Below are 56,604 nucleotides of genomic sequence, written 5' to 3' on the forward strand. Positions count from 1 at the left end.
GCCAGTACGGCGACCGCGCCCGCTTCGACGACCCGCTCGGCGAAGTCGTGGCCGTCCACGCGCTCACCGACGAAGGCGGCGAAGAGGGTGCCGGGCTCCACTTCACGGGAGTCCCGGACGACCGGTCCGGTGACCTGGACGGACGGATCCGGTATGTCGTACGTCTGCCCGCCGACGACTTCAGCGATCTCGGCGAGAGAGAGGGCGATCACAAGTTCATCCCTGGGTCTTCTGGATAGCTTCGCGAAGCACTAGGCGGTCGTCGAAGGGACGGACCACTCCGGCGATGTCCTGGCCCTGCTCATGGCCCTTGCCGGCGACCAGCACGGTGTCACCGGGCCGGGCGCGGGAGACGGCCGCGGCGATCGCGGCGGCCCGGTCCTCGAAGACCTGGACCTCGCCGCGCTCGTGCGCCGGTACGGACGCCGCGCCCTGGAGCATGGTGGCGAGGATCGCGAGGGGGTCCTCGGAGCGGGGGTTGTCGGAGGTCAGTACGGCGGTGTCGGCGAGCCGGGCGACGGCGGCGCCCATCGGCCCGCGCTTGGTCACGTCGCGGTCCCCGCCGCAGCCGAGCACGACGTGCAGGCTGCCCTCGGTGACCTTGCGGAGCGCCTTGAGCACCGATTCGACGGCGTCGGTCTTGTGGGCGTAGTCCACGACCGCGAGATATGGCTGCCCGGCGTCCACCCGCTCCAGCCGGCCCGGCACGCCCGGCACCGCGGCGATGCCGTCGGCGGCGGCCTGCGCGTCGAGGCCGGCGGCGGCCAGGGCGGTGATGGCGGCGAGGGTGTTCGCCACGTTGAAGGGGCCCGCGATCGGCGACCTGGCGGCGATCCGCTCGCCCTTGGGGCCGATCACGGTGAACGTCGAGTCCATGGGGCCGACTTCGACGTCCTCGGCGCGCCAGTCCGCGTCCGGGTGGCCCTCGGCGGAGAAGGTGACGACCGGGACGGTGGCTTCCTTGGCCAGCCTGCGGCCGTACTCGTCGTCGAGGTTGACGACGCCGAGTTTGCTGCGTTTCGGGGTGAACAGCTGCGCCTTGGCCCGGAAGTAGTCCTCCATGTCGGAGTGGAACTCCATGTGTTCCGGGCTGAGGTTGGTGAAGACCGCGATGTCGAAGACGCAGCCGTCGACGCGGCCGAGGACCAGCGCGTGGCTGGAGACCTCCATGGCGACCGCCTCGACGCCGCGCTCGCGCATGACGGCGAACAGGGCCTGCAGGTCGGTGGCTTCGGGGGTGGTGCGCTCGGACTTGATGCGCTCGTCGCCGATGCGCATCTCGACCGTGCCGATCAGGCCGGTGGTGCGGGCGGTCTTGAGGGCACCCTCGACGAGATAGGCCGTGGTGGTCTTGCCGGAGGTGCCGGTGATGCCGATCTGCAGCAGGTCCCGGCCGGGGTGGCCGTAGATCGTGGCCGCCAGCTCGCCCATCAGCCCGCGTGGGTCATCGACGACCAGGACCGGCAGGCCGGTCGCCGCGGCGCGCTCGGCGCCGGTCGGGTCGGTCAGCACGGCGGCCGCGCCGAGGCCCGCGGCCTGCGTGACGAAGTCGGCGCCGTGCAGGCGGGCGCCCGGGAGGGCGGCGTACAGGTCGCCGGGGCGGACGGCACGCGAGTCATGGGTGATGCCCGTGACCTCGACGGCGTCCGCGCGGTCCGGCGCGGTGGCACCCAGCTGATCGGCGAGTTCCGCGAGGGGTGTGGCGGAGACCTGCGCCGGCCTGGGCGGCCCCGGATACGTCACGGGATGCCCTTTCTGGGTGGTTTGGGACTGATCAGCGTGTGGCACGGCGGTGAGCGTACCGGGCGCACCGGCCTCGGAGCGAAGTGAGGGGCGGGGCGCGCTCTGGTTCCCGGAGTCGGGGGTGATCGTTGTCACGAGGTGGTTCCTGGCTGCTCGGTGCTGATCAGGGTGGTCAGGGCTTGTAGGAGACCGGGAGCTTCGCGGGCTTGGCCCCGGTCGGCGGGACCTGGAGGGTCTTCAGGGCGAACTCCATCACCTTCTTGTAGATGGGGCCGCAGATCTGGCCGCCGAAGTAGTTGCCCGCGGTGGCGTTCTGGATGGCGCAGTAGACCGTGATGCGGGGCTTGTCCGCGGGTGCGAAACCGGCGAACGACGACGTGTAGCCGCGGTACTTGCCGGTGGCCGGATCCACGCGGTTCGCCGTACCCGTCTTGCCCGCGACGCGGTAGCCGGGGATGCGCGCCTTGGTGCCGGTGCCCTCCCTGTCGTCCACGACCGACTCCAGCATCTGGGCGAGGGTCTTCGCCGTCTTGGCGCTGATGACCCTGGTCTTCTTGGGTGCCGGGGCGTCGGTGAACTGCCCGTCGGGCCCCTTGGTGCCGCGTACGAGCGTGGGTTCGACGCGGACGCCGCCGTTGGCGATCGTCGAGTAGATCGAGGCCGCCTGCATCGCGTTGAGGGACAAGCCCTGGCCGAAAGGAATCGTGTACTGCTGCGAGGTCGACCACTTGTTCGGGGGCGCGAGGATGCCGCGGGTCTCGCCGGGGAAGCCGAGCCCGGTGTAGCTGCCGAGGCCGAACTTGCGCAGGTAGTTGTAGAGCACCTTGTTGGCCTGCGCCTGGGTCCTGCCCAGCTGGCCGGTGGCCAGGATGGTGCCGATGTTGCTGGACTTGGCGAGGACGCCGTTGAGCGTCAGGAACCAGGTCGCGTGGTCGATGTCGTCCTTGAAGAGCCGGTCGCCGCGGTGCAGCCGGTTGGGTACGACGACGTGCGTGCCGGGCGTGGCCACGCCCTCCTCCAGTACGGCGGCCATCGACATGACCTTCGCGGTGGAGCCGGGTTCGTAGGCGTCCTGGACGGCCGCGTTGCCCATGTTCTCGCCGCTGGCCGCGGAGAGGTCGTTCGGGTCGAAGCCCGGCGAGTTGGCCATGGCGAGGATCTCGCCGGTGCGGGTGTCCTGGACGATCACATAACCGCGGTCCGCCCTGGACTCCTGCACCTGCTCGGTGATCGCGTTCTGCGCGGCCCACTGGATGTCGCGGTCGATGGTGAGCTCGACGTCGCTGCCGGGCACGGCGGGCGTCTCGGTGGAGCCCGCGGTGGGGACCTGGCGGCCGCCGGACTGGGCGTAGCGGATCTCGCCGTCCTTGCCGGACAGCTGCTTGTTCAGCTGCTGCTCGATACCGCCGCCGCCCTTGCCGTCGGCGTTGACCCAGCCCAGTATCCCGGCGGCGAGATCGCCGTTCGGGTACACGCGCTTGCTGCTGGCGACCGAGAGGACGCCCGCGAGGACGTTGACCGTGCTCTTGTCGCTCTCGGCCTTGGTGGCCAGCGCGCTCTTCAGGTCCTTGATCTGCTTCCAGACCTGCGGGGTCTGGCGGCTCGCCAGCAGGGTGTAGCGCAGGTTCTTGTTGGCGGGCCGGAGCTTCTTGATGATCTTTTCCGGCTCCTGGCCGAGAATCGGCGCGAGAAGGGCGGCCGCCTGCTCGGGGCCGTCGTCGATCTTCAGCTGTTCGCGGCTGAAGAGCGTGGGGTCGGCCGTGATGTCGTACGCGTCCACGCTGGTCGCCAGCGCCACGCCGTTGCGGTCGGTGATGCCGCCGCGCACGGCGGCCAGGGTGTAGCCGACGTACCGGTTCTTCTCGGCCTTGGCGGCGTATGTGCTCGCGTCGACGGCCTGCACCTGGAGCAGCCGTACGACGAAGGCGATCAGGACGAGGGTCAGGGCCAGGCTGACCATGCGCAGCCGGGGGCGGGGGCTGCCGAGCCGGATCTTGGCGGGGGGCATGGGGCGCGACCGTGCCGGGCGGGCCGCGGGGGCCGGGCGCCGCTGGGCGCCGCCGGAGCGGGCGGGCTTCGCGGGTCCGGGCACGCGGCGGCGCGGCGGTTCCCTGTCTGGCACTTCCGTCACCTGCCGGGGGTCGGGTACGTGGAGGACTGGGCGGACGGGACGAACTGCTCGGGAGCTGCGTACCGGGGCACTCCCGAGGTGGCTTCGGGGGCCGTGTACTGAGATACCTCGGGGGCCGCAGTGGTGGGGGCCGGGCTGGGGACCGGGGGCTCCGTGGGCTCGCTGACGAGGGCCTCGGGGGCGAGGACGAGGGGGACGTAGCCGGTCTCGTCGGCGGGCGCAGGGCTGGGGAAGCCCTTGACCGTGCCGTCGGGGCCGAGGAAGGCGGGGTCGCCGCCGGGGACCATGCCGAGTTCCTGGGCGCGGCGCTGGAGGGCGTCGGGGGCGGAGTAGGCGTCGATGTCCCGCTGGAGGGACTGCTCCTCGTCGGTGAGGGACTTCGTGTCCCTCTTCAGGTCGTCGAGTTTGAACGCGCCTTCGCTGAGGGCGGAGTTCAGCACGAGGAGCCCGATGAGGCCGCCGCCGAGGAGGACGACGACGAGGAGGACGAAGGGGGCTCGGGCGGCCTGCCCGCCCCCGGTGGGGAAGAGCCGCGCGAGCCGGGCCGCCCGACCCCTCAGTTCGGGTTTCCTACTCACTCGTCCTCCCCCGAGTCCGGTTCTCCAACTCATGGGTTTGAATCCTGGACCCGGACACCCGCCCCTGCCTCGCGCGCCTCATTCGATGGACTCCCTGATCCGCTCGGCCCCCCGAAGGCGGGCCGGTGCCGCGCGCCGGTTCTCGGCGACCTCTTCCTCGGTGGGAAGTTCGGCACCGCGGGTCAGCAGCTTGAGCCGGGGCTGGTACTGCTCGGGGACGACGGGCAGCCCGGGCGGGGCGGTATTGGCGGCGCCGGCCGCGAACACCTGCTTGACCAGCCGGTCCTCCAGCGAGTGGTACGACAGGACGGCGATCCGTCCGCCGACGTCGAGGGCCTTCACGGCGGCCGGGATCGCCCGCTCCAGGACGGAGAGCTCGCCGTTGACCTCGATGCGCAGCGCCTGGAAGGTGCGCTTGGCCGGATTGCCGCCGGTGCGCTTGGCGGCCTGCGGCAGGGCGTCGCGGATCAGCTCCACGAGCCGCGCGCTGTTGCTGAACGGCTCCTTCTCGCGCTCGCGCACGATGGCGGCCACGATCCGCTTGGCCTGCTTCTCCTCGCCGTACGCACGCAGGATCCGCACCAGTTCGCCGGGCGGGTAGGTGTTGAGGACCTCGGCGGCACTGACGCCGGTCGTCTGGTCCATGCGCATGTCGAGGGGGGCGTCCTGGGCGTAGGCGAAGCCGCGGTCGGCCTCGTCGAGCTGCATGGAGGAGACACCGAGGTCGAACAGGACGCCCTGCACGCGCGCGAGGCCGAGCCGGTCGAGGACCTCCGGGAGCTCGTCGTAGACCGCGTGGACGAGGGTGGCGCGCTCACCGAAGGGCGCGAGCCGCTCGCCGGACAGGCGCAGGGCCTCCTTGTCGCGGTCGAGGGCGACGAGGCGGGCCTCGGGGAACTGCTGGAGGAGAGCCTCGCTGTGGCCGCCGAGCCCGAGCGTGCAGTCGACGACCACCGCTCCCGGCCGCTGCAGGGCGGGGGCCAACAGGTCCAGGCACCGCTGGAGCATCACCGGGACATGTCGACTCTGACTCAAGGGGCCCTCTCAGATCCGGCGAGGCGGTACGCACCGCCGGGTCCCCGCCCGCTCGTGAAGGGGAGGCCTGCCGGCGCCGGAAGCGTCAGCCGGCCGGGAGCGGGAGGAGGCCGAGCCGTACGTACGCGCCGCGCACGTGGGGAGATCTCCGGCAGTCGCGGGGGTCTCCGGGGAAAACAGTCCAGCAGGGAGAGTTCTCGCCTCCCGCTTCGCGTCACTTTAGTCCACCCTGTCTCGCGGTCAATCAACCGGCCTGCGCGTCGCCGATTCGGGTTCGGGCGAAGCCGCGCAGTGCGGAAAATCGCTCGTATGGACGCAATCACGCCACCCCTGTGGGTTAGCTCACAACAAGGGTCGATGACGTTCTTTGTCCCGTCTCACAACGGGACCGTTTCGACCGTGACCAGTACCGTCATGGGTATGACGACTTCTGCATCGGTTCCCGCTGGTCCCCAAGGTGCGATAGCCGACCGCGGCACGGTCACCGACCGTCTCGTCGAGGCGAACGAGCGATACGCGTCCGCCTTCAGCGACCCCGGCATGGACGCCCGCCCCGTGCTCCACGTCGCCGTCGTCGCCTGCATGGACGCCCGTCTCGACCTGCACGCCGCGCTCGGTCTGGAGCTCGGCGACTGTCACACCATCCGCAACGCCGGCGGCGTCGTCACCGACGACGTGATCCGCTCCCTCACCATCAGTCAGCGCAAGCTCGGCACCCGCAGCATCGTCCTCATCCACCACACCGGCTGTGGCCTGGAGGCGATCACCGAGGACTTCCGCACCGAACTGGAGATGGAGGTCGGCCAGCGGCCCGCCTGGGCGGTGGAGGCCTTCCGGAACGTCGACCAGGACGTACGGCAGTCCATGCAGCGCGTGCGCACCTCGCCGTTCCTGCTGCACACCGACGACGTGCGGGGCTTCGTCTTCGACGTGAAAACGGGTCTGCTGCGCGAGATCGACCCCGCCTAGCCGTCGCGCAGGGCCCGCGTAACCATCCGCCGCACCTGTCGTTTCGCTGTCAATTCCGGCTCTGGCGTGCCCAAAAGTCCGTAAGACCCGACATATCGCAGGCAGTTGTCCACAGGCGAGTGACACGAATCGGTAACGGCAGCAAGAATGCGGGTGTGGCAACACGCGGAACGTTTCCTGCGTGGTGTCCGTGTTCCAGGGGAGGGCCGGTCCGCGTCGTAGAGCGTCGGCCCGGAAAGAACGGGCCGAGGAGGGCCGGGTGACGACCTATGACGATCGAGCGAGCCTCACTGATCTGACCGCCACTGTGGAGCGTGTCCGCAGTTCGGTGGAAGGAGTGATCGAGGGCAAGCCCGAGGTCGTACGGCTTTCGCTGACCGTACTGCTCGCCGAGGGACATCTTCTGATCGAGGATGTTCCCGGCGTGGGCAAGACGATGCTCGCCAAGGCACTGGCGCGGTCCATCGACTGTTCGGTTCGGCGTATCCAGTTCACGCCCGACCTGCTGCCGTCGGACATCACGGGCGTGTCCATCTGGGACCAGCAGCGCAAGGACTTCGAGTTCAAGCCAGGCGCGATCTTCGCCCAGATCGTGATCGGCGACGAGATCAACCGCGCCTCGCCCAAGACGCAGTCCGCGCTCCTGGAGTCCATGGAGGAGCGCCAGGTCACGATCGACGGCCAGACCTACGAGCTGCCGAGCCCCTTCATGGTGGTGGCCACGCAGAACCCGGTCGAGATGGAGGGCACCTACCCGCTGCCCGAGGCCCAGCGCGACCGCTTCATGGCCCGCGTCTCCGTCGGCTACCCCAGCGCGGAGGCCGAGCTGCAGATGCTGGACGTGCACGGCGGGGTCTCCCCACTGGAGGACCTCCAGCCGGTGGCGCACGCCCACGACATCGTGAAGCTGGTCGAGGCTGTGCGCGGCGTCCATGTCGCCGAGCCGGTCCGGCGGTACGTGGTGGATCTGGTCGCCGCCACACGCACCCACCCCGACCTCAGACTCGGCGCCTCCCCGCGCGCGACGCTGCATCTGCTGCGCGCGGCGAAGGCGTCGGCGGCCCTGAGCGGCCGGGAGTACGCGCTGCCGGACGACGTACAGGCCCTCGCCGTGGCCGTCCTGGCCCACCGCCTGCTGCCCACCGCGCAGGCCCAGCTGAACCGCCGTACATCCGAGCAGGTCGTCCAGGAGATCCTGCAGCGCACCCCGGTGCCCGCCGCGCCCCAGCAGCAGAGCGGCTTCGGGGGCCTCGGCCGCGGTACCCAGGCCTATGGCCAGCAGCCGCCGCGGAGGCTGTGATGACCTCCGGCAGTACGGGCCAGGCCGAGCCGGACCGCGGTGAGAACAGCGGGGTGCGCACGGCACTGGCCGGTCTGACCACGCGCGGCCGCTCCTTCCTGGCCGCCGGTGTGGCGGCCGCCGTCTGCGCCTACGTGCTCGGCCAGAGTGACCTGCTGCGTGTCGGGCTGCTGCTCACCGTGCTGCCGCTGGTCTGCGCGACCGTGCTGTACCGCACCCGCTACCGGGTCGCGGGCAGCCGCCGGCTCTCCCCCGCGCGCGTGCCCGCGGGCAGCGAGGCCCGCGTCCATCTGCGGATGGACAACGTCTCCCGGCTGCCCACCGGCCTGCTGATGCTCCAGGACCAGGTGCCGTACGTGCTCGGCCCGCGCCCCCGCTTCGTGCTGGACCGGGTGGAGGCGGGCGGCCGCCGCGAGGTGTCCTACCGGGTCCGCTCCGACCTGCGCGGCCGCTACCCGCTGGGCCCGCTGCAGCTGCGCCTGAGCGACCCGTTCGGCATGTGCGAGCTGACCCGGTCCTTCTCGACGTACGACACCCTGACCGTCATCCCGCGCGTGGAGCCGCTGCCGCCGGTGCGCTTCAGCGGGGAGGCGAAGGGCTACGGCGACGGGCGGCAGCGCTCGCTGGCGCTGGCCGGCGAGGACGATGTGATCCCGCGCGGGTACCGCTACGGCGACGACCTGCGCCGCGTGCACTGGCGCTCCACCGCGCGCTACGGCGAGCTGATGGTGCGCCGCGAGGAGCAGCCGCAGCGCTCCCGCTGCACGGTGCTGCTGGACACCCGGGGCCTGGCCTTCCAGGGCGCGGGCCCGGACTCGGCCTTCGAGTGGGCCGTGTCGGGTACGGCGTCCGTGCTGGTCCACATGCTCGAGCGGGGCTTTTCGGTACGGCTGCTGACCGACACCGGCAGCTCGGTCCCCGGTGAGGGCGCCGACGGGTTCGCGGGCGCGAGCCAGGAGTCGGCGGACGCGGCCGGGCTGATGATGGACACCCTCGCGGTGATCGACCACTCCGACGGTACGGGTCTGTCGCCGGCGTACGACGTGCTGCGCGGCGGCAACGAAGGGCTGCTGGTCGCCTTCTTCGGCGACCTCGACGAGGAGCAGGCGGCGGTGGCCGCCAAGATGCGCCAGCGCAGCGGGGGCGCGGTGGCCTTCCTGCTGGACAGCGGGGCCTGGGTGCGGGAACCGACCGATGTGCCCGGCGCGTTGGACAGGAGCGAGGAGCGGCTGCGGTTGCTGCGGGAGGCGGGCTGGACGGCGCTGAGCGTGCCGCGGGGCGCTTCGCTGAACGAGCTGTGGCGCCAGGCGGACCGAGCGCGTACGGACGCCGCCGCGACCACTGGCGCGCGGGGGGAGGGGGGACCGGTATGAGCGGGCGGACACGGATGGCGCTGTGCGCCGCGGCGGCCACACTGCTGGCGTCCTGCGCCCTGCTGCCGCTGGTCTCTCCGGTCACCTGGCTGATTCAGGCGATCTTCCTGCTGGCGATCCAGACCGGCGTCGGCATGGTGACCCGGAGGGTGCCGCTGGCACGGCCCCTGACGGTGGCCGCGCAGGCCCTCGTCGCGCTGATGCTGCTGACCCTGACCTTCGCCAACCAGCAGGCGATCATCGGAGTGATCCCCGGTCCGGAGGCCTTCCGTCACTTCGCCGACCTGTTGCAGGCCGGCGCGGACGACGTGAGCCGGTACTCGATCCCGGCACCGCTGTCCGACGGCATCCGGCTGATGCTCATCGGCGGAGTCCTGATCATCGGCCTGGCGGTGGACACCCTCGCGGTGACGTTCCGCAGCGCGGCCCCGGCCGGGCTGCCCCTGCTGGCGCTGTACTCCGTGGCCGCGGGACTGGCCGACGGCGGCGCGGACTGGCTGTGGTTCCTGGTCGCCGCCGCGGGTTATCTGATGCTGCTCCTGGCCGAGGGCCGCGACCGGCTCTCGCAGTGGGGCCGGGTCTTCGGCGGGGCGCCACGGACGCCGGGTGGGGAGCCCAGCGGCGTGGTGGCGCCGGTCCGCACCGGGCGACGCATCGGCATGGTCGCCCTGGGCATCGCCCTGGTCGTACCGCTGGCCCTGCCCGCGATGAACGGCGGCCTGCTGGACCCCGCGAGCACAGTCGGCTCAGGCAGCGGGAGAGGGGGCACGATCTCCGCGGTGAATCCAGTGGTGTCGCTGCGCAACAGTCTGAACGTGGACGAGGACCGCCAGGTCCTCTCCCTGAGGAGCAGCACCGAAGACACCTCGAGCCTGTACCTGCGGATCGTGTCCCTGGACGACTTCGACGGCAAGACCTGGGAGCCGGCCAAGCGCGGTATCCAGGCCGTGCCGGACGAGTTCCCCACGCCCATCGGCCTCGGCCCCGACATCCGGCGTGCCGAGGTCGAGACGACCATCTCGGCCGCCGACTGGTACGCCCAGAACTGGCTGCCGATGCCCTATCCGCCCAGCGGAGTGAGCATCGCGGGCAGGTGGCGGTACGAACCGCTGGGGATGACGGTCGTCGGTGATCGCCGCCAGACCACACGCGGGGTGACGTACACCGTGCGCAGCCTCGATGTGCAGCCGACGGCGAAGCAGCTCGCAAACGCGCCGGAGCCGCCGGCGGCACTGAAGCGCGAGTTCACCGAGCTGCCCGACTCGCTGCCCGCGGTGGTCGCCCGAACCGCGCGTGAGGTCACCGAGGGCGCGACCAGCCACTACGAGCAGGCGGTCAAGCTGCAGGAGTACTTCGCCGTCACAGGCGGGTTCCAGTACGACACCAACGTCAAGGCCGGCGAAGATCGACAGGCGATCGCCCGGTTCCTGCGCGACAAGCAGGGCTTCTGCGTCCACTTCTCCTTCGCGATGGCGGCCATGGCCCGCTCGCTCGACATACCCGCCCGGGTCGCCGTGGGCTTCGCGCCCGGCACCCCGCAGGGCGACAGCACGGTCTCGGTGGGGCTGAAGGACGCGCACGCCTGGCCCGAGCTGTACTTCGAGGGCGTGGGGTGGACCCGCTTCGAGCCGACCCCGACCCGTGGTTCGGTTCCGTCATACACCCAGTCGGACTCGCCCGGCTCCAATCTCCCGGACGTGACGCGTCCCACGCAGTCGACAAGCACGGGGCCGTCCGCCTCGCCCTCGACGAGCGAGAGCTGCGCCGGGCAGAACCCGGAGCTGTGCGCGAGCGAGTCCCCCGAGGCCGCGCTCGCCCCGGGCGACGACGGCTCGAGGTGGTACGTCGTTCTGGCGTGGGCGCCCGTCGGGCTGGCAGCGCTGCTGATCCCGTTGGCGCCGATGCTGTGGCGACTTCGGACACGGGCGGCACGGCTGGGAGCACATGGCCGCACGGAGGCGGACGTATCGCGTCACACCTTGGCGGTCTGGCAGGAACTCACCGACCTCGCCTGGGACTTCGGCATCCCGCCGGACGACTCCCAGACGCCCCGCAAGACCGCGGCCCGCATCGTCCGCCTGGGTCACCTCGACCCACCGGCCGCAGCCTCGGTTCACCGGGTGGCCGACGCGGTGGAACAGGTCCTCTACGCCCCCGTCCCTCGCCCGACGGCCGGCCTCGCAGAGGATGTCCGTCGCGTCCGGTCCGACCTCGAGTCCAAGGCCCGCTGGACGACACGCATGCGCGCCGTCCTGGCCCCACGCTCCAGTGTGCGAGTGGTCTGGGCCGCGTCGGACTGGTGGACCGACACCAAGCGCCACGCAGCCGCCGCCCGACCGACACTGCGGCCGCCGTCGACGCCTGGGCAGCGAGGGTGATCCGTCGCTGGGGGTGAGGTGGAGGCGGGGCCGGGGCGGGGTGTGTGCTTCGGTCGGAGTGGGGGTGCGCCTTATTCGGGCTCAGGGCCTGCTCCGGCCCACGCCTCACTCGGGCCGAGGCCCCACTCCGGCCCACGCCTCACACGGGCCGAGGACCCACTCCGGCCCACGCTTCACTCGCGTCCGACTCTCACGGTGACGCATGCCGCGGTGCCCGCCCCAGCAGAGCTGGGACGGCTCGCTCAGCGGAACTGAGGACGATCGGGCCGGAGCGGCCGACGCGGGTCGGGCTGGGCGGCCTCGGCCGGGCGGGACGCGGAACGCGGACGGTACCTGCATCGGGGGCAAGCCGTAGCGGGCAGGGCTCCGGCCGGAGACCCGCACGGGCCGAGGACGAGGGGTCGCCTCTGGTCTGTGCGGCCGCCTGAGGTCGGCACGGCCGTTCGCTCGCGACGGGCGTCACGCAGGCGGTTCAGGACGTTGCTCGCCCCCGTCTCCTCCCCGCCCCAAGCCGTACGGGCAAGCCGTACGAGCGCATACGTCAGGGGGTGGCCACCGAGTCGGTGGTCACCCCCTGTGTGTCCAGGAGCTGCCTGTGTGTCCAGGAGCTGCTCGTCGAGCTAATGGCCGCCCTGTTCGTCACGACGGCGCTGCCAGCGCTGCTCGATGCGGTCCATCATGGAACGCTTCTGACGGGGCTGACGGCGAGCGTGCGGGCCGCCGGCGGCAGGCTGTTCGCCCGGCTTGGGGGCCTTGCGCCAGCCGGTCACGGCAAGTACCGCACAGCCCAGCATGACGAGGAAGCCCACCACGCTGAGCCAGACCTGCTTGGCGACCATTCCTGCCATGAGGAGCGCGATACCTACGAGGAAGCCGGCGACCGCCTGGTAGACCCGTCGCCGGGTGTACGTGCGCAGCCCGCTTCCCTCAAGCGCTGTCGCGAACTTGGGATCTTCGGCGTACAGCGCTCGCTCCATCTGCTCGAGCATTCGCTGCTCGTGCTCCGAGAGCGGCACGGAGTCCTCCTCATCGTGCAGTCGCCGGGGCGACCCGGGGGGTCCCTTCAGGATAGGCAGGGAATCGCCCCCGTGAAACCCGCCCCTCTACGCCAATTGGCCAACCGGGCTCCGCCATGGACATCCCGACTCGCTGAGATCTGCATTCCCCAGCGGCCGACCTGTCATGCCAGAACGGTCTCCCTCGATCATACGGCGCGGGACGCCCGATCGGGGGGCCTGTGGCGTACTCCATGTGCAGCCAACCCCCTGATCAACGGCGCACCCTCCCGGTCCGCTCACGGGCGGCTCAGGCCTCGGCGGTCTCCCGCGTCTCGCCGAGCACGTGGAGCTGCGTGGCCACCGAGTGGAAGGCGGGCAGCTCGGCCGCCGCCTCCTCCAGCTTCAGCAGCGCCTCCAGCGCCCCGGGCTCGGTGTCCACCAGCACCCCGGGAACCAGGTCGGCGAAGACCCGCACGCCGTGCACGGCACCGACCCGAAGGCCCGCGCCCTCGACCAGCCCGGTGAGCTGCTCGGCGGTGAAGCGGCGCGGCACCGGGTCGCCCTGACCCCAGCGGCCGTCCGGGTCCTCCAGGGCCTGCTTGGCCTCCTTGAAGTGGCCGGCGAGCGCCCGCGCCAGCACCGCGCCACCCAGTCCGGCGGCGAGCAGGCTGAGGACGCCCTCGGCGCGCAGGGCGGCCACCGCGTTGCGGACGCCCTCGGCGGGGTCGTCGACGTACTCCAGGACGCCATGGCACAGCACGACGTCGTACCCGCCGCGCTCGGCCACGTCGAAGAGGCCGTGGGCGTCACCCTGGACGCCCCGCACCCGGTCGGCCACGTCGGCCTCGGCGGCGCGCCGCTCCAAGGCGAAGAGCGCGTTCGGGCTGGGGTCGACGACGGTGACGCGGTGGCCGAGCCGGGCGAGGGGCACCGCGAAGTTGCCGCTGCCGCCTCCGGTGTCGAGGACGTCCAGCACCTGACGCCCCGTGGCCTTCACGCGGCGGTCCAGGGCATCCCGGAGGACTTCCCACACCACGGCTGTACGGAGGGCGGCGCGGGGGCGAGGGGTGCCGGAGCGCAGCGACGTCGTATGAGCGTGGTGGTGGGAGACGGGCGGGCGCATCGGGTCCGACACGGCAGTTGACTCCTCGGCGCGGCACCGCCACTTGCACGGCGGAGCGATCGGGCTGCCTCCCCGGCCCGGGACACGGGAGCGGGAAGGCTTCAGGCGCCCTCCACCCTATTGCCTACGGCGGCCCACCCGGCCATCGCGGTGCCGCGCGACCAGCCATCGCGGTCCCGCGTGACCCCGCCCGACCCGCCCGGCGAACAGCATGGGCGGGCAGCAGGGCGGTCAGCCCGCGTCCGGCATGTTCTCGCGCGCGTGACGCGAGCCGTCGGTCCCGTCCGCGTCGGTGTCCGGTCGCGGCTGGGGCAGGACCGGCTGGAGTACCAGCATCCGCTCGACGAGGCGCAGGAACATCGCCACGTCGCGTATCAGGTCGTCGGCGTCCCGGCGGCTGGCCGCGCCCTGGATGCCCGCCTCGGCCCGGGCGCGGCGCCGGGCGCCCGAGGCGAACAGCGCGCTCCACTCGGTGAGTTCGGGCGCTATCTCGGGGAGCACTTCCCAGGCGCTCCTGATGCGGGCCCGGCGCTTGGACGTCGGCTCGGGGCGCCCGCGTGCGGCGAGGACGGCGGCGGCGGTGCGCAGGGCGGCGAGGTGGGCCGTGGCATAGCGCTCGTTCGGCGTTTCCAGAACGGCGGCCTCGTCCAGTCCGGCACGGGCCTGGGCGAGCAGGTCGAGGGCGGCGGGCGGGGCCGTGGCCCGGCGGAGCACGGGGTGCACGTCGCTCGCCGGGCCGGTCAGTGAGGGGGCAGGGCCGGTGGCGCGGCGCCGGCGGGCGGCTGCTGCGGGGTAGTTGGCCATGACGAACCTCCTGTCGTCTGTGTGACGGCACGCCCGATACGGGATGCCGTATGTGCCCATCGTGAGGTATGGCACTGACAATCCGTTCTGACCTGGCCTTTTGCATCGATCGCGAGTTCGGACTAGCTTTTGCACTGACCAGTCAGTTCAAAAGAGGAGGGGCGGGATGGGGGGAACCGTGGCCGGAGTCGGCGTCACGGCCCTGGGCCTCGGTCTCGAAGGGCCCCGCGGATGGGCGTTCCGCGGGGTCTCCTTCGAGGCGGAGCCCGGCTCACTGATCACGATCGAAGGGCCGTCCGGCACCGGACGTACCTGCCTGTTGCTGGCTCTCACGGGACGGATGAAGCCCACCGAGGGAACCGCCACCGTGGGCGCGGCCGGGCTGCCCAAGCGCATGACAGCGGTACGGCGTATCAGCGCCCTGGCCCATGTCCCGGGTGTGACCGACCTGGATCCGGCCCTGACCGTCGCCGAGCACCTCCACGAACGGGCGCTGCTGCAGCGGCGGTTCGGCGACTCCTGGCGCGGGCTGCTGCGGCCGCGTGCCGATCGGAGGACCGATGCGCGGGCACGGATCGACGCCGCGCTCACGGCTGCGGGGCTCGACCTGGACTCCCTGCCCAAGGGCTCCCGTACCGCCGTACGCGATCTGGAGCGTCTGGAGGCGCTGCGGCTGTCCGTCGCGCTGGCCTTGATCGCTCGCCCGCTCGTGCTCGGTGTCGACGACACCGACCTCAAGCTCTCGGACGCCGAACGGGTCGAGGCCTGGGCGCTGTTGAAGTCCATCGCCGAGGCCGGAACCACGGTCCTGGCGGTGTGCAGCGAGGCCCCGGACGACACCGTCAAGGTGTCCACCGCCCAGGCGGCCGACGCCCAGCAGACCGACACGGCGTCCGCCGCCCAGGAAGCCCCGGAAACCGACCGACCGGAAACCGACGGACCGGAGACCGACGGCCAGGAAAGCGACGGAAAGGAGGCCACCGATGCGCTCACCGAGGCTGGCCGCGCTTGAGCTGAGGCGCTTCGGCCGGGGAAAGCTGCCGCGCGCCGCCCTGGTCGCGCTGCTGGTGCTGCCCCTGCTCTACGGCGCCCTGTACCTGTGGTCGTTCTGGGACCCGTACGGCCGTCTCGACCGCATCCCCGTGGCGCTGGTGAACGACGACAAGGGGGCGACCACCGAGGGGAAGAAGCTCTCGGCCGGCGACGACATCACCAAGGGGCTGCGCGAGAGCGACGTCTTCGACTGGCACGAGGTGAGTGCCGCCGAAGCCGAGAAGGGGGTCGAGAACGGCACCTACTACCTGTCGCTGACCATGCCGACCGACTTCAGCGCACGGATCGCCTCCAGCGCGGGCGACTCGCCGGAGACGGGCGCCCTTCAGGTGCGTACGAACGACGCGAACAACTACATCGTCGGGCAGATCTCGCGGACGGTCTTCAGCGAGGTGCGCGAGGCCGCGTCCACCAAGGCGTCGCGGTCGTTCCTGGACCGGATCTTCGTCTCGTTCTCCGACATCCACGGCGCGACGGTCAAGGCCGCGAACGGCGCCGACCGGCTCGAAGGCGGCATCGGCAAGGCGGAGAAGGGCTCCAAGGACCTCGCCGACGGGCTGAAGACCGCCAAGAAGGGCAGCGGCAAGCTGTCCACGGGCCTGAAGAGGCTCAACGAGGGGGCGGGTGACCTGGAGAGCGGCTCCAAGCAGGTCGCCGAGGGCACGCAGACGCTCGCCGACCGGGTCAACGGAGTCGACAAGAAGATCGGCCCCTTCCTCCAGGACAACGAGAAGACCATCGGGGACACCGCCCGGCTCGTCGCCGACACCTCGGGGGCGATCCGCAACAACCTCGACGACCTGGTGGAGCGCGCGCCGGGCGCCGCCAAGGGCGCCCATGCCGCCTCCGACGTGCTGAACGCCGTCTACAAGGCGCGCTGCGAGGACGCCGTACTGCCCGACCCGGCCTGCTCCGACCTGAAGAAGGCGAAGGCGTCGGCCGCGGACGTGGCGACGATCGCCGACGACCTCAACACGCTGATCGCCGACCAAGATGGGGATCTGAAGAAGCTCGACAAGAACCTCGCCACCCTCCAGAAGCAGTCCCAGGCGCTCGCCGACCGCGCGCCCCGCCTCTCCGAGGACCTCGACGACGCCGTCACCAGGATCAACAAGCTGAACCAGGGAGCCGCGAAGGTCGCCGCGGGCGCCAAGAAGCTGCACTCCGGCCTCGGCACGGCCAGGACCGGCGCGGCGAGTCTGGACGCCGGCGTGGGTGAGCTGAAGACCGGCGCGTACGACCTCAACGGCGGCATCTACAAGCTCGTCGACGGTTCCGGGAAGCTCTCGGACGGGCTGCACGACGGCGCGGAGCAGATCCCCGACTACGACAAGCAGGCCCGCGACCAGCGCACCGAGGTCATGTCCGACCCGGTCCAGCTCGTCTCCCGGGACATGCACAAGGCGCCCAACTACGGCACCGGTTTCGCCCCCTACTTCATCCCGCTGTCCCTGTGGGTGGGCGCGATGGTGGCGTACATGCTGATCGCGCCCATGAACCGGCGCGCGCTCGCAGCGGGCGCCTCGGCGTGGCGGATCGCGCTGGCCGGCTGGCTGCCCGTGGTGGCGATCGGGGTGCTGCAGACGGTGGCGCTGATGTCGGTGCTGCACTGGGCGGTCGGGCTGCAGATGGTGCGGGCGGCCGGGACGGTGGGTTTCCTGTTCCTGGTGACGGCGTGCTTCGCGGCGATCGTGCAGTGGCTGAACGCGCGCTTCGGAGCGGCGGGGCGGATCCTCGTCCTGGCCCTGCTGATGCTGCAGTTGACCTCCGCGGGCGGCACGTACCCAGTGCAGACCAGCCCGGGCTTCTTCAACGCGCTCCACCCCTTCCTGCCGATGAGCTACGTCGTGGAGGCACTCAGGAGGCTCATCACGGGCGGCGGTCTGGAACCGGTGTGGCACGCGTGCGTGGTGCTCGTCGCCTTCACCGCGGCCGCCCTCGCGCTGACCGCGCTGTCGGCCCGTCGTCGGCAGGTGTGGACGCTCGACCGGCTGCACCCGGAGCTGACCCTGTGAGCGCGCGCGGCACAATCAGGGCCATGGAAAGCAGCAACGCCGCGTCGGGCGGCAGCACCCGCCGTGAGGCCACCCGGCAGAAGCTCTACGAGGCGGCCGTCACGCTCATCGCCGAACAGGGCTTCTCCGCCACCACGGTGGACGAGATCGCCGAGCGGGCCGGGGTGGCGAAGGGCACGGTCTACTACAACTTCGCGAGCAAGTCGGTCCTCTTCGAGGAGCTGCTGCGCCACGGAGTCGGTCTCCTCACCGCCTCCCTGCGGGAGGCCGCCGAGAAGACCGAACGCGAGGGCGGCAGCAAGGTGGACGCCCTGGACGCGATGGTCCGCGCGGGCCTTGTCTTCATCGACCGCTACCCGTCCTTCACCCAGCTCTACGTCGCCGAGCTGTGGCGTACGAACCGGACCTGGCAGTCCACGCTGATGGTGGTCCGGCAGCAGGCCGTGGCGGTCGTCGAGGGGGTGCTCCGCGAGGGCGTGAAGAACGGCGAGTTCAGCGAGGAGATCGACGTCCAGCTGTCCGCCTCCGCGCTGGTCGGCATGGTCCTGGTGGCCGCCCTGGACTGGAAGTCCTTCCAGCCGGAGCGCTCCCTGGACGACGTGCACGCGGCGCTGTCCCGGCTGTTGCAGGGCCGGGTGAGCGGCCGCCGCTGAAGCGTCGGCGTCGCGCACACCATGGCGTCGGGCGCATACGTCGGGCGCATACGAAGTCGGGTGCATACGAAAGCGCCGGTCCGAAAGTGGCCGCGTCCCCCGCGGGCCACTCTCGAACCGGCGCCTTCTCGTGCTCCCCCGTCCCCCGTTTTTCCTTCCCCCGTACTCCCCCGTACTCCCCCGTGTCCCCCGTCGGACCCCCGTTCGGTCGTTCCCCCGGGTCCCCCGGTCTCGCTCCCGCCGACGCCGGGCCGGCGGAAGGAGCGGATCCGGGGTCGCTCCGTTCCGGCGCCCCGTGTCGCCGGTGCCGGAGCCGATCCCCTTCTCCGTGCCCCTACTCTCTCGTTCACGCAGGTCGGGGCCCATCCGCGCGCGTACTCATCTCACCGACTAGGTACGGGTACTCAGGGCTGCGCACTCATCCTCAGGACCCTCCGTTGCCGACTGGTTACGATCGCCTCCGTGTCGATACTCCCTTTGGTGTTCACCAGCGGCTGGGCCAGCGGCGTCAACGCCTACGCCGTGGTGCTGTTGCTCGGCGTCTTCGGCGCCACCGGCCTGAGTGACGAGGTGCCCGAGGCACTGCAACGGCCCGATGTCCTGATAGCCGCCGGCGTGCTGTTCCTCTGCGAGGCCGTCGCCGACAAGATCCCGTACGTGGACTCGGCCTGGGACTCGGTGCACACCGTGATCCGGCCGGTCGCGGGTGCCGTCGTCGCCGCGCTGCTCGCCGGTCAGAGCGGGTCGCTGCCCGAACTGGCGGCGGGCGCGGTCGGCGGTTCCACGGCACTGGTGAGCCACCTGGTCAAGGCCGGGACGCGGATGGCGGTCAACACCTCGCCCGAGCCGTTCAGCAACATCGTGGTGAGCCTCGCCGAGGATCTCGGGGTCGGAGCCCTGATCAGCCTCGCGATCTTCTATCCGGTCGCCGCGGCGGTCGTCGCGGGCGCCCTGCTGCTGGCCGGACTGCTGCTGCTCTTCTTCCTGGTCTCGCGGATCCGTCGCTTCCGGCGCCGCAGGGCCGAGCGCCGGGCGGAGAAGCGCCTCGCGCAAGCGGTGGGGCAACGCCCCGGCTGAGCCGACGAGCGGCTTCCACGCCGAGCTTCCACCCGAGGTCAGCGAGCCACTGTCAGTGGCGGCCGATAAAGTCCCACGCATGGCACGGATTGCGGTGATCGGCGCCGGGATGGGCGCGATGGCGGCCGCTGCCCGGCTGGCCGTCGCGGGCCACCGGGTGGCGGTGTACGAGCGTACGGAGACGTACGGCGGAGCGGTGCGCCGCTTCGAGCGCGACGGCTTCGGCTTCGACACGGGACCCGGGCTGCTCCCGCTTCCCGCGGTGTACCGCGACCTGTTCATCAAGACCGGCAAGGAGCCGCTGGAGGCGTGCGTCGAGCTGGTCCAGGTCGACCCGTCCGCGCGGCACCTCTTCGCCGACGGCACCGAGGTCCATCTGCCGAACGCCTCGCGCGCGGGCGTGGTCGCCGCCCTGGACGAGGCACTGGGCGCCGGGACCGGCGACCGCTGGGGCGACTTCCTGGTCCGGGCCCGCGAGGCCTGGGACCGGACGCGCAGGCCGCTGCTGGAGGAGCCGCTGTGGCCGAACTGGCAGGTGCTGGCCGAGCGCGAGCCCTATCCGTCGGTCCCCCACAAGCGACTCCTGCGCACCCGCCGGGCCGGCACGCTCGCCGAGGTCGGCGCGTGGGAGCTGCGCGATCCCCGGCTCATCGCCCTGCTGGAGAGCCATGCGCTCGCGTACGGCCTGGATCCGCGCGAAGCCCCGGCGAGCGCGGCGGTGCTGCCGTACCTGGAGCACGCCTTCGGGACCTGGTATGTGCGGGGCGGCATACGGGAGTTGGCGCGGGCGGTGTACGAGCGGTGCGTGGCACGGAAGGTCGAGTTCAGCTTCGGTGCCGAGGTGGTCGGGGTCCTGGAGAAGGACGGCCGGGCGGCCGGGTTGGAGCTGGCCGACGGGTCGGTGACGGAGGCCGACATGGTCGTCGGCACCGGACCGTGGCGCCTGAGCGACCTGGTGCACGGCCGTGAGCTGTACGCGTCGGAGGAGGTCGAGGCCAACCCCGAGGGCATGTCCCCGGGCCGGGTCGTGGTCTGTCTGGCGTTGCGCGGCGCGCGCGACGCGGGCACCGCGCACCGCACGGTGGTGCACACCCCGGACCGGCAGGCCGAGTTGGACGCCTTCGGGCTCGGTGAGCCGCCCACCCACCCGTCGGTCCGCATCGACCGCCCGGACGATGCGGCGCTGCGCCCCGACGACGGGCATGAGTCCGTGGTCCTCACGGCCACGGTGCCGTCACAGACGCTGTACGACTGGACCGCGGCCGGTGCCGCCGACGCCTTCGCGGACCGGATGGTGACGGCGGCCGAGCGGGCGATACCCGGACTGCGTGAGCGGACGCTGTGGCGCGAGGTCCGTACGCCGGTGGACACCCGGCGGGAGACGGGAGCCGAGGGCGGCGGGGTGCCGGCGCCGGCGCTGGCAGCAGCGGAGGGGACCTTCCTGCGCCCGTCCAACAGCACCCGCATACCCGGCCTGTTCACGGTCGGCGGCTGGTCCCATCCGGGCGGCGGTCTCCCTCACGCCGGTATGTCGGGCGCGCTGGTGGCCGGGCTGATCGTGGAGGGGCCGGACTTCCGGGGCTCGCAGTGAGGCCCGCGTAGGGCGCCTCACGAGGGACGCCGCGCGGGCTGTCAGAAGCGGTACTGCTCGTCGTAGCCGTTCCCCTGGCCCTGCTGCTGGCCGTCGCCCTGGTACGGGTAGTGCTGCTCCGGCGGGAGCTCACCGCCGTAGGCCTCGTCGGTGCGCTGCTGCGGGACCCAGACGCCGCCGGGCGGGGGCGTCTCGCCGTAGGTGCCGGTGGCGTACTGGTCCTGGCCGTAGCCCTGTTGGCCGTACTGCTGCTGGCCGTAGGTGTCGTACGAGGTGTCGCCATAGGTCTGGGCGCCGATGTACGGGTCGGAGTAGGCGGCGTACTGCTGCTGGCCGGTGGCGTCGTAGCCGTACTGCTGCTGGTCGTAGCCGGAGTAGCCGTCGTAGGCGTAGCTCTGGTCGGCCGTCGCGTACTGGTCCTGGGGCTGGCCCGCGGATGCGTAGTTCTGGTCGGCCGCGGCATGGGCGGCGTCGCTGTATATGCCGTACGAGCCGGTGTCCTCGGGCAGGGGCTGCGGCTCGTATACGGCGCTCGGGTCAGCGGCCGCGGGCCGATTCTGGCGCGAGGGGGTGAAGACGTCGTCGCGGTCGTAGTCGTCCTGGCCGTAACCGGCGTCGCCCTGACCGTAACCGGAGTCGTCCCGGCCGTACTTGGCGTCGTCGTGACCGTATGTGCCGTCGTGGCCGGGGAAAGAGCCCTCGTTCGCCTCGAGGTCGGAGACCTCCAGGGTCGGCTCCTGGCGGTCCGGTCGGCCACGGCGGCGCTTGACTGCAGCCAGGGGGCCCAGGGCCGGCGCGGAGACCGCCCAGCCGGCCGAGAAGCCGCGGCGGAACGACAGCGTGACGTAGGTCTGGCCGACCGCGAACGCCGCCGCACCCAGACCGATGACGACGACGGAGGGGATCAGCACCCCGACCACGACGCCGAGGAAGCCGACGAAGGCGAGCAGTCGCCAGCGCAGACGTGCCTTGTACTGCAGCAGCACCTCGCCCAGCAGCCACAGCGCGACGATGCCGAACGCGATGTAGAGGACCGTCCAGCCCATGTACGCCCCTCTCCCAGTGGCCGCCTACGCAGTGTGACGTATTCCGGTACGGCCGGTCTAGGCCTGCGGTGGGTGGTGCAGGCCCAGGTTTTCGTAGATTTCCAGGGTCGCCGTGGAGTTGTTGAGCGTGATGAAGTGCAGTCCGGGCACTCCCTCGGCCAGTAGCCGCGCGCAGAACTCCGTGGCGAACTCGATTGCGATCGAGCGTACAGCGGTCGGATCGTCTTTTGCTGTGAGGATCCGCTCTTTCAGGGCATCCGGGAAGGCTGCGTTGGTGAGCGACGGGATCCGCTCCAGCGTCCGCACGCTGGCGATCGGCATGATCTCCGGGATGATCGGGGTGTCGCATCCGGCGGCCGTGACACGGTCACGCAAGCGCAGGTAGTCCTCCGGTTCGAAGAACATCTGGGTGATCGCGTAGTCCGCGCCCGCACGGCACTTGTCGACGAAGTGGCGGACGTCGGTCTCCCAGTCGTCGGAGCGCGGGTGCATCGCGGGGAAGGCCGCGACGCCGACGCAGAAGTCGCCGGACGCCTTGATCAGTTCGACGAGTTCGGCGGCGTAGGTGAGGCCTTGGGGGTGCCGCACCCACTCGCCCAGTGGGTCGCCGGGCGGGTCACCGCGCAGCGCCAGCATGTTGCGGATGCCCGCGTCGGCGTACTGCCCGATGATGTTGCGCAGGTCGGCCACCGAGTGGTCGACCGCGGTGAGGTGGGCGATCGGCGTGAGCGTGGTGTCCGAGGCGATCGCCTCGGTCGCCTTGACCGTGCCCGCGCGGGTGGAACCGCCCGCGCCGTAGGTCACGGAGACGAAGTCGGGCCCGACTGCTTCGACCCGGCGCAGCGCGTTCCACAGGTTCCGCTCGCCCTTCGGGGTCTTGGGGGCGTAGAACTCGAACGAATACGTCGTCTTGCCGGTCGCGAGCATCTCGCGCACGGTACGAGCGTGGTCCGACCTGATGGATGCGGTGCCGAGGGCCATACTCGCAGGTTAGCCAGGGGTTCCCGGTCCCCCAACCGAATGCCGGACATTTGCCCGATTTGTCGGGCTGTTGTCCACTCCTTGGACAACGCGGGCCATCAAAAGGCCCCGTTGTGGGCCAGGCAGCGGCCCGAGACCGGGGATCGCAGCCGACTGCCCACTGACTGAGACGGGGAGGGCATGGAACTGAGACGACGTGCCCCGAAGGCCGGCAATGTCGGCGGCCCCCGGTATCTCCCGCAGCCGCCACCTACACCTGCCGCAGCCGCTTCGCGAACTCGGCCGCTGCCGCGCCCGGGTCGTCCGCCTCCGTGATCGCCCGTACGACGACGACGCGGCGGGCGCCGGCCTCCAGCACCTCATCCAGGTTGCCGAGGTCGATGCCGCCGATGGCGAACCAGGGACGGTCGGTGCCGAGGGCGGCGGTGTGCCGGACCAGGTCGAGGCCGGGGGCGTGGCGGCCGGGCTTGGTGGGGGTGGGCCAGCAGGGGCCGGTGCAGAAGTAGTCCACGCCCTCCTGGACGGCGGCCGCCGTGGCCTCGGACTCGGAGTGCGTGGAGCGGCCGACGAGGACGTCGTCGCCGAGAATCGCGCGGGCGGCGGGGACCGGAAGATCACCCTGGCCGAGGTGCAGGACGTCGGCACCGGCGGCGTGGGCGACGTCGGCACGGTCGTTGACCGCGAGCAGCTTGCCGTGCCGGGCACAGGCCTCGGCGAAGACCTTCAGGTGCTCCAGTTCCTCGGCCGCCTCCATGCCCTTGTCGCGCAGCTGGACGATGTCGACGCCGCCGGCCAGGACGGCGTCCAGGAACTCCGCGAGGTCGCCCCGCTGCTTGCGGGCGTCCGTGCAGAGGTAGAGCCGGGCGTCGGCGAGCTGGGTGCGGGCGGTGCCTGCGGTGGCGGTGTCGGACATACGGTGCCCCCTGTGATCGGGTTGCCGGGCGGGATGTCGGGCTGGTGCCGGACGGTGGCACGGTAGCCGGAGCGTGCCGCCGCGTCGCGGGCCGGTGCTGGTCGGTGACTCTGCGTGCGGGCGGGACAGTGACTCGTAGTCCACTCGGGGCATGGCCCGTGGCCCGAGCCGGAGTGCTCCGGGGCCGGACGGCGTAGGGCACCGTGGCACTGCCCGGGCGTGATGTGCCCCACAACGCCGATACGTCGACCCGCCGCCACGTGTGGCGACGCCATGCCCTCGCGCTCGACGTGGCACCCCACCCGACCTGGCGTCATGCGCCTGCCCACCCATGCCGCGGGCGAACGGTGGCCACCCGGTCCCAGGCGTGGAGGTAGGCCCGGCCCACGACTACGGCGGCGCCTCCCTGGCGCCTCGTGTCTGATGCCTGCTGCCTGCTGCCTGACGCCTGACGTCTCTGGTGCCTGATGCCTCTGGTGTCACGTGCCCGGTTGTCAGCCGCACGGCCGCGCCCCAGCCCCCTGCGGGCCGCAGTCAACCGCGACCATGGCCCGCAGGAGCCCGGTCCATAAGCCGGACGATGTTCGGATGAGGGCGTTCGGATGAGGGCCTTCGAGTCAGGGCGTTCGGTTCAGACGGCGAGCGCCTGGGCGCGGCGCTTCACCTCCGTGCCGCGATTCTCGCTGAGGGCCTGCGCGGGGGTTCCGGGCAGGCTCTCGTCGGGGGTGAAGAGCCACTCCAGCATCTCTTCGTCCGTGAAGCCGTCGTCCCGCAGGAGCGTCAGGGTCCCGGACAGGCCCTTGACGACCTTCTGCTCGGCCCCGTCGATGAAGGCGGCGGGGACGTGCAGTGCGCGGTTCTCACCACGGCGTACGGCGATGAGCTGGCCGTCCTTGACCAGCTGCCGGACGCGGGTCACCTCGACATCGAGCATTTCTGCGATGTCGGGCAGGGTGAGCCAGGCGGGGACGAGAGCATCGATCTTTGCGTCAATCTCGGTCACGGAAACAAGCCTGCCATCTGCCACTGACAGTCGGAAGTCAGGCCCGTCCGACCAGGGCCAACACCCCGCTCTCGGCCCTACGCCGTCGCGGCCTTCATCGGCCGCGCCGGGTCCCCCAGCAGCGCCGGATCCATCGGCGTCCCCGCCTCGATCAACCGCCGCCCCTGTGCCAGGTCCCTCGGCCGGCCGACCGCCAGCAGGGCGACCAGGCGGTCGTCCTTCAGCCAGCAGACCGTCCAGGCCGGGCCCGACGTGTCGCCGCGCCACAGGGTCGTGTCGGCGGCGGCGTGGTGGCCGGCGTACTGGACGAAGCGGCCGAACTGCTCGGACCAGAAGTACGGCACAGGGTCGTAGACCGCGGGGGTCTCGCCGAGGATATTGGCGGCGACCGTACGCGGGCCCTGGAGGGCGTTGTCCCAGTGATGGACCAGCAGGCGCTCGCCATACCGTGCCGAGGGGAAGGAGGCGCAGTCGCCGACCGCGTAGACGTCCGGTACGGAGGTGCGCAGGTGGTCGTCGGCCACGACCTCGCCGTGCGCGCCCAGCTCGATGCCCGAGCCGGCCAGCCAGGCCGTGGCGGGCCGCGCCCCGATGCCGACCACGACCGCGCCCGCGGGCAGCAGCGTGCCGTCGTCGAGGATCACCGCGCCGGGCTCGACGCGCTCCACGCGCGCGTGCGTGCGCAGCACCGCCCCGCTGTCCTCGTACCAGGCGGTCATCGGCGCCGCCACCTCCGCGGGCAGCGCACCCGCGAGCGGCCGGTCGGCGGCCTCCACGACCGTCACCGCGCAGCCCGCCTCGCGCGCGGCCGTGGCGAACTCCGCGCCGATCCAGCCCGCCCCGACGACCACGATGTCGTGCTGCCGGGCAAGCACCGGCCGCAGTCGCTCGGCGTCGTCCAGGGTGCGCAGCAGATGCACGCCGGGGACGCCCTCCGCGCCCGGCAGCCGGATCGGTTCGGCGCCGGTGGCTAGCACGAGGACGTCGTACGGGACGGGCCCGGCCTCGGTGTCCAGTTCGTGGTCGGCGGTGCGCACGCCCAGTACCTCGCGGCCCAGCCGCAGTTCGATGCCGAGCGCCTCGAAGTCGACGTCGAAGGCGGAGCCCTCGGCCTTGCCGAGCAGCACGGCCTTGGACAGGGGCGGCCGGTCGTACGGCTGATGGGGCTCGGCGCCGATCAGCGTGACGGTGCCGGTGAAGCCCTGCTCGCGCAGGGCGACCGCCGTCTGCACCCCCGCCATGCCCGCGCCGGCGACGACCACGCGCCGCGCCTGTGACGTGCCCCGTTGCTGCGTCTGCTCGCTCACCTGATCACCATAGACAACTGACTGTTCGTCAGTCAGGGGGCATGCTCAGTGACCTGTTCCACAACACTGGTCCCCTTGCCGGCCTGCGACTCCCACTCCCAGCTCTCCTCCAGGCGCACCCGTCCGTCGGCCAGCTCGACCACCGTGGACACGCAGTGGCCCGACGACGTCGTCCCGTCCCGCTTGAGCTGCACGTACCGAAAGTCCAGCCGGTCGCCTTCCCGTCCGCCGACCAGATACCCGCGCACGACGTCGCCGCCCGCGTACTCGGCCCAGATCTCGCCGTCCTTCTCGTGGTACGTGAAGCGCGTACGCGTACCCACCTGACCTGGGGTTTGGTCCGCGACCGGGGCGAGGACGAGACCGTCGAGCGAGCGGGCCATGGGCGCGGGCTCCCTTACTGAGACATGTGGCGGCGGGCTAGGGTGGCCAACGTAGAGCACTCGCGGGAGCCCGGACGCACCGGGCTGAGAGGGAGGCTGGCGGCCTCCGACCGTACGAACCTGATCCGGGTCATGCCGGCGAAGGGAGGGGCTGGACGCCCATGTCGCGTACGCGAACGTCAGACGTCCTCGTCATCGGGGGCGGCATCATCGGCCTGGTCACGGCGTGGCGGGCCGCAGGGCGTGGGTTCACGACGGCCGTCGTGGACCCCGAGCCGGGCGGCGGGGCCGCCCAGGTGGCGGCCGGGATGCTGGCCGCCGTCACGGAACTGCACTACGGCGAGCAGACCCTGCTCGGCCTGAACCTCGTCTCGGCCCGCCGCTACCCGGACTTCGCGGCCGAGCTCACCGACCTCACCGGCCATGACCTCGGCTACCGCCAGTGCGGCACGCTCGCGGTCGCGCTGGACTCCGACGACCGCGCCCATCTGCGCGAACTGCACACCCTGCAACGGCAGTCCGGGCTGGACTCGGAGTGGCTGTCGGGGCGGGAGTGCCGGCGCCTGGAGCCGATGCTCGCGCCGGGCGTGCGCGGGGGCCTGCGCGTGGACGGCGACCACCAGATCGATCCGCGGCGGCTGGCCGGGGCGCTGCTGGCCGCGTGCGAGCGGGCGGGTGTGGTCTTCCACCGGACGTGGGCCGAGCGCTTCGACGTCGTACGGGACCGGGCGGCCGGTGTCACCACGCCGGACGGCACCGAGCTGCGCGCGGGCCAGGTGGTCCTCGCGGCCGGCAGCCTCAGCGGGCGGCTGCCCGGCGTCCCGGACGACGTACTGCCGCCGGTCCGCCCCGTGAAGGGCCAGGTGCTGCGGCTGACCGTGCCGAAGCGGTACGCGCCGTTCCTGAGCCGGACCGTACGCGCCGTGGTGCGCGGCAGCCAGGTGTATCTGGTGCCGCGCGCGAGCGGGGAGCTGGTCGTCGGGGCTACGAGCGAGGAGCTGGGCTGGGACACGACGGTGACCGCGGGCGGCGTGTACGAGCTGCTGCGCGACGCCCACGAGTTGGTGCCGGGCATCACGGAACTGCCGCTCACCGAGACGCGGGCCGGCCTGCGCCCCGGCTCCCCCGACAACGCACCGCTGCTCGGCCCGACCGAGCTGGAGGGCCTGCTGCTGGCCACCGGGCACTACCGCAACGGCGTGCTGCTCACGCCGGTCACCGGCGACGCCCTGGCGCACGTCCTGACCACCGGTGAACTCCCGGACGAGGCCCGGCCGTTCACGCCCAAACGCTTCAGCGCCGCCGCAGCACTCACGGAGCAGCCCGCATGAGCCTCCCGAACGACCAGGTCACCATCTCGGTCAACGGCGAGCGTCGGCAGATCGAGCCGGGCACGGCTCTCGACACGCTCGTGCGGTCCCTCACCGCGGCGCCCTCCGGAGTGGCCGCCGCCCTCAACGAAACCGTCGTACCGCGCGCGCAGTGGCCGTCGACGTCCCTCTCCGAGGGGGACCGCGTCGAGGTCCTCACCGCCGTCCAAGGAGGCTGAACCATGGCCGACGATCCCTTTGTCATCGGGGACACGTCCTTCACGTCCCGCTTGATCATGGGCACGGGCGGGGCGCCCAGTCTGGAGGTCCTGGAGCGGGCGCTCGTGGCGTCCGGGACGGAGCTGACGACGGTCGCGATGCGGCGGGTGAACCCGTCGGTGCACGGGTCTGTCCTGTCGGTGCTGGAGAAGCTCGGGATCCGGGTGCTGCCGAACACGGCCGGGTGCTTCACGGCCGGCGAGGCCGTGCTGACGGCCCGCCTCGCGCGCGAGGCGCTCGGTACGGACCTGATCAAGCTGGAGGTCATCGCCGACGAGCGGACGCTGCTGCCGGATCCGATCGAGCTGCTGGACGCCGCGGAGACGCTGGTGGACGACGGGTTCACCGTGCTGCCGTACACCAATGACGACCCTGTGCTGGCGCGGAAGCTGGAGGACGTGGGCTGTGCCGCGATCATGCCGCTCGGCTCCCCGATCGGCTCGGGGCTCGGCATCCGCAATCCGCACAACTTCCAGCTGATCGTGGAGCACGCGCGCGTGCCGGTGATTCTGGACGCGGGAGCCGGTACGGCGTCGGACGCGGCGCTCGCGATGGAGCTGGGGTGCGCGGGTGTGATGCTCGCCTCGGCGGTGACTCGGGCGCAGGAGCCGGTACTCATGGCCGACGCGATGCGGCACGCGGTGGAGGCGGGGCGGCTGGCGTACCGGGCCGGGCGGATTCCTCGGCGGCACTTCGCGGAGGCGTCGTCTCCGGTGGAGGGCATCGCACGGCTGGACCCGGAACGCCCCGCATTCTGAACTCCTGTTCGACGAAGGCCTTTCAACCCATGAGGCGTCCGTCACAGCTCGGCTGCAGTCCCGCCCCGATCCCGGCCGAACCGGCAGGCGTGTCAGTGTCGGCTCGTACACTCACCTGCGTGGATACGACCCTTCAGGACCCTCTGGTCGGGCAGGTGCTCGACGGCCGGTACCGCGTGGACGCGCGGATCGCCGTCGGCGGGATGGCCACGGTCTACCGGGCCCTGGACACCCGCCTCGACCGCGTGCTCGCGCTCAAGGTGATGCATCCCGCGCTGGCGGTGGACGGGGTGTTCGTCGACCGGTTCATCCGGGAGGCGAAGTCCGTCGCCCGGCTCGCGCACCCCAATGTCGTGCAGGTCTTCGACCAGGGCACCGACGGGTCGTACGTCTATCTCGCCATGGAGTACGTCGCGGGCTGCACGCTGCGCGACGTCCTGCGCGAGCGCGGGGCGCTCCAGCCCCGGGCCGCCCTCGACATCCTGGAGCCGGTGCTGGCCGCGCTCGGTGCCGCGCACCGCGCCGGGTTCGTGCACCGGGACATGAAGCCCGAGAACGTCTTGATAGGGGACGACGGGCGGGTCAAGGTCGCCGACTTCGGGCTCGTGCGGTCCGTGGACACCGTGACGAGCACCACCGGCGCCGTGCTCGGCACCGTCTCCTATCTCGCGCCCGAGCAGATCGAGCAGCCCGGCGCCGCCGACGCCCGCGTCGACGTGTACGCGTGCGGTGTCGTCCTCTACGAGATGCTCACCGGCGACAAACCGCACGACGGCGACTCCCCCGCCGTGGTGCTCTACAAGCACCTGCACGAAGACGTCCCGCCGCCCTCGGCGATCGTGCCGGGGCTGGCGTACGAACTCGACGAGCTGGTCGCGTCGGCCACCGCACGCACCCCGGACCTCCGTCCGTACGACGCCGTGGCGCTGCTCGCGCAGGCGCGGGAGACGCGTGCCGCGCTGAGCGCTGACCAGCTGGACGCGGTGCCGCCGCAGGCGCTCACGGCGGAGCACAGCAACGCCGACGACCGTACGAGCGTGATCCCACGCGCGCTGACGATCCAGCGGCCGCTGCCCGTGAACGAGGACGAGCCCGAGGCCGTCTTCAACCGGACCAGCCGGCTGGAGACCCCACCACCCCCGCCGCCCCGGCGCCGGTCGCGGGCCGCGCGTGCGCCGCGCGGCCCGCTCGTCATCGTCACCGCCGTCCTGCTGGTCCTCGGCCTCGGCGTCGGCATCTGGTACATCAACTCCGGCCAGTTCACCAAGGTCCCGGCGCTGCTGGCCAAGACCGAGGCGCAGGCCGGGGACCGGCTGAAGGAGGCCGGTCTCGAGGTCGGCAAGGTGGAGCGCGCCTACAGCGACACCGTCGAGCGAGGCACCGTGATCAGCACGGACCCGGCGACGGGCGCCCGCATCCGGCACAACGACTCCGTGAACCTGGTCATCTCGGCCGGACCGGAAACCGTCAAGGTGCCCGACCTTCAGGGATACCCGCTGGCCAAGGCGAAGACCGAACTGAAGGAGAGCGGGCTCGAACCGGGCATGGTGACCCGGGAGTTCAGCGACGACGTCACCCGAGGCTCCGTGATCTCTGCGGCCCCCGATACCGGCACCAAGGTCCGCTCCGGTTCCGCGGTCGCGCTCACCGTCAGCAAGGGCAGGCCCGTGGACGTCCCGGACGTCACCGGCGAGAGCCTGGCCGACGCGAAGGCCGAGCTGACGGAGGCCGGCCTGAAGGTGAAGGTCGCCTCCGCGCGGGTCAACTCCGACTTCGACGCGGGCCAGGTCGCCCGGCAGTCGCCGACCGACGGCAGGCAGGCCGCCGAAGGCGACACGGTGACGCTGACGCTGTCCAAGGGCCCCGAGATGATCGAGGTCCCGGACGTGGTCGGTGACAGCGTCGACGACGCCAGGGCCGAGCTGGAGGCCGCCGGCTTCGAGGTCGACGAGGACCGTGGCCTGCTCGGGCTGTTCGGCGACACGGTCAAGAAGCAGTCCGTGGACGGCGGGGACACGGCGCCGAAGGGGTCGACGATCACGATCACCATCCGCTGAGGAAGGTCATCGACGAAGGTCATCGAGGAAGGCCGGTGAGGCAAGCGGATGAGGCAAGCCGGTGAGGATGCCTCTTGCGGAAGAGCCATCACCGGCCGGTGGCCGGGCGGTCGGGGCAGCATGACACCCTGAACGGGTGAGAAGTCAGCAGTCCGGCACCGCCCCCTCAAGCCCCTCCCGCAATCCCATCGGCGGCCACGTCCCCGTGGCCGGCGGTCTCCACTCCGTCGGGCTCACCTACGCCCACGACCTCAAGGCCGAGACGGTCCAGGTCTTCGTCGCCAACCCGCGCGGCTGGGCCACGCCCGCCGGGAATCCGCGGCAGGACGAGGAGTTCCGCGCGGTGTGCGAGGCCGAGTCGATCCCGGCGTATGTGCATGCGCCGTACCTGATCAACTTCGGCTCGCACACCGAGGCGACGGTCGAGAAGTCGGTGGAGTCGCTACGGCACTCGCTGCGGCGCGGGCGGGAGATCGGGGCGCTCGGCGTGGTCGTGCACACGGGCAGCGCGACCGGCGGCCGGGAGCGCTCGGTGGCCCTGAAGCAGGTACGGGAGCACCTGCTGCCGCTGCTCGACGAGCTGACCCACGACGACGACCCGTATCTGCTCCTGGAGTCCACCGCCGGGCAGGGTGCCTCGCTCTGCTCGCGGACCTGGGACTTCGGGCCGTACTTCGAGGCGCTGGACGCCCATCCGAAGCTGGGCGTGTGCCTGGACACCTGCCACATCTTCGCCGCCGGCCACGACCTCACCGGCCCCTCCGGCATGCACCAGACCCTCGACCTGCTGGTGGACACCGTGGGCGAAGGCCGGCTGAAGCTGATCCACGCCAATGACTCCAAGGACGTCGTCGGCGCGCACAAGGACCGGCACGAGAACATCGGCGCAGGTCACATCGGCGAGGATCCGTTCCGGGCACTGATGACGCACCCGGCCACCGCGGGCGTACCGCTGATCATCGAGACACCGGGCGGAAAGGAAGGCCACGCGGCGGACGTGGAGCGGCTGAAAAAACTTCGGGACGCATAGCCCGTCGAGGAATACCCCTGGGGGGTATCTGGTTCTCTCTCGATGCAGGCGCCAACCTGGCATTGGGGGCAGATCATGCAGCACGAAGCGCACGCGGCACACATGCACCACCACGAGGTGGCCGCCACCAGCACCTGGACCATGGCCGTCAAGGCCACCCTGCACTGCCTCACCGGCTGCGCCATCGGCGAAGTGCTCGGCATGGTGATCGGCACCGCGCTCGGCTGGGGCGACGTACCGACACTGGTGCTGGCGATCACGCTCGCGTTCTTCTTCGGCTACGCACTCACACTGCGCGGCGTACTCAAGGCGGGCGTCGGCTTCCGGGCGGCCGTCCGGGTGGCACTGGCCGCGGACACACTGTCGATCGCCGTGATGGAACTGGTCGACAACGGCGTACTCGTCCTGTGGCCCGGCGCGATGGACGCGGGCCTGGACGACCTGCTGTTCTGGGGTGCGCTGGCCATCGCCCTCGCGGTCGCCTTCGTCGCCACGGCTCCGGTCAACAAGTGGATGATCGGCCGCGGCAAGGGGCACGCGGTGGTGCACCAGTACCACTGACCGGCGCCGCCAGGAGGAGTCAGAGCACGAGGAGTCAGAGCTCGGGCCCCTCCCCGGGCTCCTCCTGGTACGAGTACCGCTGTTCCTTCCAGGGGTCGCCGATGTTGTGGTAGCCGCGCTCCTCCCAGAAACCGCGGCGGTCGGCGGTCATGTACTCCACTCCGCGGACCCACTTGGGGCCCTTCCAGGCGTACAGATGGGGGACGACCAGACGGAGGGGGAACCCGTGCTCCGCCGTGAGCAGTTCGCCGTCCTTGTGGGTGGCGAAGATCGCCCCCTCGGAGGCGAAGTCGGAGAGGCGGAGGTTGGAGCTGAAGCCGTACTCGGCCCACACCATCACATGAGTGACGGCCGGTGCGGGCGGGGCGATCTCCAGGATCGTACGGGCCGGGATGCCGCCCCACTCCGCGCCGAGCATGCTGAACTTCGTGACGCAGTGCAGATCGGCGACGACGGTGGTGTACGGCAGGGCCGTGAACTCCTCATGGGTCCAGCAGTGCTTCTCGCCGTCGGCGGTGGCGCCGAACACCCTGAACTCCCAGCGTTCGGGGCGAAACTTGGGGACCGGACCGTAGTGCGTGACCGGCCAGCCGCGCTGTACCCGCTGTCCCGGCGGAAGCTCGGAGTGTGCTGCTGCTCCACCTTCGCGCTCCACCGGCTGACCCATGACTCCATCCTGACAGACCTGGGGCAGTGCACCTGACCACACCCCTCAATAATTCACCTCATAACGGACTAAGCATGCCCTTACTTACTAAGTGAAGACTTACTGGACGATCTTCTCTGCCGGTGCAATCATGCGGCGCAACCTGCCAGTTCCCCCGCGTGGAAGGAGCCTCTGCGATGCAGGGCGACCCCGAGGTCCTCGAATTCCTCAATGAGCAGCTGACCGGCGAGCTGACGGCGATCAACCAGTACTGGCTGCACTACCGGATCCAGGACAACAAAGGCTGGACGAAGCTCGCCAAGTACACGCGTGAAGAGTCCATCGATGAGATGAAGCACGCGGACAAGATCACCGAGCGCATCCTCATGCTGGACGGCCTGCCGAACTACCAGCGCCTGTTCCACGTGCGGGTCGGCCAGACGGTCACCGAGATGTTCCAGGCCGACCGACAGGTCGAGGTGGAGGCGATCGACCGCCTCAAGCGCGGTATCGAGGTCATGCGCACCAAGGGCGACATCACGTCCGCGAACCTCTTCGAGTCGATCCTCGAGGACGAGGAGCACCACATCGACTACCTGGACACGCAGCTGGAGCTCATCGACAAGCTGGGTGAGGCGCTCTACCTCGCGCAGCAGATCGAGCAGCCGAGCTAGGGGCCGACGAGGCCCACGAGAGCTAGGCCGCGTCCGCCAGGTCGGTCAGCACCGGCTGGCCCTGGTCGGCCAGCTCACGGCGGGGGCACGCGCCCCGGCCCAGGAGTGCCTGGATACGCCGTACGCAAGACCCGCAGTCCGTGCCCGCCTTGCAGGCGGACGCTATCTGGCGGGGCGTACAGGCACCGTTCTCCGCGTGCTGCTTGACCTGTTGCTCGGTGACACCGAAGCAACTGCAGATGTACACGCGGACCACCTCCCGCCGGGATCGAAGTCGTGCCATCCCCTTGATCGGTGAGGCTAACCTAACCTTACCCGTCACACAGGAACCGTAAAAGTGGGGTGGGGCGCGGATCGTATGTGATCCGCGCCCCACCCCATCTGCGGGTAATAACCGAACCCGTTACTGGTCCCTGTACATCTCGGCGACGAGGAAGGCCAGGTCGAGCGACTGGCTGCGGTTGAGCCGCGGGTCGCAGGCCGTCTCGTAGCGCTGGTGCAGGTCGTCGACGAAGATCTCGTCACCGCCGCCGACGCACTCGGTGACATCGTCACCGGTGAGCTCCACGTGGATGCCGCCCGGGTGGGTGCCCAGGGCCTTGTGGACCTCGAAGAAGCCCTTGACCTCGTCCAGCACGTCGTCGAAACGGCGGGTCTTGTGACCCGAGGCCGCCTCGAAGGTGTTGCCGTGCATCGGGTCCGTCACCCAGGCCACCGTCGCGCCCGAGGCGGTGACCTTCTCGACCAGCTCGGGGAGCTTGTCGCGGACCTTGTCGGCGCCCATGCGGACGATGAAGGTCAGCCGGCCCGGCTCGCGGTCCGGGTCGAGGCGCTCGATGTACTGCAGCGCCTCCTCGGCCGTCGTGGTCGGGCCGAGCTTGATGCCGATCGGATTGCGGATCTTCGACGCGAACTCGATGTGCGCGTGGTCCAGCTGCCGGGTGCGCTCACCGATCCACACCATGTGCGCCGAGACGTCGTACAGCTGCCCCGTGCGGGAGTCCACCCTGGTCAGCGCCGACTCGTAGTCGAGCAGCAGCGCTTCGTGCGAGGAGTAGAACTCGACGGTCTTGAACTCCTCCGGGTCGGCCCCGCAGGCGTGCATGAAGTTCAGCGCCTGGTCGATCTCGCGCGCCAGCTGCTCGTAGCGCTGCCCCGACGGGGACGACTTCACGAAGTCCTGGTTCCAGGCGTGCACCTGGCGCAGGTCGGCGTAGCCGCCGGTGGTGAAGGCGCGCACCAGGTTGAGCGTCGAGGCGGACGCGTTGTACATCCGCTTCAGGCGCTCGGGGTCCGGGATGCGGGCGGCCTCGGTGAAGTCGAAGCCGTTGACGGAGTCGCCGCGGTAGGTCGGCAGGGTCACGCCGTCGCGGGTCTCGGTCGGCTTGGAGCGAGGCTTGGAGTACTGGCCGGCGATGCGGCCGACCTTCACGACCGGCACCGAGGCGGCGTACGTCAGCACGGCGCCCATCTGCAGCAGGGTCTTGAGCTTGTTGCGGATGTGGTCGGCGGACACCGCGTCGAAGGCCTCGGCGCAGTCGCCGCCCTGGAGGAGGAACGCCTCTCCCTTGGCGACGGCCGCCATCCGGGCGCGCAGCTGGTCGCACTCGCCCGCGAAGACGAGCGGCGGATACGACTCGAGGTCCGCGATCACTGCGCGCAGAGCCTCGGTGTCGGGGTACTCGGGCTGCTGCGCCGCGGGCAGGTCTCGCCAGGTGTTGCCAGCGCTCGCGCTGGTCTTAGCGTTCACGGTCACGCCCTCAACATTACGGGGTCGTGTCGGACGTCCAGCCCCATGCCCAGCAAATGAGACGCGGGGTACACGACTCGGACATGGGGTAGGGTGCCTCGCATGTTCGCGCACTCGACCCAGAACTGGTGGTGGACCGCTCATCCGGCGGCCCACTGACTGCGCGTACGCAAGACTTCGCGAAGGCCGCCCGAGGGGCGGCCTTCGGTGTTTCCGGAGTCCGTTCCTCTCCGACTGAGTACCACTGAGTCTCACTGAGAAGGAGCACGGACCCATGAACCTGCTCGGCTTGCTGGACGACCCCCGCCCGTTCGCCCTGCTGCGCCGCCGCACACCGGGCCGCGCCGTCGAAGAAAGCGCGACGGTCGAGGTCCTCATCGGCCCGGTCGCCACGTACGACGCCCTCGCCGACCTCCCCGACGAGGGCCTGGCGCTCGTCCCCTTCCGGCAGATCCGCGAGCGCGGCTTCGACGTCCGCGACGACGGCACACCGCTGGTGGTGCTGACGCCGGAGGAGTCGTACGACATCCCCCTGGCCGAAGCTCTCGCCCAGCTCCCGGCGCATGACGTGCGTGTCGAGGGCGGCGGCTTCGACGTGGCCGACGAGGAGTACGCGGAGATCGTCGGGCGCGTCCTGCGGGAGGAGATCGGGCAGGGCGAGGGCGCGAACTTCGTGATCCGGCGGACGTACGAGGGTGAGATCCCGGGGTTCGGACGGGCCGACGCGCTGGCACTGTTCCGCCGGCTGCTGGAGGGCGAGCGGGGCGCGTACTGGACGTTCGTCGTGCACACCGGGGAGCGCACGCTGGTGGGGGCGAGCCCCGAGGTGCACGTGCGGATGAGCGGCGGGACCGTCGTCATGAACCCGATCAGCGGGACGTACCGCTATCCCGCCGAGGGCCCCACCCCCGAGCATCTGCTCGACTTCCTCGCCGACGGCAAGGAGATCGAGGAGCTGTCGATGGTCGTCGACGAGGAGCTCAAGATGATGTGCACCGTCGGCGACATGGGCGGGGTCGTCGTCGGGCCCCGGCTGAAGGAGATGGCGCACCTCGCGCACACCGAGTACGAGCTGCGCGGGAAGTCCTCGCTGGATGTGCGGGAGGTCCTGAGGGAGACGATGTTCGCGGCCACCGTCACCGGCTCGCCCGTGCAGAACGCCTGCCGGGTGATCGAGCGGCACGAGGTCGGCGGGCGCGGGTACTACGCCGGGGCTCTCGCCCTCATCGGCCGGGACTCCGGCGGGGCCCAGACCCTCGACTCCCCCATCCTCATCCGCACCGCCGACATCGACGCGGACGGACGGCTGCGCGTGCCGGTCGGCGCCACGCTCGTGCGCGGCTCGGACCCGGCGAGCGAGGTCGCGGAGACCCACGCGAAGGCGGCGGGGGTACTGGCGGCCTTGGGCGTACGACCCTCCCGGCCCCGTGCCGAGCACGCGCGCGTACGCCTCACCGACGACCCACGCGTGCGTGCCGCCCTCGACGGGCGCCGGGCCTCGCTGGCCCCCTTCTGGCTGCGGATGCAGGACCGGTCCGAGGAGCTGAGCGGACACGCCCTGGTCGTCGACGGCGAGGACACCTTCACGGCGATGCTCGCGCACGTGCTGCGGTCGAGCGGGCTGGAGGTGACCGTCCGGCGGTACGACGAGGACGGGCTGCGGGAGGCGGTGCTCACGCACGAGGGGCCGGTGGTGCTGGGCCCTGGCCCCGGTGACCCTTCCGACCTCACCGACCCCAAGATGCGGTTCCTGCGCGACCTCACCGCCCAGGTCATGCGCAACCACCGGTACGGCGTGCTCGGCGTCTGCCTCGGCCAAGAGCTGCTCGCGGCCGAGCTGGGGCTGGAGATCGTACGGAAGGAAGTGCCGTACCAGGGGGCGCAGACGACGATCGACCTGTTCGGGCGGCCGGAGACGGTCGGTTTCTACAACAGCTTCGTGGCGCGTTGCGACGACGAGGCCCTGCAGGAGCTCACCGCGCACGGTGTCGAGGTCAGCCGGGCCGACAACGGGGAGGTACATGCGCTGCGCGGGCCTGGCTTCGCCGGTGTGCAGTTCCACCCCGAGTCGATCCTCAGCCTGAACGGCGCCTCCGTCGTACGGCAGCTGGTGGGTCAGCTGCGTGGGACCAGCACGTTCTCGGAGCGGCGGCCCGCCCTGTAGTCGAGGACGTTGTGCCTGAGGGCGCCGCCGGCTGACCGACGGCGCCCTCGGTATGGCGTGCCCCCTTCGAGCTCACCGTCAGCCGAAGAAGACCCCGACCTCCTCATACAGCTTCGGATCCACCGTCTTCAGCTTGGCCGTGGCGTCCGCGATCGGGACGCGGACGATGTCCGTGCCGCGCAGGGCGACCATCTTGCCGAAGTCGCCGTCGCGGACGGCCTCGATGGCGTGCAGTCCGAAGCGGGTGGCGAGCCAGCGGTCGAAGGCGCTGGGGGTGCCGCCGCGCTGGATGTGTCCGAGGACCGTCGTACGGGCTTCTTTGCCCGTACGCTTCTCGATCTCCTTGGCCAGCCATTCGCCGACCCCGGACAGCCGGACGTGCCCGAAGGAGTCCAGCGACTCGTCCTTGAGGACCATGTCGCCGTCCTTCGGCATGGCGCCCTCGGCGACGACCACGATCGGGGCGTACGACGCCTTGAAGCGGGAGGTGATCCAGGCGCAGACCTTGTCGACGTCGAAGCGCTGCTCGGGGATGAGGATGACGTTGGCCCCGCCGGCCAGCCCGGAGTGGATGGCGATCCAGCCGGCGTGACGGCCCATCACCTCGCAGACCAGGACGCGCATATGGGACTCGGCGGTGGTGTGCAGCCGGTCGATGGCCTCCGTCGCGATGCCGACGGCGGTGTCGAAGCCGAAGGTGTAGTCGGTGGCGGACAGGTCGTTGTCGATGGTCTTCGGCACGCCGACGCAGGGCACGCCGTACTCGTCGGAGAGGCGGGCGGCTACGCCGAGGGTGTCCTCGCCGCCGATCGCGATGAGCGCCTCGACCTCCTGCTTGGCGAGGTTCTCCTTGATACGGCGGATGCCGTCCTCCTGCTTCAGCGGGTTGGTGCGCGAGGAGCCGAGGATGGTGCCGCCGCGGGGCAGGATGCCGCGCACGGCGGGGATGTCGAGACGGACGGTGTCGTTCTCGAGCGGACCTCGCCAGCCGTCCCGGAAGCCGACGAAGTCATAGCCGTACTCCTGCACGCCCTTGCGGACGACGGCCCGGATGACGGCGTTGAGACCGGGGCAGTCGCCGCCTCCGGTCAGTACTCCGACCCGCATGGAAATGTCCCTTCGCCGCGGTTGCCTGGTGAGGCCACGCTAATGGTGATCCAGGTCACAGCGGGATGGGTCGGAGCGGCAATTCCGGTGAACTGCCGGGTATTTGGTTTACGCCTCGTCAAGCGGGCGGCCGATGGATCACTCGTCGTCGAGGCCGCGCTCTATGGCGTACCGCACCAGCTCCACCCGGTTGTGCAGCTGGAGCTTGCCGAGGGTGTTCTGGACGTGGTTCTGGACCGTGCGGTGGGAGATGACCAGGCGTTCGGCGATCTGCTTATAGCTCAGGCCCTTGGCGACGAGCCGCAGCACCTCGGTCTCGCGCTCGGTGAGCTGCGGGGCCCCCGGCTGGTCGGCGTCCTGCGCGGCGGGCGCCGGTTCGGAGGCGAGGCGGCGGTACTCGCCGAGGACCAGTCCGGCCAGGCCGGGTGTGAACACCGGGTCGCCGACCGCCGTACGGCGCACCGCGTCCAGGAGTTCCTCCGTCGAGGCCGACTTCAGCAGATAGCCGGTGGCGCCCGACTTCACGGCCTCCAGGACGTCGGCGTGCTCGCCGCTCGCGGACAGGACCAGGACACGCAGCGCGGGGTTGTGGGCCACCAGTTCCTTGCAGACCTGGACGCCGGGCTTGGCGGGCAGGTTCAGGTCGAGCACCAGGACGTCGGGGGCGGCGGCCTTGGCACGGCGTACGGCCTGGTCGCCGTCGCCCGCCGTGGCGACCACGTCGAAGCCGGACTCGGCCAGGTCGCGGGCGACCGCGTCACGCCACATGGGATGGTCGTCGACGACCATGACCTTGATCGTGCCCTGCTGTCCGGCCCGTCCGGTCGCGGTGTCCGTCATCGCTGCTCCGCCTTCCCCCGTGAAGCGCTGCTGTCCTTCGGTACTTTCAGTTCCACTTCGGTGCCCTGCCCCGGCACCGAGATCAACTCGGCGCTGCCGCCGAGGTCCCGCAGCCGCCCCCGGATCGACAGGGCGACGCCGAGCCGCCCCTCACCCTCGGCCTGCGCGAGCCGTCCCGCGGGGATTCCGGGGCCGTCGTCCCGTACGGTCACGATCACCGCGTCGGGCTCGTCCTCGACGAGGATCCACGCGCGCGCGTGCTCCCCCGCGTGCTTACGGACGTTGTCCAGGGCGGCCCCCACGGCCGCGGCCAGCTCCCGCGCGGCGGCCGGGGCCAGCGGCACGGGCGCGCCGGGCTCGGCCAGACTCACCTTGGCGCCGGCGTACGGGGCGAGCAGCGCACGCAGATCGACGGGACCGCCGGAGTCGTCCGGCTCCTCCACGGCCCGTACGACAGCCCCCTCGGCGACGTCCTCCGACACCCGCGACACGGGTACGAGGCCGCCCGAGACCAGCGTGCGCAGCGCCACCTCCTGCTCGCCGGCCATCCGGCCCAGCTCGGCCGCCTCACCACCGATGACGGCACCGCGCCGCTGCACCATCGCCAGCACCTGGAGCACGCTGTCGTGGATGTCCCGGGCGAGCCGCTCCCGCTCACGGGTCGCCGCCTCGATCTCCAGGGCCCGGGCGAGGGTGCGCTCGGAGGCGCGGGCGACCTCGACGACGTAGCCGATGGCGATGGAGGCGATCCAGACGAGCAGCACCATGTGGATGGTGTCGCGGGTCGGCACTCCGGAGCGCTCGATCAGGTTGGCGGCGGCGACCAGCGTGGAGGCGAAGGCGGCCCAGCGCCAGCCGCCCTTGATGGCGAACGCCAGCACGGCGCCCCCGGTCCATATCGACGGCAGGGTCGGGGCTCCGGCGTCGATCCGCTCGGGCGACTCGGCGACCCAGGTGAGCAGGATGCCGACGAGGGCGATGGTGAGGTCCACGGCGAGGAAGCGCTTGGTGCAGCTCGCGGCGTTCGCGACCCTGGGCAGGGTGGCCAGGGTCCAGACGGCCAGGACGGCGAAGTAGGCGATGGCCACCCAGGGGCGGACGACCTCGTCGTGGGCACTGGCGAAGAGCCCGATCGCGTACACCATGGTCAGCACGCGGTAGCCGGTGAGCGCGCGCCACAGCGGCTGCTCGACGGACATCCTCATGACCCGCTCGCGCTTGGCCATTCCCCCACCCCTGTTTTCGAATCGCTCGCTCAGACTGCCCTGCCTAGGCCCCCGACCGCTCCTCGTCCGCCTTCTTCGCCTTCTTCGCCTGTTCCTTCTTCGCCTGTTCCTTCTCGGCCTTCGCCGCCTCCGCGATCTGCCGCTTGGCGGCGGTCGCGTACATGTCGACGTACTCCTGGCCGGAGAGCTTCATGATCTCGTACATGACCTCGTCGGTCAGCGCGCGCAGCACGAAGCGGTCGTGCTCCATGCCCTGGTAGCGGCGGAAGTCCAGGGGCTTGCCGATCCGGATGCCCGGCCGCATGAGCTTGGGCATGACCTTGCCCGGCGGCTGGATCTTCTCCGTGTCGATCATGGCGACCGGGATGACCGGCGCTCCGGTGGCGAGCGCCACGCGTGCGAGGCCGCCGGGCTTGCCCCGGTAGAGCCGGCCGTCGGGCGAGCGCGTGCCCTCCGGATAGATGCCGAACAGCTCACCGCGCTCGAGGACCTCTATGCCGCTGTTGATGGCCGCCTCGCCCGCGCCGCGCGCCCCGGAGCGGTCCACGGGCAGCTGGCCGACGCCCTTGAAGAACGCGGCCGTCATCCGGCCTTTGACGCCCGGGGTCGTGAAGTACTCGGCCTTCGCGATGAAGGTCACCTTGCGGTCGAGGACCGCGGGCAGGAAGAACGAGTCCGAGAAGGAGAGGTGGTTGCTCGCCAGGATCGCGGGGCCCTCGGCGGGAATGTTCTCCAGCCCTTCCACCCAGGGCCTGAAAGCGACCTTCAACGGTCCCCCGATGGCCACCTTCATCGCGCCGTACAACAACCGAGTGCCTCCTGTGTCTGTCGATGAGACCTTAACCCGGGCCACTGTCAAAGAGTCCGACGGCCCTGGTCGGTGTCAGTACGGTCGCGTACGGTGAAGCACACCTGGCTGTATCGATATGCAGCTCCGCCGCGTGGGTTCATGTCGTTCCTCTTCGTTCATGTCCGTCATGTCCGTCCTTCTCACGAACAGGAGACCGTAAGGTGCCGGTCCTTCCTGGAGCCGAGCCGTACCGCCATGAAGGCGGGGAGATCGGGGTTCTGCTCTGCCATGGCTTCACCGGTTCCCCCCAGTCGCTGCGCCCCTGGGCGGAGTATCTCGGCGAGCGCGGGCTCACCGTCTCGCTGCCGCTGCTGCCGGGCCACGGCACCCGCTGGGAGGACATGCGGCTCACCGGCTGGCAGGACTGGTACGCCGAGGTGGACCGCGAGCTGCGCAACCTCCGCGACCGCTGCGAGCGGATCTTCGTCGCGGGCCTGTCCATGGGCGGGGCCCTGGCGCTGCGGCTCGCCGCGAAGCACGGGGAGCACGTCGCCGGTGTCATGGTCGTCAACCCGGCGAACAAAGTGCACGGCCTGTACGCGTACACCCTCCCGGTCTCCCGCCACCTCATCCGTACGGTGCCGGGGATCGCGGGCGACATCGCGAAGGAGGGCGGCATCGAGATCGCGTACGACCGGGTGCCGCTGCACGCGGCCCACTCCCTGCGGAACTTCTTCCGCCTGGTCGACGGCGAGCTGCCGCAGGTCACCCAGCCGCTGCTGCTCCTGCGCAGCGCACAGGACCACACCGTGCCGCCGGCGGACTCGGCCCGGGTACTGAGCCGGGTGTCGTCCACGGACGTAACGGAGGTCGTGCTGGAACAGAGTTATCACGTGGCGACGTTGGACCATGACGCGGACCGGATCTTCGAGGAGAGCATCGACTTCATCGACCGGCTCGCAACCGGCGTCGGCAGAGAAGGGACGACCGCACGTGGCTGAGCACGACTCCGACCGCGAAAGGCGCGAGGACCGCGACGATCGCGAGCCGGAAGAGCAGCACGTCCCGTTCGACGAGGACGCCGCCTGGGCTGCCATCGTCGCCGGGTACGGCGACGAGCCGCCGGACCCGCCGGGCTCGAAGCCGTTCAAGTCGGTCGAGGACCTGGCGCTGCTGGAGACCGAGGCGAACGACGAGGCGAGCGGCGGGACGGACGGCGAGCCCAAGAGCGACAAGGACCACGACAAGGGCACGAAGACCAAGCAGGCGGACGAGCCCAAGGGGGACCGGGAGGACAAGCCCGCCAAGCCACTGGGCAGCTCCGTCTCCTTCGCCCCCGGCGTCGGCCCGCGCGACTACAGCGTGCCCGAGCCGTCCGAGGACGACTTCGACACCGACGACGAGGGCCACTTCGTCCCGCCGGAGCCGCCGCCACTGCCCGACGCCGACCCGACCGCGAAGTTCGCCTGGCTCGCGGTGATCGGCGGGCCGATCCTGCTGCTGCTCGCCGTGCTGCTCAGCTGGGACATGACGTGGTGGCTGGCGACGCTCGGCATCGGCGGGTTCGTGGGTGGGTTCGCCACGCTGGTGATGCGGATGAAGACGGATGACGACGAGGACGACGACCCGGGCCGGGGAGCCGTCGTCTAGGGGAGCCGTCGTCCAGTCCTCTAAAGGGCTGGAATTCTGAGGGCGGCCAGGACCGGAAGGTGGTCCGTGGCCGCCCTCAGGTCTGTCTCCGTCACGCCGGGGTGGCCCACGGGGACTCCGCAGCCGAGTACCTCGATGCCCTTGGTGGCGAAGATCGCGTCGATGCGCTGGTGGGGGTCGACCGGGGTCGAGGTGTACTCACTGCCCCAGGGGGCGGTGACCCAGCAGTCCTGGAGGCCGTCGGCCAACCGGAGGAAGGTGCGTCCGGCGGGGCGTTCGTTCAGGTCGCCGCCCGCGACGGCGTGCTCCACGCCCATTGCGGCGAGGCGGTCGAGCAGCATGCCGCCCTGTTCGTAGCGCTCGTCCTTCTGCAGGCTGAGGTGGCAGCTGAGGACGCCGAGGCGGGCGCCGCCGAACCGGACCACCGCCGTGGCGAAGCCGCGTCTGTGGAGTCCGGGGGTGAGGGGGAGAAGGACGTCCTCGGTGCGTTCGACCGTTGCCCGCAGGTTGCACAGGATGGCTGGTCCCGCTGCTGTGGCGCCACCGGTGAGGATGACGAGGTTCGCTGCGCGGGCCAGGCGGGAGAGCTTCTTGCGCCAGCGGAAGAAGCGGGGGGCTTCTTGGACCAGGACCAGGTCGGGATCGCAGGCGTCGATGACGCGGGCGAGGGCGGCTGTGTCGTCGCGCATCGAGCGGATGTTGTAGCTGAGGACGCGGATGACGGCTGAACCGTCGGGCTCGGTACGGGAGGTGGGGAGCGGCGAGGGGGACGTCTCCATGCGGGTCAATCTAGCCGGGCCCGGGGTTCGGGGCGCCTGATGGCTCGGGGCGCGAGGCTTCTGGGCGACTTCCGGTTGTGTGTGGCTTGTCGCGCAGTTCCCCGCGCCCCTGAGGGCATCTCAGCCGCCGTATGCCGAGAAGCGGCCCCTACATGATCGGATCCGGCTCGCGGGCAAGGTCTGCCGCGCCCACCAGCCCCGCCTTGTTGCCCAACTGGGCGGCGATGACATCCGCCACCGGGCGCCAGTTGCCGCCCACCAGCCAGCGCTTGTAGGACTTGCGGATCGGGTCGAGGACCAGTTCGCCCTCGTCGGAGAGACCGCCGCCGACGATGAAGGCGGACGGGTCGAAGAGGGAGGCCAGGTCGGCGAGGCCGGCGCCGGCCCAGCGGGCGAGCTCGCGGTAGGAGTCGACGGCGACCGGGTCGCCCTGGCGGGCGGCCATGGAGATGTGCTTGCCCTCGATGCCCTCGGGGGTGCCGTCGCCCATGCCGAGCAGGATCTCGGCGTTCTCCGGGGTGGCGTTGGCGCGCTGCTTGGCGTATCTGACGAGGGCGCGCCCGGAGGCGTACTGCTCCCAGCAGCCCTGCGAGCCGCAGCCGCACATCAGGCCGTCCGGCACCATCCGGATGTGGCCGAACTCGGCGGCCACGCCGTAGTGCCCGCGGCGCAGCTTGTTGCCGATGATGATGCCGCCGCCGAGGCCGGTGCCGAGCGTGATGCAGATGACGTTGCGGTGGCCCTTGCCCGCGCCGAACTTGTACTCGCCCCACGCGGCGGCGTTGGCGTCGTTCTCGACGACGACCGGGAGGCCCACGCGGGCCTCGACCTTCGTCTTCAGCGGCTCGTTGCGCCAGTCGATGTTGGGAGCGAAGTAGACCTCGGAACGCTGACGGTTGACGTATCCGGCGGCACCGATGCCCACGCCGACGATCTCGTGTCCGGCGCGCGCGCCCTCCACCGCGGAGGCGATGGCGTCCACGATGCCCTCGGGCGTGCCCGGGGTCGGCACCTTGTGGGTCGAGAGGATGTTGCCTTCCTCATCGACCACGCCGGCCGCGATCTTCGTGCCGCCGATGTCGACGCCGATGGTGAGTCCCATGAATCCCTCAGTTTCGGTCGAGCCCCGCTACGGCCAACGGTACCCGAGGCCCTGCCGTCAGGGCCCCGTCGTCCGCCCGCTGGGCAGCCCGGCTGAGGGGTGGTCGCGGGCCTTCAGTCCAGGTCGATGCGCTCGCCGGGACCGGCGTCGTCGCCCCGGTCGCGGCGCTCGCCGAGATCCTGGTCGCCGGTGGTCCAGCGTCGTTCCTGGGCCTGGACGGCGGAGCGGTAGGCGGCGAGGAGTTCGGTGCCCGCGGCAGCCAGATGATCGAAGACGTCCGGGTTGCGCTCGATGACCGGCTCGACGGCGGCCTTGGCCTGTTCCACGACCTGCTTGACCACCTGCTGGGCGGCGGGTCCGGCGACCGCGCCGAGCAGCGGGGACTGGAGGGTGGATAGCTTGTCCGCGACGGTGTCGACGAGCTTGCGCAGTTCCTCGGCGGCCGAGCCCGGCGGTGGGCCGTGCTGGGCGCGGCGGCGGGCCTTCTCCGCCGCGAGGTCCTCGGCGCACGCGGTCGCCCAGGCGTCGGCGTCGCTCGCCCGCACCTCGTCGGCCCGTACCTCGTCGATCGCCTCGTGCTCTTCGGCGTCGGACGGGGGGAGCTCTTCGCTCATGACGGACTCCTGACTACGGTTCGTCTCTACGACGTTACCCGAACGGGCGTACCTGCTTCACCGGGTCCGCGGCCAGAGTTCCGGATCCGGCGCGAACCGGATCCGCAGCTCGCCGTCGCGCAGCGCGGCCCCGTCCACACCGCACCGGCGCAGGGCGGACGGCAGGGGCACGATACGCCGGAACTGTCCCGCGGTGACGACGACTTCGTCGCCGCGCCGGACGAGGTCGAGCTCGTCGCGTACGGCGCCGGGCAGCGGGACGGCCCAGACGAGGACGCCGTCCTCGGCGAGGCGGTCGGTGACGGGCCACTCGACCGTGGACGAGGTGTCGTTGACGGCGGGCACGGCGAGCGCGTCGAGATCGTCGACGCCACGCGGGTCGCGCCCGAGATGCGCGATGTGGTGGACGTCGTGGTCCGCCTCCCCCCACTCCTCCAGAACCTTGCGCTGCTGGGCGACGGGCCCGGCGAGCCAGCTGTCCGCCGGCGCCTCCGCCTCCGGCAGGACCCGGTTGGCGACCAGCAGGTCGGGGCGCAGGCCCCGCAGGGCGAGGGCGAGGGTGGCGGCCCGCACCGCGTCGGCGCCGCCCGGACCGGGCTCGGCGACCAGCCGTACGACGGTGTCGCGGTCGGCGACGACGGCCTCGACGGCGGCGAGCTCGACGTCCCAGCGGGCCGCGGTGTCGTACAGCCACTCCGCGGGCATCGGAACACCGGCCAGCCGCCCCAGTACCGGCCGCAGGGCCCGGGCCGCCTGCCGCTCGGAGGGGAGCAGCCGGCGCAGGTAGCGGCGCAGCTCCTCGGGGAGCGAGAGCAGGGCGAGGGCATGCGGGGTGGCCGGGAGGTCGACCACCAGAAGCTCATGGGCCTCGGCGAGCGCGGCGTCCCGCAGGGCACGGAGCAGCGCGAACTCTTCTGCGCCGGGGAGGGGGGTGACCTCGTCCGGGTCGAGCCGGGAGGCGCCGAGGAGGTCGAGGGCGGCGGTGGCACGTTCCTGGAAGGCGGCGAGGTCGTCCCGGAAGCCGGTGGCGGCGTCGGGGCGCCATGCGGTGAGGGTGTCGGTGACCCGGGCGGGGGTCGCGCCGGTGGTCACGCCGAGTGCGGCACCGAGGGTGTCGGTGCGGTCGGCGCTGAGGACGAGGGTGCGGGTGCCGTTGTTCGCCGCCGCCAGCGCGGTGGCGGCGGCGACGGTGGTACGGCCGCTGCCGCCAGGGCCCGTGATCAGGATCGTGCGCATGGGGGTGAACGGTAACGGACGCCGGGGTTCAGCCCGATCGGCAGGTGCGCGGCGTGGGGGCTGGGCCGGGGGGGAGGACGCGCAGCCCGGCGCTGACGGCTGCACCCCCCGCGCCCACCGTGCCGCCCTGGGCGGCACGATCGCCCGCGGCTGGGCGAGCTCCGCGGCTTGACGGCATGGCTGGACGCCACGGCCGGCTGCGGCTCCCACGACTGGGCGGCTCGGCCGGGCACCACGGCCCAGTGCGGCTGCCGCGGCTGAGCGGCGGGTGCGTGGGCCGGGTGATCGTCAGTCATCGACAAGTACCGGCCGGCACCATCCAGCCCGTCCGGGGGTGCCCCCTGGGGGAGTTTGAGGACGAGGCCCGTTCAGGGCCGAAGCGGGGGTCTGGGGGCCGCAGGCCCCCAGGAGGGCGGGGTCGAAGGGGCGGCAGCCCCTGGGGATGGGACGGGTAGGGGCGGCGGGGGCGACGAACTACTTGCCCGACTCCACCCGCTTCTTCAGCCCCGCCAACGCCCGGTCGATGATGACCTTCTCGGCCTTGCGCTTGATCATCCCCAGCATCGGGATCTTGACATCCACCGTCAGCCGGTACGTGACCTCGGTCGCCCCGGCCCCCGCCGACTTCAAGATGTACGACCCGTCGAGCGACCGCAGCATCTGGGACTTCACCAGCGTCCAGGACACCTCGTGCTCACCGCTCCAGGTGTACGCCAGCACCTGGTCGTCCTTGATCGCGCCGGCGTCCATGACGAGGCGAACCTGCTCCGCGCGGCCCTGGCCGTCGGTCTTGAGGACCTCCGCCTCCTTCACCTCGCCGGTCCAGTCCGGGTAGCGGGCGAAGTCGGCGATCACCCCCATGACATCGGCCGGTGCCGCCTCGATCGTGATGCTCGAGCTGGTGTGTTCCGCCATCGCCGTGGCTCCTCCAGATGCGGGCCGGTATGAAGTCGTGGTGTGCACGTGTGCACGTATGCAGCGTTGCAGCGTGAAGGCTACCGCGCCCCCGACCAGCCGACTTCACCCCCACCTGCGCCCATCGCCGACTCCACGCCCAGGGGACCGGAATTCACTCACCATTCCAACGCCCACGGCTCCCCCACCCCAGCGAAGTGCCCCACGTTCACACACTCCGTCGCCCCGATCCGCATCCGCCGCACCAGCGGCTGATGGACATGCCCGAACAACGAATAACGCGGACGCGTACGGCGAATCGCCTCCAGCAACGCCCTGCTGCCCCGCTCGAAGCGCCGCGCCACCGTGTCGTACACCAGCTCCGGGACCTCCGGCGGAATGTGCGTACACAGCACGTCCACCTCGCCCACGGCCTCGATCTTCGCCGCGTACTCCTCATCGCTGATCTCGTACGGCGTGCGCATCGGCGTCCGCAGGCCCCCGCCCACGAACCCGAAGACCCACCCCCCGATCTCCACCCGCTCCCCGTCCAGCACCGTCGTGCCCGGCCCGGCGTACTCCGGCCACAGGGGCGGCATGTCGACATTGCCGTACGTCGCGTACGTCGGCGTAGGGAACGCCGCGAACATCTCGGCGTACTGCTTGCGCACCGCCTTCTCGATCACCGCACGCCGGTCCGAGCCGATCCCGGCCCACAGCCGCGCCCCGAACTCCCGCGCCTCCTCGAAGCGCCGGGCGGTGCGCAGTTCCACGATGCGGTCGGCGGCCTCCACCCCGAACAGATCGGGGAAGATGCCGCGCGAGTGGTCGGCGTAGTCCAGGAACAGCACCAGGTCGCCGAGGCAGATCAGGGCGTCGGCACCCTCACCGGCTCTGGCCAGGTCACGGGCGTTGCCGTGCACATCACTGACCACGTGTACGCGCGTCCTGCGGTTTCCCGTCGGTGTCGGTGCCATGGCGATCAAGGGTAAGCGTGTGCGCCATACGTGAACAGTGGCGGCGGGACCGATGGTTACTGGCCAGTCGTCAGACCGCTCGACTACTGTGCGCGCAGGAATACAAGCAGAAACACCAATCCGTGTGACGCAGCGAACATCTCGCCGGGACCCCCTGTCGAAGAAGCCATACCGGCGGGTAACGTCCGGTCGGTCCAGTCGTGCTCTGGATTTCAACATGTGAATCCCAGAGCACTTGCCCGAGCCTTGGACCGCACCGTCGCATCACACAACGTCGTGGCGCCGGCGCCCTATGAGGAGCAGCAGTCTTGCGCGAGTTCAGCCTTCCGGCTTTGTACGAGGTCCCTGCGGACGGCAATCTGACCGACATCGTCCGCAGAAACGCCGCGCAGCATCCGGACGTCGCCGTCATCGCCCGCAAGGTGGGCGGTGCCTGGCAGGACGTGACGGCCACCGCCTTCCTCGCCGAGGTGCGCGCGGCGGCGAAGGGGCTCATCGCCGCCGGGGTCCGGCCGGGCGACCGGGTCGGCCTGATGTCCCGCACCCGCTACGAGTGGACCCTGCTCGACTTCGCGATCTGGTCGGCGGGCGCGGTCACCGTGCCGGTGTACGAGACCAGCTCGCCGGAGCAGGTGCAGTGGATCCTCGGTGACTCGGGCGCGACCGCCATGATCACGGAGCTGGACAACCACACGGCCGCCGTCGAGTCGGTGCGCGACCGGCTGCCCGCCCTCAAGCACGTCTGGCAGATCGAGGCCGGGGGCGTGGAGGAGCTGGGCCGGCTCGGGCAGGACATCAGCGACGCGACGGTCGAGGAGCGCAGCTCGCTGGCGAAGGCCGACGACCCGGCGACCATCGTGTACACGTCCGGGACGACCGGCCGCCCCAAGGGCTGTGTCCTCACCCACCGCAGCTTCTTCGCCGAGTGCGGGAACATCGTGGAGCGCCTGCGGCCCCTCTTCCGCACCGGCGAGTGCTCGGTCCTGCTCTTCCTCCCGCTCGCGCACGTCTTCGGCCGCCTCGTGCAGGTCGCGCCGATGATGGCGCCGATCAAGCTGGGCAATGTCCCGGACATCAAGAACCTCACGGACGAGCTGGCCTCGTTCCGCCCGACGCTGATCCTGGGCGTCCCGCGCGTCTTCGAGAAGGTCTACAACTCGGCGCGCGCCAAGGCCCAGGCGGACGGCAAGGGCAAGATCTTCGACAAGGCCGCGGACACGGCCATCGCCTACAGCAAGGCGCTGGACACCCCGTCCGGCCCGCCGGTCGGCCTGAAGATCAAGCACAAGGTCTTCGACAAGCTGGTCTACAGCAAGCTGCGCGCGGTGCTCGGCGGCAAGGGCGAGTACGCCATCTCCGGCGGTGCCCCGCTGGGCGAGCGCCTCGGGCACTTCTTCCGCGGCATCGGCTTCACGGTCCTGGAGGGCTACGGCCTGACCGAGTCCTGCGCCGCCACGGCCTTCAATCCCTGGGACCGGCAGAAGATCGGCACGGTCGGCCAGCCGCTGCCGGGCTCGGTCGTGCGGATCGCGGACGACGGTGAGGTGCTGCTGCACGGCGAGCACCTGTTCAAGGAGTACTGGAACAACCCGGGCGCGACCGAGGAGGCGCTGGCCGACGGCTGGTTCCACACCGGTGACATCGGCACCCTCGACGAGGACGGCTACCTCAGGATCACCGGCCGCAAGAAGGAGATCATCGTCACCGCGGGCGGCAAGAACGTCGCGCCGGCCGTGATCGAGGACCGTATCCGGGCGCACGCGCTGGTCGCGGAGTGCATGGTGGTGGGCGACGGACGGCCGTTCGTGGGCGCGCTGGTCACCGTCGACGAGGAGTTCCTGGGCCGCTGGTGCGCCGAGCACGGCAAACCGGCGGGCTCCACCGCGGCGTCGCTGCACGAGGACCCCGACCTGCTGGCCGCGATCCAGTCGGCGGTCGACGACGGCAACGCCGCGGTGTCGAAGGCGGAATCGGTGCGGAAGTTCCGCATTCTCCCCTCCCAGTTCACGGAGGACTCGGGCCATCTGACGCCGTCGCTGAAGCTCAAGCGCAACGTCGTGGCGAAGGACTTCGCGGACGAGATCGAGGCGATCTACCAGAAGTAGGGCCCCTTCCGGAAAAGCGTCATGGCGCGGTGTCCTCCACGAGGACCCGCGCCATCGTGCGTTCGGCGAGCGCGGTGATGGTCACGAAGGGGTTCACCCCGATCGACCCGGGCACGAGCGAGCCGTCCGTGACGTACAGGCGTGAATACCCCTTCACCCGGCCGTAGTTGTCGGTCGCCTTCCCCAGCACGCAGCCGCCCAGCGGGTGGTAGGTGAAGTCGTCGGCGAAGACCTTGTTGGACGAGCCGAACAGGTCGTACCGGTAGATCGTGGAGTTCGCCCTGTTGATCCGGTCGAACAGCTTCTTGGCCATGCTCACCGACACCGCGCTCTGGGCGGCACTCCAGCCGAGTTTCACGGCTCCCGTACCGCTGTCGTACGAGAACGACGCCCGCGACGGATTCTTGGTGATCGCCAGATAGAGGCTGACCCAGTGCTCCAGTCCCGTGGGCAAGGGAGCGATCTCGGCGAAGACGGGGTTGGCGGCGTTGGCCCAGTCGTCGATGCCCATGACCGGCATGGTCGACTGGTTCTCCCCGACCGTGTCCCACAGGTGGTTGGCCCGCCCGAGCATCACGTTGCCGTTGGTCCCCCACCCGCTGCCGACGCTCGCGTCCAGGGCGGGCAGTGTGCCGGACTCCCTTGCGCGGACGAGGAGTTCGGTGGTCCCGATGCTGCCGCCGCCGAGGAAGAGGTACGTACAGCCGTACTCCTTGGTCTCGACGACCGTGCCGGTGTTGTCGATCCGGTCGACGGTCAGGAGGTACGTCCCATCGGCCGCCCTGCTGATCGACCTCGCCCTCTCCAAGGTGTGGATGGTGACGTTCCCGGTGCCGAGCGCGGAGGCCAGGTACGTCTTGTCGAGGGTGCGCTTGCCGTGGTTGTTGCCGTAGATGACCTCGCCGGCGAGGGCGGACTTGGTGGCCGTACCGGCCGCCTCGCGCTGCATGTGGGCGAAGTCGTAGACGTTGGGCACGAAGGTGGTCTTCAGGCCCGTGTTGGTCGCGTGGGTGCGGGAGATCCGGGTGAAGCGGTACCACTCGGTCGACTCGAACCACGCGGGGTCGATGGTGTTGACGCCGAGCATGGAGCGGGCGCGCGGGAAGTAGGTGCCGTACATCTCCGCGGTGTCCACGGTCGGGAACTGCTCGGCGAAGTAGGACCGGAGCGGGGTGACCGCCATGCCGCCGTTGACGAGGGAGCCGCCGCCGACGCCTCGGCCGACGTACACGGACATGTGGTCGTAGTGCACGCGGTCCAGGACTCCGGGGTAGGGGCTGATGTCCCTGTTGACCACGTCCAGCCACAGGAAGGTGGCGAGCGGGGCCTCGGTGCGGGTGCGGAACCACATGGAGCGCTGGTCGGGGGCGCTGGTGGAGCAGAAAACCTTGCCGTCGGGGCCGGGGGTGTTCCAGAGGCGGCCCATTTCGAGGACGAGGGTGCGGATGCCGGCCTGGCCGAGGCGGAGGGCGGCTACGGCGCCGCCGTAGCCTGAGCCGATGACTATCGCCGGGGCGGATTCGACTGCGTCGGGCTGGGCGGCTCGGGCGGACTGGAGGCCGATGCGGGTGAAACCGAGGGTGGCTGCGGTTTGGAGCGCGGCCATTCCGAGGATTTGACGTCTTGTCAGCTGACGCTGCATCAGGTTTGATGTCATGTGCGCAGCATGTGCGGATTATCTGGTTCCGCCTAGTGGGGTGCCGCGGATTCGTTGTTGGCGAGTGCGGGTTGTTTGTGGCTGGTCGCGCCCGCGCGGCGGAGCCGCATATCGATACAGCCCCGCTCCCCTAAAGAAGGGCGTTGCCCTACAGCAGCGTTTTCAAGTTCTCCGCGAGCAAGTCCCAGCGCCATCTCTGCTCGACCCACTCCCTGCCCCGCTCGCCCATCCTGCGGCGCAACTCCGGGTCTCCCAGGAGTGTGACGATACGGTCGGCGGCCGCCTCTGGGGAGCCACCCCTGACGACCCAGCCGGTCTCGCCATCGAGTACGGCATCCGGCGCCCCGCCCGAATCCCCTGCCACCACCGGCAATCCCGTCGCCGACGCCTCCAGGTAGACGATCCCGAGGCCCTCCACATCGAGCCCCCGCCGCCGCGTCCGGCACGGCATCGCGAAGACGTCTCCGGCGCCGTAGTGCGCGGGCAGCTCGGACCAGGGCACCGGCCCGGTGAACCGGACGGAGTCGGCGACCCCTGTCTCGCGCGCCATCCGCCGCAGGTCCTTCTCGTACGGCCCGCCCCCGACGATCAAGAGCACCGCGTCCGGCTCGGCGGCCAGGATGCGGGGCATGGCCTGGATCAGGGTGTCCTGCCCCTTGCGCCGGACCAGACGGGAGACACAGACGACCACCGGCCGGTCCGTCAGGCCCAGCCGTGCCCGGATCTCGTCGCCGCCCGACCCGGGGTGGAAGGTCTTCTCGTCGACCCCCGGCGGCAGCTGCACCATCCGCGAGGCCGCCTGCGGCGTCAGGGCGACGGCGATCCTCGATCGCGTGTACTCGCCGAGGTAGGTGATCGTGTCCGTCCCCTCCCCGATGCGGCGCAGCAGCTGCCGGGCCGCGGGCAGCTGGGCCCAGCCCGCCTCGTGGCCGTGGGTCGTGGCCACCAGCCGCTCGGCGCCGGCCTTGCGCAGCGCCGGGGCCATCAGGCCGAGCGGCGCCGCCGCCCCGAACCACACCGAGGTGCACCCGTGCTCGCGCAGCAGCCCGACCGCCCGCCGGGTCGCCGCGGGCGTCGGCAGCAGCATCGTCGTACGGTCGCGTACGACCGTGAAGGGCTGCTCGGCGTCGAAGGCGGCGGTGGCCTCGGCGCCCTCGCGGCCGCGCTTCCAGGTGGAGGCGTAGACGACCAGCCGCTCCGGGTCGAGCCGCAGCGCCATATTGTGCAGGAAGGCCTGGATGCCGCCGGGGCGGGGCGGGAAGTCGTTGGTCACGATCAGGGTCTTGTGCATCGTCGCCGACCTTACCGAAGCCGCTGTTCACAGCTGGGGCTCGGCCACGTGTGTGGCCTGCACACAGCTGGAGGGGACATCATGTTTGCCCACGGCGGGAGCGAACGGCAGGGGATCTGGTGGAGACGACGGGCACGCGACGGTCCCTGACGTGGCTTCTGGGGGTCTGGGGCCTGACCAGACTGGTTCTGCTGCTCTTCGTGTTCAAGGTGTACGTCTTTCCGGGCCCGGACGTCACCAGCGACGTGTCGGTGATCTACCAGGGCTGGTACGAGGTGCTGCGCACCGGAACGTTCCCCCTGGACGACGTCACCTGGCAGTACCCGCCCGCCGCCGCGCTCGCGATCCTCTCCCCCGCGCTGGTGTTCTGGCTGGACTACCCGTCGGCGTTCTTCGTCCTCGCCTTCTGCGCCGACCTGGCCGTGCTGCTGCTCCTGCAGTCCGCGGGCCTGCGCCCGGGCCGGACGCTGCGCGGGGCCTGGGTGTGGGCGGTGGGCGTACCGCTGCTCGGACCGACCGTGTACGCGCGCTACGACGTGATGGTCACCGCCGTCGCCGTGGCCGCCCTGCTCGCGGGCGCCCGGCATCCGAGGGTGATGGGCGCGCTGACGGCCTTCGGGGCGATGCTGAAGGTGTGGCCGGTGCTGCTGCTGGTCGCCGCCCGCAGGCGCGGCGCGTGGGCGTCGGCCACGCTGACCGTCGGCGCCCTGGCCGCGCTGTTCGCCCTCGCCATGCCCGGCGCCTTCGCCTTCCTGACCTTCCAGCGGGACCGCGGCACCGAGGTGGAGTCGCTGGGCGCGCTGGTCTTCCACGTGGCCCGGCACTTCGGCTGGGACGGCCAGGTGCTGCTCAACTACGGCTCGGTGGAGTTCCTCGGCCCGCACGTCGGCGTCGTCAGCAAGGCCGCCCTCGCACTGAGCGGGCTCGCCTTCGGCTGGCTGCTGCTGTGGCGGCTGAGGGCGAGGCGGTTCCTGTCGCACACGCTCGCCGACGCGGCCTTCGTGGCGGTGCTGATGTTCGTGACGACCAGCCGCGTGATCAGCCCGCAGTACCTGGTGTGGCTGGTCGGCCTCGCGGCCGTGTGCCTGTGCTTCCGCGGCAGCCGCATGGCGCTGCCCGCCGGCCTGGTCCTCGCCGCGTCCTTCGTGACGGTCCTGGAGTTCCCGATCTGGTTCTCGCACGTCGTCGCCAGCGACGGCCTCGGCATCACCCTGCTGTTCCTCCGCAACGGCCTGCTGGTCCTCGCCTCGATCGTCGCCGCCCGCGCCCTGTGGCGCTCGACGGTGACCCGCACCGCCCCGCTCCCCGTACCGGCTCAGGCGACCCGCGCCAAGGAAACGTCACTGCCCTCCTGACGCCGGGCCCTGCGGAACAGCACCAGCGCCCCCGCGCACTGCACCCCCATGGCGACCGCCAGGGCCAGGCACACACCCGGCAGCCCGAGGCCGGACAGCCCGTACGCGAGCGGCAGCTGTACGGCCGTACCGAGCACGGTCACCCGCAGCAGCGCCGGCGCCGCCCCGCCGCCCTCGAAGACCCCGCCGAGCGCGATGAAGCAGGCCATCAGGAGCAGGTAGGGCCCGACACAGCGCAGGAAGAGCACTCCGGCGTGGGCGATGCCGGGACCGGCACCGAAGGCGGCCATGAGCCAGGGCGCGGTCACGCCCAGCAGGACGGCCGCGGCGAGCGCGAAGGCCCCCGCGACCAGCACCGCCTGCCGCCCGATCGCGCCCCGCGCGTCCTGCCCCGCGCCGAGCAGGTGCGCGGTGTGGATGGCGGCGGCCTGGCGCACCGCGTAGAAGCCCATGGTGGCGACGTACATGACCTTGTACGCGATCGCGTACGCGGCCACCGCCGTCACCCCGAGGCGCGCCACGATCGCCACCAGCACCAACGCGCCCGCCTGCCGCACCGTGAAGTCGGCCGACATCGGCAGCCCGGTCCGCAGCGTCCGCCGCGCCGCGCTTGCGAGCGACCGCGCGGGCCGCGCGTCGGCAGCCGCCCGCAGCAGCCGGTTCCGCCGCAGCGCGACCAGCCCCACCCCGAGGGCGAGGCTCCTGCACAGCACGGTCGAGGCGGCGGCGCCCTGGACGCCGTAGACCCGGATGAGGAACGGGTCGCAGACCATGATCAGCCCGTTCGCGAGCAGCGCCAGACGCAACGGGGTCCTGGTGTCCCCGGCGCCTTTGAGGATGCCGTCCACCAGCTGCTGCGCGAAGAACACCGCCGTCCCCGGCAGCGCGATCGCGAAGTAGTCCACCGCGAGCGCCTGAGCCGCACCCCCGTCGAGCACCAGCCGCGCCAACGGCTCCCGCAGCAGGAACCCGCCCACGACGACCACCGGCGTGAGAAGCGCCCACACCGCCCATCCCCCACGGACGGCGGCCCGCACGGCCCCGGCATCCCCCGCGCCCCTGGCATGCGCGACCAGCACGGTCGTACCGGAGCCGAAGACGAGCGCCACCCCGAGCAGGACGTTCTCGGTGTTGGTGGCGACCGCCACGGCGGCCACGGCCGGACCGCCGAGCCGGGACACCCAGACGGTGTTGATGATCCCGGCGGCCACGGAGGCGAGGAGCGAGAAGTAGACGGGCTGGGCGAGCGAGACGACCTGCTTGCGGTGCGCGTTCACAATCCGGCCCCCCGACACCTG

General features: G+C 71.1%; 52 protein-coding genes, 1 pseudogene and 1 riboswitch (1 of these 54 running past the window's edge). Of the genes and pseudogenes, 22 read left to right on the forward strand and 31 right to left on the reverse strand.

Annotated features, from left to right (window positions below):
- From ACTMVF_RS26080 to rsmH, 5 genes are all read right to left on the reverse strand, one after another.
- Window positions 1-212: the start of a UDP-N-acetylmuramoyl-tripeptide--D-alanyl-D-alanine ligase gene (locus ACTMVF_RS26080; protein WP_441273531.1), read on the reverse strand. Its footprint begins 1,204 nt before the window's first position; only the first 212 of its 1,416 coding nucleotides appear in the window; its start codon is at window positions 210-212; the stop codon falls past the left edge of the window.
- Between the two features lie 4 nt (window positions 213-216).
- Window positions 217-1,743 carry a UDP-N-acetylmuramoyl-L-alanyl-D-glutamate--2,6-diaminopimelate ligase gene (locus tag ACTMVF_RS26085; RefSeq protein ID WP_441273532.1) on the reverse strand — a complete coding sequence of 509 codons (1,527 nt, stop codon included), beginning with the start codon at window positions 1,741-1,743 and terminating at the stop codon, window positions 217-219.
- A gap of 172 nt (window positions 1,744-1,915) precedes the next feature.
- Window positions 1,916-3,865 carry a peptidoglycan D,D-transpeptidase FtsI family protein gene (locus ACTMVF_RS26090; protein WP_441273533.1) on the reverse strand — a complete coding sequence of 650 codons (1,950 nt, stop codon included), beginning with the start codon at window positions 3,863-3,865 and terminating at the stop codon, window positions 1,916-1,918.
- A 5-nt stretch (window positions 3,866-3,870) separates the two neighbouring features.
- Window positions 3,871-4,452, reverse strand: coding sequence for a septum formation initiator family protein (locus ACTMVF_RS26095; RefSeq protein ID WP_441273534.1), 582 nt, complete (start codon window positions 4,450-4,452; stop codon window positions 3,871-3,873).
- A 78-nt stretch (window positions 4,453-4,530) separates the two neighbouring features.
- Window positions 4,531-5,487 carry a 16S rRNA (cytosine(1402)-N(4))-methyltransferase RsmH gene (gene rsmH, locus ACTMVF_RS26100; protein WP_441273535.1) on the reverse strand — a complete coding sequence of 319 codons (957 nt, stop codon included), beginning with the start codon at window positions 5,485-5,487 and terminating at the stop codon, window positions 4,531-4,533.
- Window positions 5,488-5,907: 420 nt separating this feature from the next.
- Between rsmH and ACTMVF_RS26105 the strand changes: the two genes are divergently transcribed.
- The 4 genes from ACTMVF_RS26105 (at window position 5,908) to ACTMVF_RS26120 (ending at window position 11,507) form a co-directional block, all read left to right on the forward strand.
- The gene (locus ACTMVF_RS26105) at window positions 5,908-6,456 is read left to right on the forward strand and encodes a beta-class carbonic anhydrase (RefSeq protein WP_441273536.1); all 549 of its coding nucleotides are present in this window, start codon (window positions 5,908-5,910) and stop codon (window positions 6,454-6,456) included.
- 259 nt (window positions 6,457-6,715) lie between these two features.
- Window positions 6,716-7,756 (forward strand): AAA family ATPase, encoded by a 1,041-nt coding sequence (locus ACTMVF_RS26110; RefSeq protein ID WP_441273537.1) that lies wholly within the window; start codon window positions 6,716-6,718, stop codon window positions 7,754-7,756.
- The gene (locus tag ACTMVF_RS26115) at window positions 7,756-9,129 is read left to right on the forward strand and encodes a DUF58 domain-containing protein (protein ID WP_441273538.1); all 1,374 of its coding nucleotides are present in this window, start codon (window positions 7,756-7,758) and stop codon (window positions 9,127-9,129) included. Before ACTMVF_RS26110 ends, ACTMVF_RS26115 begins: the two co-directional genes overlap by 1 nt.
- Window positions 9,126-11,507, forward strand: coding sequence for a transglutaminase TgpA family protein (locus ACTMVF_RS26120; RefSeq protein ID WP_441273539.1), 2,382 nt, complete (start codon window positions 9,126-9,128; stop codon window positions 11,505-11,507). The genes ACTMVF_RS26115 and ACTMVF_RS26120 overlap by 4 nt, the downstream gene beginning before the upstream one ends.
- A gap of 620 nt (window positions 11,508-12,127) precedes the next feature.
- On the opposite strand, the gene ACTMVF_RS26125 is transcribed toward ACTMVF_RS26120, so the two are convergent.
- From ACTMVF_RS26125 to ACTMVF_RS26135, 3 genes are all read right to left on the reverse strand, one after another.
- A complete protein-coding gene (locus ACTMVF_RS26125) occupies window positions 12,128-12,523 on the reverse strand; it encodes a DUF3040 domain-containing protein (protein WP_441273540.1) in 396 nt (131 codons plus the stop codon).
- 289 nt (window positions 12,524-12,812) lie between these two features.
- Window positions 12,813-13,640, reverse strand: a complete 828-nt coding sequence (locus ACTMVF_RS26130; protein WP_441273541.1) for a methyltransferase — start codon at window positions 13,638-13,640, stop codon at window positions 12,813-12,815.
- A gap of 219 nt (window positions 13,641-13,859) precedes the next feature.
- The gene (locus ACTMVF_RS26135) at window positions 13,860-14,432 is read right to left on the reverse strand and encodes an SAV_6107 family HEPN domain-containing protein (RefSeq protein WP_441273542.1); all 573 of its coding nucleotides are present in this window, start codon (window positions 14,430-14,432) and stop codon (window positions 13,860-13,862) included.
- A 166-nt stretch (window positions 14,433-14,598) separates the two neighbouring features.
- Between ACTMVF_RS26135 and ACTMVF_RS26140 the strand changes: the two genes are divergently transcribed.
- The 5 genes from ACTMVF_RS26140 to ACTMVF_RS26160 all read left to right on the forward strand — a co-directional run bounded on the left by ACTMVF_RS26140 (window position 14,599) and on the right by ACTMVF_RS26160 (window position 20,821).
- A complete protein-coding gene (locus ACTMVF_RS26140) occupies window positions 14,599-15,444 on the forward strand; it encodes an ATP-binding cassette domain-containing protein (protein WP_441273543.1) in 846 nt (281 codons plus the stop codon).
- Window positions 15,416-17,500: a YhgE/Pip family protein gene (locus ACTMVF_RS26145; RefSeq protein ID WP_441273544.1), complete on the forward strand. Its 2,085-nt coding sequence runs from the start codon at window positions 15,416-15,418 to the stop codon at window positions 17,498-17,500. Before ACTMVF_RS26140 ends, ACTMVF_RS26145 begins: the two co-directional genes overlap by 29 nt.
- Window positions 17,501-17,523: 23 nt before the next feature.
- The gene (locus ACTMVF_RS26150) at window positions 17,524-18,153 is read left to right on the forward strand and encodes a TetR/AcrR family transcriptional regulator (protein WP_441273545.1); all 630 of its coding nucleotides are present in this window, start codon (window positions 17,524-17,526) and stop codon (window positions 18,151-18,153) included.
- Window positions 18,154-18,615: 462 nt separating this feature from the next.
- A complete protein-coding gene (locus tag ACTMVF_RS26155; protein ID WP_441273546.1) occupies window positions 18,616-19,230 on the forward strand; it encodes a DUF4126 domain-containing protein in 615 nt (204 codons plus the stop codon).
- Window positions 19,231-19,309: 79 nt separating this feature from the next.
- Window positions 19,310-20,821 carry a phytoene desaturase family protein gene (locus ACTMVF_RS26160; RefSeq protein WP_441273547.1) on the forward strand — a complete coding sequence of 504 codons (1,512 nt, stop codon included), beginning with the start codon at window positions 19,310-19,312 and terminating at the stop codon, window positions 20,819-20,821.
- A 41-nt stretch (window positions 20,822-20,862) separates the two neighbouring features.
- On the opposite strand, the gene ACTMVF_RS26165 is transcribed toward ACTMVF_RS26160, so the two are convergent.
- From ACTMVF_RS26165 to ACTMVF_RS26190, 6 genes are all read right to left on the reverse strand, one after another.
- Window positions 20,863-21,867 carry an SCO2102 family sporulation regulator gene (locus tag ACTMVF_RS26165; protein ID WP_441273548.1) on the reverse strand — a complete coding sequence of 335 codons (1,005 nt, stop codon included), beginning with the start codon at window positions 21,865-21,867 and terminating at the stop codon, window positions 20,863-20,865.
- Between the two features lie 57 nt (window positions 21,868-21,924).
- Entirely contained in the window at window positions 21,925-22,848 is a 924-nt protein-coding gene (gene metF, locus ACTMVF_RS26170; RefSeq protein ID WP_441273549.1) for a methylenetetrahydrofolate reductase [NAD(P)H], read from the reverse strand.
- Window positions 22,849-23,098: 250 nt separating this feature from the next.
- On the reverse strand, window positions 23,099-23,761 hold the full coding sequence (gene thiE / locus ACTMVF_RS26175; protein WP_441273550.1) for a thiamine phosphate synthase: 663 nt from the start codon (window positions 23,759-23,761) through the stop codon (window positions 23,099-23,101).
- Window positions 23,762-24,392: 631 nt separating this feature from the next.
- Entirely contained in the window at window positions 24,393-24,764 is a 372-nt protein-coding gene (locus ACTMVF_RS26180) for an Rv2175c family DNA-binding protein (RefSeq protein WP_058925820.1), read from the reverse strand.
- A gap of 77 nt (window positions 24,765-24,841) precedes the next feature.
- Entirely contained in the window at window positions 24,842-26,071 is a 1,230-nt protein-coding gene (locus tag ACTMVF_RS26185) for an NAD(P)/FAD-dependent oxidoreductase (protein WP_441273551.1), read from the reverse strand.
- A 32-nt stretch (window positions 26,072-26,103) separates the two neighbouring features.
- Window positions 26,104-26,454, reverse strand: coding sequence for a hypothetical protein (locus tag ACTMVF_RS26190; protein WP_441273552.1), 351 nt, complete (start codon window positions 26,452-26,454; stop codon window positions 26,104-26,106).
- Between the two features lie 52 nt (window positions 26,455-26,506).
- Window positions 26,507-26,618, forward strand: a riboswitch (TPP riboswitch).
- Between ACTMVF_RS26190 and thiO the strand changes: the two genes are divergently transcribed.
- The 6 genes from thiO (at window position 26,616) to ACTMVF_RS26220 (ending at window position 32,449) form a co-directional block, all read left to right on the forward strand.
- On the forward strand, window positions 26,616-27,785 hold the full coding sequence (gene thiO / locus ACTMVF_RS26195) for a glycine oxidase ThiO (RefSeq protein ID WP_441273553.1): 1,170 nt from the start codon (window positions 26,616-26,618) through the stop codon (window positions 27,783-27,785). It overlaps the preceding riboswitch by 3 nt.
- Window positions 27,782-28,003 (forward strand): sulfur carrier protein ThiS, encoded by a 222-nt coding sequence (gene thiS, locus ACTMVF_RS26200; protein WP_441273554.1) that lies wholly within the window; start codon window positions 27,782-27,784, stop codon window positions 28,001-28,003. Before thiO ends, thiS begins: the two co-directional genes overlap by 4 nt.
- A gap of 3 nt (window positions 28,004-28,006) precedes the next feature.
- Window positions 28,007-28,801 (forward strand): thiazole synthase, encoded by a 795-nt coding sequence (locus tag ACTMVF_RS26205; protein WP_441273555.1) that lies wholly within the window; start codon window positions 28,007-28,009, stop codon window positions 28,799-28,801.
- A gap of 119 nt (window positions 28,802-28,920) precedes the next feature.
- A complete protein-coding gene (gene pknB, locus ACTMVF_RS26210) occupies window positions 28,921-30,858 on the forward strand; it encodes a Stk1 family PASTA domain-containing Ser/Thr kinase (RefSeq protein ID WP_441273556.1) in 1,938 nt (645 codons plus the stop codon).
- Window positions 30,859-30,994: 136 nt separating this feature from the next.
- Window positions 30,995-31,888 (forward strand): deoxyribonuclease IV, encoded by an 894-nt coding sequence (locus tag ACTMVF_RS26215; protein WP_441273557.1) that lies wholly within the window; start codon window positions 30,995-30,997, stop codon window positions 31,886-31,888.
- Between the two features lie 75 nt (window positions 31,889-31,963).
- The gene (locus tag ACTMVF_RS26220) at window positions 31,964-32,449 is read left to right on the forward strand and encodes a DUF4396 domain-containing protein (RefSeq protein ID WP_441273558.1); all 486 of its coding nucleotides are present in this window, start codon (window positions 31,964-31,966) and stop codon (window positions 32,447-32,449) included.
- A gap of 34 nt (window positions 32,450-32,483) precedes the next feature.
- Here ACTMVF_RS26220 and ACTMVF_RS26225 read toward each other — a convergent pair whose 3' ends face one another.
- Window positions 32,484-33,116, reverse strand: coding sequence for a sulfite oxidase-like oxidoreductase (locus ACTMVF_RS26225; protein ID WP_441273559.1), 633 nt, complete (start codon window positions 33,114-33,116; stop codon window positions 32,484-32,486).
- A gap of 176 nt (window positions 33,117-33,292) precedes the next feature.
- On the opposite strand from ACTMVF_RS26225, the gene bfr reads away from it, so the two are divergent.
- Entirely contained in the window at window positions 33,293-33,769 is a 477-nt protein-coding gene (gene bfr / locus ACTMVF_RS26230; RefSeq protein ID WP_030051286.1) for a bacterioferritin, read from the forward strand.
- Window positions 33,770-33,791: 22 nt separating this feature from the next.
- Here the strand turns inward: bfr and ACTMVF_RS26235 are convergent, their stop codons facing one another.
- Together ACTMVF_RS26235 and ACTMVF_RS26240 are read right to left on the reverse strand one after the other, a co-directional pair.
- Window positions 33,792-34,052, reverse strand: coding sequence for a (2Fe-2S)-binding protein (locus ACTMVF_RS26235; RefSeq protein ID WP_441273560.1), 261 nt, complete (start codon window positions 34,050-34,052; stop codon window positions 33,792-33,794).
- A 120-nt stretch (window positions 34,053-34,172) separates the two neighbouring features.
- Entirely contained in the window at window positions 34,173-35,525 is a 1,353-nt protein-coding gene (locus ACTMVF_RS26240; protein ID WP_441273561.1) for a class II 3-deoxy-7-phosphoheptulonate synthase, read from the reverse strand.
- 96 nt (window positions 35,526-35,621) lie between these two features.
- Here ACTMVF_RS26240 and ACTMVF_RS26245 point away from each other — a divergent pair, with 96 nt between their 5' ends.
- On the forward strand, window positions 35,622-35,678 hold the full coding sequence (locus ACTMVF_RS26245; RefSeq protein WP_071528813.1) for a trp operon leader peptide: 57 nt from the start codon (window positions 35,622-35,624) through the stop codon (window positions 35,676-35,678).
- A gap of 115 nt (window positions 35,679-35,793) precedes the next feature.
- Entirely contained in the window at window positions 35,794-37,683 is a 1,890-nt protein-coding gene (locus ACTMVF_RS26250; RefSeq protein ID WP_441273562.1) for an anthranilate synthase family protein, read from the forward strand.
- On the opposite strand, the pseudogene ACTMVF_RS26255 reads toward ACTMVF_RS26250, so the two are convergent.
- The 5 genes and pseudogenes from ACTMVF_RS26255 to ACTMVF_RS26275 all read right to left on the reverse strand — a co-directional run.
- Window positions 37,635-37,759: pseudogene (locus tag ACTMVF_RS26255) on the reverse strand (2-hydroxyacid dehydrogenase); the annotation flags it as partial. The gene ACTMVF_RS26250 and the pseudogene ACTMVF_RS26255 overlap by 49 nt on opposite strands.
- Before the next feature lie 2 nt (window positions 37,760-37,761).
- Window positions 37,762-38,790 (reverse strand): 6-phosphofructokinase, encoded by a 1,029-nt coding sequence (locus tag ACTMVF_RS26260; protein WP_441273563.1) that lies wholly within the window; start codon window positions 38,788-38,790, stop codon window positions 37,762-37,764.
- Between the two features lie 138 nt (window positions 38,791-38,928).
- Window positions 38,929-39,630 carry a response regulator gene (locus tag ACTMVF_RS26265; protein WP_441273564.1) on the reverse strand — a complete coding sequence of 234 codons (702 nt, stop codon included), beginning with the start codon at window positions 39,628-39,630 and terminating at the stop codon, window positions 38,929-38,931.
- The gene (gene macS, locus ACTMVF_RS26270) at window positions 39,627-40,856 is read right to left on the reverse strand and encodes a MacS family sensor histidine kinase (protein ID WP_441273565.1); all 1,230 of its coding nucleotides are present in this window, start codon (window positions 40,854-40,856) and stop codon (window positions 39,627-39,629) included. Before macS ends, ACTMVF_RS26265 begins: the two co-directional genes overlap by 4 nt.
- 43 nt (window positions 40,857-40,899) lie before the next feature.
- Window positions 40,900-41,661 carry a lysophospholipid acyltransferase family protein gene (locus ACTMVF_RS26275; protein ID WP_441273566.1) on the reverse strand — a complete coding sequence of 254 codons (762 nt, stop codon included), beginning with the start codon at window positions 41,659-41,661 and terminating at the stop codon, window positions 40,900-40,902.
- Window positions 41,662-41,867: 206 nt separating this feature from the next.
- Here ACTMVF_RS26275 and ACTMVF_RS26280 point away from each other — a divergent pair, with 206 nt between their 5' ends.
- Window positions 41,868-42,647 (forward strand): alpha/beta hydrolase, encoded by a 780-nt coding sequence (locus tag ACTMVF_RS26280; RefSeq protein ID WP_441273567.1) that lies wholly within the window; start codon window positions 41,868-41,870, stop codon window positions 42,645-42,647.
- Complete coding sequence (locus ACTMVF_RS26285) at window positions 42,640-43,296, forward strand: hypothetical protein (RefSeq protein WP_441273568.1); 657 nt, start codon at window positions 42,640-42,642, stop codon at window positions 43,294-43,296. The genes ACTMVF_RS26280 and ACTMVF_RS26285 overlap by 8 nt, the downstream gene beginning before the upstream one ends.
- A gap of 20 nt (window positions 43,297-43,316) precedes the next feature.
- On the opposite strand, the gene ACTMVF_RS26290 is transcribed toward ACTMVF_RS26285, so the two are convergent.
- From ACTMVF_RS26290 to ACTMVF_RS26315, 6 genes are all read right to left on the reverse strand, one after another.
- Window positions 43,317-44,075 carry an endonuclease/exonuclease/phosphatase family protein gene (locus ACTMVF_RS26290; RefSeq protein WP_441273569.1) on the reverse strand — a complete coding sequence of 253 codons (759 nt, stop codon included), beginning with the start codon at window positions 44,073-44,075 and terminating at the stop codon, window positions 43,317-43,319.
- A gap of 148 nt (window positions 44,076-44,223) precedes the next feature.
- The gene (locus ACTMVF_RS26295; protein WP_274238336.1) at window positions 44,224-45,177 is read right to left on the reverse strand and encodes an ROK family glucokinase; all 954 of its coding nucleotides are present in this window, start codon (window positions 45,175-45,177) and stop codon (window positions 44,224-44,226) included.
- 113 nt (window positions 45,178-45,290) lie between these two features.
- Window positions 45,291-45,791 (reverse strand): DUF5304 domain-containing protein, encoded by a 501-nt coding sequence (locus ACTMVF_RS26300; RefSeq protein WP_441273570.1) that lies wholly within the window; start codon window positions 45,789-45,791, stop codon window positions 45,291-45,293.
- Window positions 45,792-45,848: 57 nt separating this feature from the next.
- Window positions 45,849-47,027 carry an ArsA family ATPase gene (locus ACTMVF_RS26305; protein WP_441273571.1) on the reverse strand — a complete coding sequence of 393 codons (1,179 nt, stop codon included), beginning with the start codon at window positions 47,025-47,027 and terminating at the stop codon, window positions 45,849-45,851.
- A gap of 474 nt (window positions 47,028-47,501) precedes the next feature.
- Window positions 47,502-47,942 carry an SRPBCC family protein gene (locus ACTMVF_RS26310; protein ID WP_403327328.1) on the reverse strand — a complete coding sequence of 147 codons (441 nt, stop codon included), beginning with the start codon at window positions 47,940-47,942 and terminating at the stop codon, window positions 47,502-47,504.
- A 158-nt stretch (window positions 47,943-48,100) separates the two neighbouring features.
- Window positions 48,101-48,898: a metallophosphoesterase family protein gene (locus ACTMVF_RS26315; protein WP_302001334.1), complete on the reverse strand. Its 798-nt coding sequence runs from the start codon at window positions 48,896-48,898 to the stop codon at window positions 48,101-48,103.
- A gap of 308 nt (window positions 48,899-49,206) precedes the next feature.
- On the opposite strand from ACTMVF_RS26315, the gene ACTMVF_RS26320 reads away from it, so the two are divergent.
- A complete protein-coding gene (locus ACTMVF_RS26320; RefSeq protein ID WP_441273572.1) occupies window positions 49,207-51,003 on the forward strand; it encodes an AMP-dependent synthetase/ligase in 1,797 nt (598 codons plus the stop codon).
- Between the two features lie 19 nt (window positions 51,004-51,022).
- Here ACTMVF_RS26320 and ACTMVF_RS26325 read toward each other — a convergent pair whose 3' ends face one another.
- Both ACTMVF_RS26325 and ACTMVF_RS26330 read right to left on the reverse strand, forming a co-directional pair.
- The gene (locus ACTMVF_RS26325; protein ID WP_441273573.1) at window positions 51,023-52,609 is read right to left on the reverse strand and encodes a GMC oxidoreductase; all 1,587 of its coding nucleotides are present in this window, start codon (window positions 52,607-52,609) and stop codon (window positions 51,023-51,025) included.
- A 199-nt stretch (window positions 52,610-52,808) separates the two neighbouring features.
- Window positions 52,809-53,951 carry a glycosyltransferase family 4 protein gene (locus ACTMVF_RS26330; RefSeq protein ID WP_441273574.1) on the reverse strand — a complete coding sequence of 381 codons (1,143 nt, stop codon included), beginning with the start codon at window positions 53,949-53,951 and terminating at the stop codon, window positions 52,809-52,811.
- 119 nt (window positions 53,952-54,070) lie between these two features.
- Between ACTMVF_RS26330 and ACTMVF_RS26335 the strand changes: the two genes are divergently transcribed.
- Window positions 54,071-55,306 (forward strand): glycosyltransferase 87 family protein, encoded by a 1,236-nt coding sequence (locus ACTMVF_RS26335; RefSeq protein ID WP_441273575.1) that lies wholly within the window; start codon window positions 54,071-54,073, stop codon window positions 55,304-55,306.
- Here ACTMVF_RS26335 and ACTMVF_RS26340 read toward each other — a convergent pair.
- Complete coding sequence (locus ACTMVF_RS26340; RefSeq protein WP_441273576.1) at window positions 55,267-56,583, reverse strand: MATE family efflux transporter; 1,317 nt, start codon at window positions 56,581-56,583, stop codon at window positions 55,267-55,269. The genes ACTMVF_RS26335 and ACTMVF_RS26340 overlap by 40 nt on opposite strands.
- Window positions 56,584-56,604: the final 21 nt, after the last annotated feature.

Origin of the sequence: Streptomyces sp. SD31 (assembly GCF_052068475.1) — a bacterium.
Lineage (GTDB): Bacteria > Actinomycetota > Actinomycetes > Streptomycetales > Streptomycetaceae > Streptomyces.

Coding starts and splice junctions, on each gene's coding strand:
- ACTMVF_RS26105 (WP_441273536.1), top strand. CDS start 5,908: ATGACGACTTCTGCATCGGTTCCCGCTGGTCCCCAAGGTGCGATAGCC.
- ACTMVF_RS26115 (WP_441273538.1), top strand. CDS start 7,756: ATGACCTCCGGCAGTACGGGCCAGGCCGAGCCGGACCGCGGTGAGAAC.
- ACTMVF_RS26120 (WP_441273539.1), top strand. CDS start 9,126: ATGAGCGGGCGGACACGGATGGCGCTGTGCGCCGCGGCGGCCACACTG.
- ACTMVF_RS26135 (WP_441273542.1), bottom strand. CDS start 14,432: ATGGCCAACTACCCCGCAGCAGCCGCCCGCCGGCGCCGCGCCACCGGC.
- ACTMVF_RS26140 (WP_441273543.1), top strand. CDS start 14,599: ATGGGGGGAACCGTGGCCGGAGTCGGCGTCACGGCCCTGGGCCTCGGT.
- ACTMVF_RS26145 (WP_441273544.1), top strand. CDS start 15,416: ATGCGCTCACCGAGGCTGGCCGCGCTTGAGCTGAGGCGCTTCGGCCGG.
- ACTMVF_RS26150 (WP_441273545.1), top strand. CDS start 17,524: ATGGAAAGCAGCAACGCCGCGTCGGGCGGCAGCACCCGCCGTGAGGCC.
- ACTMVF_RS26160 (WP_441273547.1), top strand. CDS start 19,310: ATGGCACGGATTGCGGTGATCGGCGCCGGGATGGGCGCGATGGCGGCC.
- ACTMVF_RS26165 (WP_441273548.1), bottom strand. CDS start 21,867: ATGGGCTGGACGGTCCTCTACATCGCGTTCGGCATCGTCGCGCTGTGG.
- metF (WP_441273549.1), bottom strand. CDS start 22,848: ATGGCCCTCGGCACCGCATCCATCAGGTCGGACCACGCTCGTACCGTG.
- thiE (WP_441273550.1), bottom strand. CDS start 23,761: ATGTCCGACACCGCCACCGCAGGCACCGCCCGCACCCAGCTCGCCGAC.
- ACTMVF_RS26190 (WP_441273552.1), bottom strand. CDS start 26,454: ATGGCCCGCTCGCTCGACGGTCTCGTCCTCGCCCCGGTCGCGGACCAA.
- thiO (WP_441273553.1), top strand. CDS start 26,616: ATGTCGCGTACGCGAACGTCAGACGTCCTCGTCATCGGGGGCGGCATC.
- thiS (WP_441273554.1), top strand. CDS start 27,782: ATGAGCCTCCCGAACGACCAGGTCACCATCTCGGTCAACGGCGAGCGT.
- ACTMVF_RS26205 (WP_441273555.1), top strand. CDS start 28,007: ATGGCCGACGATCCCTTTGTCATCGGGGACACGTCCTTCACGTCCCGC.
- ACTMVF_RS26220 (WP_441273558.1), top strand. CDS start 31,964: ATGCAGCACGAAGCGCACGCGGCACACATGCACCACCACGAGGTGGCC.
- ACTMVF_RS26225 (WP_441273559.1), bottom strand. CDS start 33,116: ATGGGTCAGCCGGTGGAGCGCGAAGGTGGAGCAGCAGCACACTCCGAG.
- bfr (WP_030051286.1), top strand. CDS start 33,293: ATGCAGGGCGACCCCGAGGTCCTCGAATTCCTCAATGAGCAGCTGACC.
- ACTMVF_RS26235 (WP_441273560.1), bottom strand. CDS start 34,052: ATGGCACGACTTCGATCCCGGCGGGAGGTGGTCCGCGTGTACATCTGC.
- ACTMVF_RS26250 (WP_441273562.1), top strand. CDS start 35,794: ATGAACCTGCTCGGCTTGCTGGACGACCCCCGCCCGTTCGCCCTGCTG.
- ACTMVF_RS26260 (WP_441273563.1), bottom strand. CDS start 38,790: ATGCGGGTCGGAGTACTGACCGGAGGCGGCGACTGCCCCGGTCTCAAC.
- ACTMVF_RS26265 (WP_441273564.1), bottom strand. CDS start 39,630: ATGACGGACACCGCGACCGGACGGGCCGGACAGCAGGGCACGATCAAG.
- macS (WP_441273565.1), bottom strand. CDS start 40,856: ATGGCCAAGCGCGAGCGGGTCATGAGGATGTCCGTCGAGCAGCCGCTG.
- ACTMVF_RS26290 (WP_441273569.1), bottom strand. CDS start 44,075: ATGGAGACGTCCCCCTCGCCGCTCCCCACCTCCCGTACCGAGCCCGAC.
- ACTMVF_RS26295 (WP_274238336.1), bottom strand. CDS start 45,177: ATGGGACTCACCATCGGCGTCGACATCGGCGGCACGAAGATCGCGGCC.
- ACTMVF_RS26300 (WP_441273570.1), bottom strand. CDS start 45,791: ATGAGCGAAGAGCTCCCCCCGTCCGACGCCGAAGAGCACGAGGCGATC.
- ACTMVF_RS26305 (WP_441273571.1), bottom strand. CDS start 47,027: ATGCGCACGATCCTGATCACGGGCCCTGGCGGCAGCGGCCGTACCACC.
- ACTMVF_RS26310 (WP_403327328.1), bottom strand. CDS start 47,942: ATGGCGGAACACACCAGCTCGAGCATCACGATCGAGGCGGCACCGGCC.
- ACTMVF_RS26315 (WP_302001334.1), bottom strand. CDS start 48,898: ATGGCACCGACACCGACGGGAAACCGCAGGACGCGCGTACACGTGGTC.
- ACTMVF_RS26325 (WP_441273573.1), bottom strand. CDS start 52,609: ATGGCCGCGCTCCAAACCGCAGCCACCCTCGGTTTCACCCGCATCGGC.
- ACTMVF_RS26330 (WP_441273574.1), bottom strand. CDS start 53,951: ATGCACAAGACCCTGATCGTGACCAACGACTTCCCGCCCCGCCCCGGC.